56 protein-coding genes, 1 tRNA gene and 1 pseudogene (2 of these 58 cut by a window edge) are annotated in these 57,671 nt (G+C 34.4%); 35 read left to right on the top strand and 23 right to left on the bottom strand.

Annotated features, from left to right (window positions below; all coding sequences use genetic code 11):
• On the top strand, positions 1-1,623 hold the 3' end of the coding sequence (locus ABWU28_RS06475) for an ankyrin repeat domain-containing protein (RefSeq protein ID WP_353275170.1). The gene continues 7,641 nt to the left of window position 1, outside the view; the window shows 1,623 of its 9,264 coding nt (coding positions 7,642-9,264); the start codon falls outside the window, past its left edge; it ends in the stop codon at positions 1,621-1,623.
• Between the two features lie 322 nt (positions 1,624-1,945).
• Here ABWU28_RS06475 and ABWU28_RS06470 read toward each other — a convergent pair whose 3' ends face one another.
• The 4 genes from ABWU28_RS06470 to ABWU28_RS06455 all read right to left on the bottom strand — a co-directional run bounded on the left by ABWU28_RS06470 (position 1,946) and on the right by ABWU28_RS06455 (position 4,929).
• Complete coding sequence (locus ABWU28_RS06470) at positions 1,946-2,752, bottom strand: Rpn family recombination-promoting nuclease/putative transposase (RefSeq protein WP_353275169.1); 807 nt, start codon at positions 2,750-2,752, stop codon at positions 1,946-1,948.
• On the bottom strand, positions 2,749-4,296 hold the full coding sequence (gene ltrA / locus ABWU28_RS06465; RefSeq protein WP_019236826.1) for a group II intron reverse transcriptase/maturase: 1,548 nt from the start codon (positions 4,294-4,296) through the stop codon (positions 2,749-2,751). Before ltrA (ABWU28_RS06465) ends, ABWU28_RS06470 begins: the two co-directional genes overlap by 4 nt.
• A 37-nt stretch (positions 4,297-4,333) precedes the next feature.
• Positions 4,334-4,477, bottom strand: a complete 144-nt coding sequence (locus ABWU28_RS06460) for a hypothetical protein (RefSeq protein WP_353274966.1) — start codon at positions 4,475-4,477, stop codon at positions 4,334-4,336.
• 254 nt (positions 4,478-4,731) lie between these two features.
• Positions 4,732-4,929, bottom strand: a complete 198-nt coding sequence (locus tag ABWU28_RS06455) for a hypothetical protein (RefSeq protein ID WP_230609272.1) — start codon at positions 4,927-4,929, stop codon at positions 4,732-4,734.
• Here ABWU28_RS06455 and ABWU28_RS06450 point away from each other — a divergent pair.
• Positions 4,925-5,167: pseudogene (locus ABWU28_RS06450) on the top strand (hypothetical protein); the annotation flags it as partial. The gene ABWU28_RS06455 and the pseudogene ABWU28_RS06450 overlap by 5 nt on opposite strands.
• On the opposite strand, the gene tsaB reads toward ABWU28_RS06450, so the two are convergent.
• The 3 genes from tsaB to ubiG form a co-directional block, all read right to left on the bottom strand.
• Positions 5,137-5,742, bottom strand: coding sequence for a tRNA (adenosine(37)-N6)-threonylcarbamoyltransferase complex dimerization subunit type 1 TsaB (gene tsaB / locus ABWU28_RS06445; protein ID WP_353275168.1), 606 nt, complete (start codon positions 5,740-5,742; stop codon positions 5,137-5,139). The pseudogene ABWU28_RS06450 and the gene tsaB overlap by 31 nt on opposite strands.
• Entirely contained in the window at positions 5,742-6,872 is a 1,131-nt protein-coding gene (locus ABWU28_RS06440) for a cation:dicarboxylate symporter family transporter (protein ID WP_007302676.1), read from the bottom strand. Before ABWU28_RS06440 ends, tsaB begins: the two co-directional genes overlap by 1 nt.
• A gap of 107 nt (positions 6,873-6,979) precedes the next feature.
• The gene (gene ubiG / locus ABWU28_RS06435; RefSeq protein WP_052264730.1) at positions 6,980-8,146 is read right to left on the bottom strand and encodes a bifunctional 2-polyprenyl-6-hydroxyphenol methylase/3-demethylubiquinol 3-O-methyltransferase UbiG; all 1,167 of its coding nucleotides are present in this window, start codon (positions 8,144-8,146) and stop codon (positions 6,980-6,982) included.
• Positions 8,147-8,291: 145 nt separating this feature from the next.
• Between ubiG and dnaG the strand changes: the two genes are divergently transcribed.
• From dnaG to ABWU28_RS06420, 3 genes are all read left to right on the top strand, one after another.
• The gene (gene dnaG, locus ABWU28_RS06430) at positions 8,292-10,025 is read left to right on the top strand and encodes a DNA primase (protein ID WP_353275167.1); all 1,734 of its coding nucleotides are present in this window, start codon (positions 8,292-8,294) and stop codon (positions 10,023-10,025) included.
• 98 nt (positions 10,026-10,123) lie between these two features.
• Positions 10,124-11,422 (top strand): Na+/H+ antiporter NhaC family protein, encoded by a 1,299-nt coding sequence (locus ABWU28_RS06425; RefSeq protein WP_007302679.1) that lies wholly within the window; start codon positions 10,124-10,126, stop codon positions 11,420-11,422.
• 143 nt (positions 11,423-11,565) lie between these two features.
• Entirely contained in the window at positions 11,566-13,071 is a 1,506-nt protein-coding gene (locus ABWU28_RS06420; RefSeq protein WP_353275166.1) for a DnaJ domain-containing protein, read from the top strand.
• On the opposite strand, the gene ltrA (ABWU28_RS06415) is transcribed toward ABWU28_RS06420, so the two are convergent.
• Positions 13,060-14,940, bottom strand: coding sequence for a group II intron reverse transcriptase/maturase (gene ltrA, locus ABWU28_RS06415; RefSeq protein ID WP_353275141.1), 1,881 nt, complete (start codon positions 14,938-14,940; stop codon positions 13,060-13,062). The genes ABWU28_RS06420 and ltrA (ABWU28_RS06415) overlap by 12 nt on opposite strands.
• Positions 14,941-15,356: 416 nt before the next feature.
• Positions 15,357-15,551 (bottom strand): hypothetical protein, encoded by a 195-nt coding sequence (locus ABWU28_RS06410; RefSeq protein WP_353275165.1) that lies wholly within the window; start codon positions 15,549-15,551, stop codon positions 15,357-15,359.
• A 331-nt stretch (positions 15,552-15,882) separates the two neighbouring features.
• Here ABWU28_RS06410 and ABWU28_RS06405 point away from each other — a divergent pair, with 331 nt between their 5' ends.
• From ABWU28_RS06405 to ABWU28_RS06385, 5 genes are all read left to right on the top strand, one after another.
• A complete protein-coding gene (locus ABWU28_RS06405; RefSeq protein WP_353275164.1) occupies positions 15,883-17,925 on the top strand; it encodes a porin in 2,043 nt (680 codons plus the stop codon).
• A 384-nt stretch (positions 17,926-18,309) separates the two neighbouring features.
• Positions 18,310-19,107 carry a DUF2163 domain-containing protein gene (locus ABWU28_RS06400; protein ID WP_213863801.1) on the top strand — a complete coding sequence of 266 codons (798 nt, stop codon included), beginning with the start codon at positions 18,310-18,312 and terminating at the stop codon, positions 19,105-19,107.
• 31 nt (positions 19,108-19,138) lie between these two features.
• Positions 19,139-19,225, top strand: a tRNA-Ser gene (locus tag ABWU28_RS06395).
• A 353-nt stretch (positions 19,226-19,578) separates the two neighbouring features.
• Positions 19,579-19,788 carry a DUF6290 family protein gene (locus tag ABWU28_RS06390; protein ID WP_007302130.1) on the top strand — a complete coding sequence of 70 codons (210 nt, stop codon included), beginning with the start codon at positions 19,579-19,581 and terminating at the stop codon, positions 19,786-19,788.
• Positions 19,751-20,041, top strand: a complete 291-nt coding sequence (locus tag ABWU28_RS06385) for a type II toxin-antitoxin system RelE family toxin (RefSeq protein WP_353275163.1) — start codon at positions 19,751-19,753, stop codon at positions 20,039-20,041. Before ABWU28_RS06390 ends, ABWU28_RS06385 begins: the two co-directional genes overlap by 38 nt.
• 294 nt (positions 20,042-20,335) lie before the next feature.
• Here ABWU28_RS06385 and ABWU28_RS06380 read toward each other — a convergent pair whose 3' ends face one another.
• Complete coding sequence (locus tag ABWU28_RS06380; RefSeq protein ID WP_019236727.1) at positions 20,336-20,494, bottom strand: type II toxin-antitoxin system RelE family toxin; 159 nt, start codon at positions 20,492-20,494, stop codon at positions 20,336-20,338.
• 138 nt (positions 20,495-20,632) lie between these two features.
• Between ABWU28_RS06380 and ABWU28_RS06375 the strand changes: the two genes are divergently transcribed.
• On the top strand, positions 20,633-21,013 hold the full coding sequence (locus ABWU28_RS06375) for a hypothetical protein (protein WP_353275162.1): 381 nt from the start codon (positions 20,633-20,635) through the stop codon (positions 21,011-21,013).
• Here the strand turns inward: ABWU28_RS06375 and ABWU28_RS06370 are convergent.
• Positions 21,010-21,855, bottom strand: a complete 846-nt coding sequence (locus tag ABWU28_RS06370) for a rhodanese-related sulfurtransferase (RefSeq protein ID WP_353275161.1) — start codon at positions 21,853-21,855, stop codon at positions 21,010-21,012. The genes ABWU28_RS06375 and ABWU28_RS06370 overlap by 4 nt on opposite strands.
• 130 nt (positions 21,856-21,985) lie before the next feature.
• On the opposite strand from ABWU28_RS06370, the gene ABWU28_RS06365 reads away from it, so the two are divergent.
• Positions 21,986-23,584: an ABC transporter permease gene (locus tag ABWU28_RS06365; protein WP_264336374.1), complete on the top strand. Its 1,599-nt coding sequence runs from the start codon at positions 21,986-21,988 to the stop codon at positions 23,582-23,584.
• Between the two features lie 202 nt (positions 23,585-23,786).
• Here the strand turns inward: ABWU28_RS06365 and apaG are convergent, their stop codons facing one another.
• Entirely contained in the window at positions 23,787-24,191 is a 405-nt protein-coding gene (gene apaG, locus ABWU28_RS06360) for a Co2+/Mg2+ efflux protein ApaG (protein WP_012481895.1), read from the bottom strand.
• Positions 24,192-24,297: 106 nt separating this feature from the next.
• Here apaG and ABWU28_RS06355 point away from each other — a divergent pair, with 106 nt between their 5' ends.
• Complete coding sequence (locus ABWU28_RS06355; protein ID WP_029237555.1) at positions 24,298-25,374, top strand: 5-(carboxyamino)imidazole ribonucleotide synthase; 1,077 nt, start codon at positions 24,298-24,300, stop codon at positions 25,372-25,374.
• A gap of 1 nt (position 25,375) precedes the next feature.
• On the opposite strand, the gene ABWU28_RS06350 is transcribed toward ABWU28_RS06355, so the two are convergent.
• Positions 25,376-26,398, bottom strand: a complete 1,023-nt coding sequence (locus ABWU28_RS06350) for an aspartate-semialdehyde dehydrogenase (RefSeq protein ID WP_149168683.1) — start codon at positions 26,396-26,398, stop codon at positions 25,376-25,378.
• Between the two features lie 138 nt (positions 26,399-26,536).
• Between ABWU28_RS06350 and ABWU28_RS06345 the strand changes: the two genes are divergently transcribed.
• On the top strand, positions 26,537-26,962 hold the full coding sequence (locus ABWU28_RS06345; protein WP_015587974.1) for a hypothetical protein: 426 nt from the start codon (positions 26,537-26,539) through the stop codon (positions 26,960-26,962).
• A gap of 28 nt (positions 26,963-26,990) precedes the next feature.
• On the opposite strand, the gene ABWU28_RS06340 is transcribed toward ABWU28_RS06345, so the two are convergent.
• Entirely contained in the window at positions 26,991-28,277 is a 1,287-nt protein-coding gene (locus tag ABWU28_RS06340; protein WP_353275160.1) for an APC family permease, read from the bottom strand.
• A gap of 70 nt (positions 28,278-28,347) precedes the next feature.
• A complete protein-coding gene (locus tag ABWU28_RS06335) occupies positions 28,348-29,622 on the bottom strand; it encodes an APC family permease (protein ID WP_012481896.1) in 1,275 nt (424 codons plus the stop codon).
• A gap of 138 nt (positions 29,623-29,760) precedes the next feature.
• Here ABWU28_RS06335 and ABWU28_RS06330 point away from each other — a divergent pair, with 138 nt between their 5' ends.
• The 3 genes from ABWU28_RS06330 (at position 29,761) to surE (ending at position 32,168) form a co-directional block, all read left to right on the top strand.
• Positions 29,761-30,483 (top strand): hypothetical protein, encoded by a 723-nt coding sequence (locus tag ABWU28_RS06330; protein WP_353275159.1) that lies wholly within the window; start codon positions 29,761-29,763, stop codon positions 30,481-30,483.
• Positions 30,484-30,488: 5 nt separating this feature from the next.
• Positions 30,489-31,199, top strand: coding sequence for a hypothetical protein (locus ABWU28_RS06325; protein ID WP_353275158.1), 711 nt, complete (start codon positions 30,489-30,491; stop codon positions 31,197-31,199).
• A gap of 198 nt (positions 31,200-31,397) precedes the next feature.
• The gene (gene surE / locus ABWU28_RS06320) at positions 31,398-32,168 is read left to right on the top strand and encodes a 5'/3'-nucleotidase SurE (protein WP_213863802.1); all 771 of its coding nucleotides are present in this window, start codon (positions 31,398-31,400) and stop codon (positions 32,166-32,168) included.
• On the opposite strand, the gene hisS is transcribed toward surE, so the two are convergent.
• Both hisS and ABWU28_RS06310 read right to left on the bottom strand, forming a co-directional pair.
• Entirely contained in the window at positions 32,165-33,388 is a 1,224-nt protein-coding gene (hisS, locus tag ABWU28_RS06315) for a histidine--tRNA ligase (RefSeq protein WP_007302144.1), read from the bottom strand. The two genes, surE and hisS, sit on opposite strands and share 4 nt — an antisense overlap.
• A complete protein-coding gene (locus ABWU28_RS06310; protein ID WP_006015115.1) occupies positions 33,385-33,957 on the bottom strand; it encodes a NifU family protein in 573 nt (190 codons plus the stop codon). The genes hisS and ABWU28_RS06310 overlap by 4 nt, the downstream gene beginning before the upstream one ends.
• Before the next feature lie 169 nt (positions 33,958-34,126).
• Between ABWU28_RS06310 and ABWU28_RS06305 the strand changes: the two genes are divergently transcribed.
• From ABWU28_RS06305 to ABWU28_RS06235, 15 genes are all read left to right on the top strand, one after another.
• Positions 34,127-34,378 carry a J domain-containing protein gene (locus ABWU28_RS06305; RefSeq protein ID WP_230440382.1) on the top strand — a complete coding sequence of 84 codons (252 nt, stop codon included), beginning with the start codon at positions 34,127-34,129 and terminating at the stop codon, positions 34,376-34,378.
• Between the two features lie 90 nt (positions 34,379-34,468).
• A complete protein-coding gene (locus ABWU28_RS06300; protein ID WP_353275157.1) occupies positions 34,469-35,551 on the top strand; it encodes an ankyrin repeat domain-containing protein in 1,083 nt (360 codons plus the stop codon).
• Positions 35,552-35,798: 247 nt separating this feature from the next.
• The gene (locus tag ABWU28_RS06295) at positions 35,799-36,854 is read left to right on the top strand and encodes an ankyrin repeat domain-containing protein (RefSeq protein ID WP_052264827.1); all 1,056 of its coding nucleotides are present in this window, start codon (positions 35,799-35,801) and stop codon (positions 36,852-36,854) included.
• 257 nt (positions 36,855-37,111) lie between these two features.
• On the top strand, positions 37,112-38,281 hold the full coding sequence (locus ABWU28_RS06290; RefSeq protein WP_214303204.1) for an ankyrin repeat domain-containing protein: 1,170 nt from the start codon (positions 37,112-37,114) through the stop codon (positions 38,279-38,281).
• 257 nt (positions 38,282-38,538) lie between these two features.
• Positions 38,539-39,720, top strand: a complete 1,182-nt coding sequence (locus ABWU28_RS06285; RefSeq protein WP_353275156.1) for an ankyrin repeat domain-containing protein — start codon at positions 38,539-38,541, stop codon at positions 39,718-39,720.
• 122 nt (positions 39,721-39,842) lie between these two features.
• Entirely contained in the window at positions 39,843-41,069 is a 1,227-nt protein-coding gene (locus tag ABWU28_RS06280; RefSeq protein WP_353275155.1) for a cytochrome b, read from the top strand.
• Entirely contained in the window at positions 41,069-41,830 is a 762-nt protein-coding gene (locus ABWU28_RS06275; RefSeq protein WP_052264708.1) for a cytochrome c1, read from the top strand. The genes ABWU28_RS06280 and ABWU28_RS06275 overlap by 1 nt, the downstream gene beginning before the upstream one ends.
• An 85-nt stretch (positions 41,831-41,915) precedes the next feature.
• Positions 41,916-43,850 (top strand): excinuclease ABC subunit UvrB, encoded by a 1,935-nt coding sequence (gene uvrB, locus ABWU28_RS06270; protein WP_007302152.1) that lies wholly within the window; start codon positions 41,916-41,918, stop codon positions 43,848-43,850.
• Positions 43,851-44,156: 306 nt separating this feature from the next.
• Positions 44,157-45,353 (top strand): MFS transporter, encoded by a 1,197-nt coding sequence (locus ABWU28_RS06265; RefSeq protein ID WP_254229426.1) that lies wholly within the window; start codon positions 44,157-44,159, stop codon positions 45,351-45,353.
• 38 nt (positions 45,354-45,391) lie between these two features.
• Positions 45,392-45,691, top strand: a complete 300-nt coding sequence (locus ABWU28_RS06260) for an integration host factor subunit alpha (protein ID WP_007302154.1) — start codon at positions 45,392-45,394, stop codon at positions 45,689-45,691.
• Positions 45,688-46,014, top strand: a complete 327-nt coding sequence (locus ABWU28_RS06255) for a MerR family transcriptional regulator (protein ID WP_012481900.1) — start codon at positions 45,688-45,690, stop codon at positions 46,012-46,014. The genes ABWU28_RS06260 and ABWU28_RS06255 overlap by 4 nt, the downstream gene beginning before the upstream one ends.
• A 52-nt stretch (positions 46,015-46,066) precedes the next feature.
• Positions 46,067-46,657 (top strand): murein hydrolase activator EnvC family protein, encoded by a 591-nt coding sequence (locus tag ABWU28_RS06250; RefSeq protein WP_064085749.1) that lies wholly within the window; start codon positions 46,067-46,069, stop codon positions 46,655-46,657.
• A 4-nt stretch (positions 46,658-46,661) separates the two neighbouring features.
• Positions 46,662-49,121 (top strand): leucine--tRNA ligase, encoded by a 2,460-nt coding sequence (leuS, locus tag ABWU28_RS06245; protein WP_353275154.1) that lies wholly within the window; start codon positions 46,662-46,664, stop codon positions 49,119-49,121.
• A 120-nt stretch (positions 49,122-49,241) separates the two neighbouring features.
• Positions 49,242-49,877 carry a hypothetical protein gene (locus tag ABWU28_RS06240; protein WP_052264729.1) on the top strand — a complete coding sequence of 212 codons (636 nt, stop codon included), beginning with the start codon at positions 49,242-49,244 and terminating at the stop codon, positions 49,875-49,877.
• A gap of 103 nt (positions 49,878-49,980) precedes the next feature.
• Entirely contained in the window at positions 49,981-50,718 is a 738-nt protein-coding gene (locus tag ABWU28_RS06235; protein ID WP_052264711.1) for a hypothetical protein, read from the top strand.
• Between the two features lie 99 nt (positions 50,719-50,817).
• On the opposite strand, the gene folD is transcribed toward ABWU28_RS06235, so the two are convergent.
• The 6 genes from folD to ndk all read right to left on the bottom strand — a co-directional run bounded on the left by folD (position 50,818) and on the right by ndk (position 55,594).
• Positions 50,818-51,705 (bottom strand): bifunctional methylenetetrahydrofolate dehydrogenase/methenyltetrahydrofolate cyclohydrolase FolD, encoded by an 888-nt coding sequence (gene folD / locus ABWU28_RS06230; protein ID WP_353275153.1) that lies wholly within the window; start codon positions 51,703-51,705, stop codon positions 50,818-50,820.
• Positions 51,689-52,264 carry a UbiX family flavin prenyltransferase gene (locus ABWU28_RS06225; protein ID WP_264336354.1) on the bottom strand — a complete coding sequence of 192 codons (576 nt, stop codon included), beginning with the start codon at positions 52,262-52,264 and terminating at the stop codon, positions 51,689-51,691. Before ABWU28_RS06225 ends, folD begins: the two co-directional genes overlap by 17 nt.
• A complete protein-coding gene (locus ABWU28_RS06220; protein ID WP_006014634.1) occupies positions 52,257-52,514 on the bottom strand; it encodes a DUF2312 domain-containing protein in 258 nt (85 codons plus the stop codon). Before ABWU28_RS06220 ends, ABWU28_RS06225 begins: the two co-directional genes overlap by 8 nt.
• A gap of 9 nt (positions 52,515-52,523) precedes the next feature.
• On the bottom strand, positions 52,524-53,801 hold the full coding sequence (locus tag ABWU28_RS06215; RefSeq protein ID WP_007302163.1) for an HlyC/CorC family transporter: 1,278 nt from the start codon (positions 53,799-53,801) through the stop codon (positions 52,524-52,526).
• 68 nt (positions 53,802-53,869) lie between these two features.
• A complete protein-coding gene (locus ABWU28_RS06210; protein ID WP_264376640.1) occupies positions 53,870-55,048 on the bottom strand; it encodes an aspartate aminotransferase family protein in 1,179 nt (392 codons plus the stop codon).
• A gap of 126 nt (positions 55,049-55,174) precedes the next feature.
• Positions 55,175-55,594, bottom strand: a complete 420-nt coding sequence (gene ndk, locus ABWU28_RS06205; RefSeq protein WP_264376641.1) for a nucleoside-diphosphate kinase — start codon at positions 55,592-55,594, stop codon at positions 55,175-55,177.
• 106 nt (positions 55,595-55,700) lie between these two features.
• On the opposite strand from ndk, the gene ABWU28_RS06200 reads away from it, so the two are divergent.
• From ABWU28_RS06200 to ABWU28_RS06190, 3 genes are all read left to right on the top strand, one after another.
• Positions 55,701-56,459 (top strand): hypothetical protein, encoded by a 759-nt coding sequence (locus ABWU28_RS06200; RefSeq protein ID WP_264376642.1) that lies wholly within the window; start codon positions 55,701-55,703, stop codon positions 56,457-56,459.
• Positions 56,456-57,409, top strand: a complete 954-nt coding sequence (hemH, locus tag ABWU28_RS06195; RefSeq protein ID WP_214303197.1) for a ferrochelatase — start codon at positions 56,456-56,458, stop codon at positions 57,407-57,409. Before ABWU28_RS06200 ends, hemH begins: the two co-directional genes overlap by 4 nt.
• Before the next feature lie 61 nt (positions 57,410-57,470).
• A protein-coding gene (locus tag ABWU28_RS06190) for a hypothetical protein (RefSeq protein ID WP_019236750.1) crosses the window boundary here: on the top strand, positions 57,471-57,671 show its 5' end (the start). It continues 600 nt past the right edge of the window; the window shows 201 of its 801 coding nt (coding positions 1-201); the start codon lies at positions 57,471-57,473; its stop codon lies beyond the right edge, outside the window.

Here is a 57,671-nt window from a genome sequence, read left to right as displayed (position 1 = left end):
TTGCATGGTCATTTAAAAGTAGTAGAATATCTTATCAAAAAAGGAGCCAACATAAATGCTAAAGATAAAGGTGATGCAACACCTCTATATTATGCTACTTTAAATAACCGTTTGGAAGTAGTGAAATACCTTATCAAAAAAGGGGCTGATTTGGAGGCTAAAGACAATAGCGGTAAAACACCTTTAGACTTGGCTGCTCCAAGTTGTTATATGAACATACAAGAGATTTTAAAGCAGGTACAATTGGATAAAGAATTGTTGACTGCTGTAGAAAGTGGTGATTTAAGTGAAGTTGAAAATCTTGTTGTTAATAAGAATGCTGATGTTAATACTAACGTAGATAAGTACGACTGGACACCATTGCATTTTGCTGCTTCTGGTAGCAAGTTTGATATAGTCAAGTTTCTTTTTGATAAAAATGCTAATATCAAAGCTAAAGACATGTATGGCAATACACCTTTACATGTGGCTGCTCAGTATAGTAACAATCCTGGAACAGTTGAATTTCTTTTAGACAAAAATGCTGAAGGTATTAATGATGTAACTAATGATGGGTGGACACCTTTACATGTAGCTGTGAAAAGCAATAAATCAGATACAGTCAAGCTCCTTCTTGATAGAGGTGCTAGCATTGGAATTAAAGACAAACATAGTAGAACTCCTCTGCATGATGCTTCTCGAAATGGTCATTTAGATGTAGTAAGGTATCTTATTGAAAAAGGTGTTGATATTAATGCTGCTGATGAGGAAAATTGGACACCACTTCATTGTGCTGTATCGGAAGATCACTTAGATATAGTAAAGCATCTTATAAACAATGGAGCTAATTTTAATGCTAAAAACAGTAATGGTAAAGCACCGTTAGACATTGCTATTGACCAAGGATATGACAATATTAAGAAGTATTTAGAAAAAGTTAGTGAAGAAAAAGGAAAACGCAGACGCCGTCATCACCATGGAGATCATGATCGTCATCATATGTCAAGAAAACCTCTTGCTATAGATTTAAGTAATCAACCTGAGATAGCAGCAAGTAGTGGCACAAGACCATCTTCATGGATAAATAATTGTATTTCTTGGGCGAAAAAATTAGCAGCCAGCACTTTCTCTATAATTCCTGCATTACCCTCTCAATACAACATTGCAGACAAGAATAATGTAAAAAGTGATAATAAAAACATACCACAAAGTACATCATCTGTTGGTTGGAATAAATTCCTAAATAATGAAAATATTGCTCTTGCGAGTTGTGTTGCCGATGCATTAGATAATACTCCAAGTAGGCGCTATCAAGGTTTAATGAGTAAAGGAGTAGAAGTTGTGCCAAGCAGCAGAGTTGCAGTTGAATTTGCTCTTAAAAAATTTAATTCATTTGTAGAAGATAAAATAAGAAACCTAGAATCAAAAGAACAAGCTAGAATACATGTTGAACTTAAAGATGCATATCCAGAAATAATAGCAAGCTTGGAAAGAGGAGTTGAATTTAGTGGTAATGTTGGGTTAGATAATGTTTTAGAAAAGTGCAAGAAGTGCTTTTGTACAAATGTCTTGCCAAAGGATAAAGTATCAACTTGTCTTTCTGAGATAGGAGTAACCAAGCTTGGAAATACTTTGAGTAAGTAGATGAGAATATGGAAGATATAATATGCCAAATAGTGGAAAGTTTACAATAGAATTTAAAGTGGGGGTGGTAGATCCCAGTATCAAGTTTGATGGTCCTAATACTAAAATGGATGAAGTAGACATTAAATGCTAAGTGGTTAATGTGTTTTCCATATTGAACTTACAGCACATAGCTTCGATATAGAACTTTGGGTAAAGTTATGATAGTAATTTATATAATTCTATGTGCAATCTTTATAGCCATTTTAGACAGCTCACTAGATTCTTAATCAGGGGATATGTCTAACTTAGAGAAGGTTTTCATAAATATTGAAGTGAATAATTATGTTTTTTTCCTGAGTTGTAAAATTTCAGAATGAGAGAGACCAGTAGACTTAGCTATTAAGTCAACAGATACATCTGCTTTAAGTAGATTTTTTGCCACAGCTATTTTAGCCTGTTGTTCACCCTCTGCTATACCTTCGATTTTACCTTTTTCATGGCCGATTTGGATGCCTTCTTGTCTACCTTTTTGAGTAGCATCATCGAGTTTTTGTTCCAGGATAGCAGCTTCTTTCTGTAAATCCATTACCCTTTCTTCATAAGCTACAAGATCCTTCTCATTCCAATGAAACTTATCTAACTCGTCATATGCTAGCTTTATTATTGGTGATTTTTCTGCTATTTTCCTTAAATCTTCATCAGTTGTTTCTTCTGCATATTTAAAGAAAAATAGCCAACGATCTACTACATTTTCTAGCTGCTCTTCTCTACTCTTAGGAAACTTTGGTAACTCAATGAAGATAAATTGAAAATCTTTTAAGTCATGCTCATTAGTTTTTTCATCTCTTATGGTATGGCTAGATATATAATCAAGCTTATCAGGAAATAAATTACAATTGGAAATAGCAATAAAGAAAACCTTCTTTAAATCAATATACTTACCACCTTTATCAGCCTGTCTTGAATAAGCCTTAGCAGCGTAAAGTTGAGCGCGTTTTTCAAATCCTTTATCACGAGCGAGTTGGTCAGGTAAGGAAGCAGTATTACTACTACCCCCTCCCTTAGAAACGCAGCATGCAGGTTTCCCCACACTACGCTTGAGCCCCTTATCTAAGTTCTTCTTTTCTAGAACCGGCTTGTCCTTCATGATTCCTCAGGAAACATCATTCTTAATGGTGACACCAACAGTAGAGAACCTTCTCTTGAAAAGGAGCTTGCTAACATTCTTGTTCGTTTCACTCTCTCATCAAAATACTTTTTCCATTTTAAGTCAAGGGGATTTGCATCCGCTCTGATTTTAACATGTCGTCTGATAGGTATATCAATCAGCTTAAGCAGTCTTAAATACCGTATCTCTTTTGGTTTGTTCTTGCATATGGGTGCAGCAAAAACCCATTGGCGTTGACCCATTACTTTGAAGTAACGATTCTTTATCCAACGTAATCCTTTACGAGGATGTCTTTTCTTTGCCCATTTCCATAAACTATGCCAAATTTCATTGTCGATCTTTCTAAACGCTTTTTTAGCACACACATGGTGATAGTAATTTCCCCATCCTCTCAGTAGAGAGTTGAGTGACTTAATTACTATAGCCTGAGTGTTCGCTATATTTGCTTTTATCAATGTACGTGCTTTATTAAGAAGTCTTTTAATACTTTCTTTCGAAGGTTTAATAATTAACTTCTTATTATATCTACGTACATTACAACCAAGAAAGTCAAACCCTGTTGTAATAGATGTAATCTTTGTCTTCTCTTCTGACAGAATTAAACCTCGCTCATGAAGAAAAGATGATACTAAAGGCTTAACTTCCTTTTCCAGTACTTCATGTGTGAAACCTGAAATAATAAAGTCGTCTGCGTACCTGATTACATTCACTCCACTTCTGATTTTTCCTCTTCTTTTGCTACCTAATTTACCAAAGCGACTTTCTAATAACTGTTCAAGACCATCTAAGGTAAAGTTAGCTAGTATTGGAGAAATTATACTTCCTTGCGGAGTGCCAGCAGTTGTGGGATACAGAGTTTTCGATTCTAGGAAACCAGCTTTTAACCATCTATGAAGAATTTTCTTTTCCATAGGAATATGCTTCATAAGCCATTCATGGTTAATGTTGTCAAAGCACCCTTTGATATCACCTTCTAGTATCCATTGTGGTCGATTGCGTCTTGCCAGTAATAAGTGACAAGCAGCAATAGCATCCGCGCAGGATCTTTTAGGTCTAAAGCCATAGGAGTGACGATCACTGATCGTTTCAGCTATCGGTTCCAGAGCAAACAGATATAATGCTTGCATCGCTCTATCTTTTATCGTGGGTATACCGAGAGGCCTTCTTTTGCCATTAGATTTACTGATATAAATTCGTTTGAGCGGAGAAGGTTTATATCCTCTTTGTTTTAACAGCTTTATTCCTTGAAATTTAGCATTGCAAGTTGACCATAGTTGACGATCTACACCTGCTGTGGTTTTTCCTTGGTTTTCAGTTACTCTCTTAACAGCCAAAGCTTTTCCGCTAAAAGAGCGTGTGAGAAGATGTTGTAAAGCTTTTACCTTACCCCATCTTCCTTCTTGGACAGCCTTAACAATACGTCTTTGTAGCCTCACAATAACTTTCTGGCATTTCTTCCATGGCAATTGCTTCCATGCTTCAAAGCTTTCGGTAGATGCACTTACAGGTTTACTTGTAATCATCTGCTTTCCTACCTTAAGTGGTTAACAAAGTTTCTTGTCACGAGGGACCAAATGGAAGTCTGCTCGTTTTCACGCGAATTAATGTTACAAATTGTATCCATTTCGTTACAAAATGGCATTCGCTTTCTCCATTCTCCTTTACCTGCACTTCCATCAGCATTCCTTGCGGTTTGCTTGCCATGTAGGCGAAAATACAGGCTTACCCTGTTTCTCCAGTCATACAACAGTGGGTTAGGTGGCTTCTCTATACCGGTGGAGTTATTATTTGCGTACATCTAGAAATGAAAAATGTAACTTATCCACATTACCTTTTGGTCAGAGCTTATCAGCATCTTTAGCTCTTTCATCGTATCGGTACTTATAAAGCTTCACTTACGTTCACCATACCACTAGCCTAGCCCTCCAACCACATGATGCTTGCAGTTTATGCCCCTCTCACGATTGAGCATCTTCTTTTTCAAGAGGAGGTTCATTGTCCGCATCGCTTGGCACCAACCGGTTGCCCGATTCGCACTGATGCGTAGACTCAGACGGCAAAACATCTGGTTTAATAAGTTTTAGAATCCTTTCAGTTTCTTTCTGAATGAATTCCTCTCCTTTTAAACAATATGACCGAAGACTTTCAGGTCGCACCAATCCATTGATATTACAAGAGCGTACTATATCAAAAAAGCAAAGAAAAAATAGGAAGGTTACTAATATAAATAGTATTAAATTTAGGGAGGAAGATTTATTTGTACCACAAAATGCTATAGAGGTAGAAAATTCAAATATGAGTATAAAAGAAGTAGCAGAAGAAATAGTAAGTCAGATGTACAAACTTGGCCAAATTAATAGTGTTTACGCAATAGGCAACGATTTCATATACTGAGGCTCATTTAAATATAGAGCCTCAACTCCATTTAATTTTTGTTTATTTTTTAGTCTATAACGGACTAATAGCCCTGCATGGCTAGCATCCAACTTTGGTAAACTGCAATCCATATATGTAATGCAGTGCGTTTTAGGCTGGAGTTCACTTACTACAGCAGGATTTGATAGCGGTAACAAATTGAAATCAAATAACTGCGTATAAAACTTTTGATCATCTTCGATTATAGCTTTAATATTTTTTTTGCTATTTGTACAAAGTAGCGATATTGCATATGCTTGAGCTTCCAGGGCACTAACCCCATATAACGGCTTATTTGTAGCAAGATTTATACCTTGTGCAGTTGATATACCAACTCTGATTCCAGTAAAACTTCCTGGTCCAACTATCACTGCTAAATGGTCTATTTTATCGTAGCTGTAATTATGCTTATCAAACAAAGTATTCAGTATTTGAAAAAATGATTCTGCATGACTATTGTTTGCAGAATTGCGTTCTACAAAACAATTACCATCGTAATCAATTACTGCTATTGAACTACCAGCACCTACAGTATTAATTGCTAGAATGGACATCACTTAAGCTTATCATAGAGCTTTGTAAACATCATAGTGAACGCACCGTTACCCATAACATTTGCTGAAGTTATTATTGGGTCAAACACTATATACAATGCTGTAATTAATGAAAGCATCTCTGGGGAGAATTTAAGATACTTCTCAAGAACGGGCAACATTACCATAATCCCTCCCGCTGGAACTGCAACAATAGCAAATTTAAATAACAGAAAGTAGAGAAGGAAAGTCACATAGTCTGTTGCAGACAATGCACCACCAAAAGTCATTATCATTGATAGTATTATAATAAAAAAGCAATCACCTACTAAATGAAAGCTAGCGGTTATTGGCACAACAGACGATGCTATATCATGCTGCTTTACATTTTTTTTGCTTCCTTCAAGAGTAAGCGGCATAGCTGCATTACTAGACATTGTGCTCATTGCAGTAATAAATGCTGGTATCATATTACCTATACTAGCTATCCAGCTTGTGATCTTGAACGAATTTGCTGCTCCATATAAGAGAAAAACATAAAGGTAGGTTGCAGATGATATAATAATAAAAATTATTGAGTAATCCTTAAATATTATGGGTAAAACCTGATCATGTTCCATTTTTAAAGCAAGACCAAGTACAAACATTGGAATAATTGGCGTCAAAAATGTCTTCAAAATAAAGAGAGTTAAATCTAACATTTTGTTCGAGAGCTCTTTGCTTTTTTTTGGTAATATTGTGGACACTAATATGCTTAACACAAATCCACAAGCAAGGGCATAAAAATTAGAAAGCAATGCAGGTATCCTAAATGACCATAAAGGAACAATTGTTTCTTCATATGTTATATCTTGTATTGAATAAGTGTTTTGTGTGATGAAATGCCCAACAGAATAAGCTATTAAACTTGAAGCTAGATTCGACAAGAAAATCGTTATAATAAGTAACAATATAAACTTTATAGCCGACTGCTTAAGATTGTTAACACTACTAAAGATTAATGCAAAAACAATAAAAGGCATTATAAATAGTAAGATCTCTTTTATACTAAGGCTTATTGAATACAAGAAGGTTTTCACTTCCATTGGAACTAGATGACCAAAGAATACAACCGAAGTGATAACAGCAAGTAAGGTTAGTAATTGTAACATATTCTAATATAGCGATACCCTATGGAAATACATATGATAAATTAGCTGCTAAGTAAAGTAAAACTGCCTAGAATATTTGCATTACCTTCTAGTACTTGAATGAGATTTCAAATTACAACGTTTCCACAAAGTATATAATTAACATCCACACCTTTGGTCAAGTTCCATTCACGCTTTATTACATTATATTCCATACCAGTCATATCTTGTAGTGTTACATTGTTCTCTCTTAGATGATTTGCAATTTCTGATGGCTTGAGAAATTTATTCCAATTATGTGTGCCTTTTGGCAGCCAGTTTAATATGTACTCTGCGCCGACTATTGCAAGACAGAAGGATTTAATAGTTCTATTTATCGTCGATATAAAAATTAGCCCTTCTGGCTTCAACAGCTCTATTGCTTTTTTCATGAAAAACTCTAAATTATCGACATGTTCAACCACTTCCATCAACAAAACCACGTCATACTTCTTGTCATTGCTTAGCTCTTCAATGCTAGTGTGTGTGTATTCTATATTTAACCCTACTTTCTTCGCATGCAACTGTGCCACTTTTATGTTTTCCTCACATACATCTATTCCTGCAACGCTAATACCAATACGCGCCATTGACTCTGACAAAATGCCACCACCACAACCAACATCGAGCAATGATAGTTCTTTTAAATCGCATTTTTTTAATTCTTTTATTTTCTCAACGATGTATGATACTCTCACAGGATTCATCATGTGCAATGGCTTGAATTTGCCATTCTCATTCCACCATTCACCTGCTATTTTAGCGAATTTTGATATTTCATCTTCGTTATAAGTTTTTGTGGTTTTTTTCTTGCTAATATTGCTAAGTTTATCAAGGCGTTCTTTATGTCTACTTTCTTTTGAAAATTCTGTTTCGAGGAATTGTTTGACTATGTCTTTTGCTAATCCACTCGCAGTAAACCCTGCACCAAGACAAAGTATATTCGCGTTGCCATGCTCGCGAGCTAATTTTGCGATCTCAACACTATTACATAAAGCAGCGTAGATTCCTTCAAAACGATTTGCCACAGTACTCATGCCCAAACCTGTACCGCAAATTAATATTCCATAATTTGCTTTTTTGTTTGTTATATCTTCTACAACTTCAGCAGCATAGTCAGGGTAGTCTACACTCTTTTGTTCAGCAGTGCAGCCACGATCTATCACTGTATAATCTAAAGTTTCCAAGTAAGCCTTTATTTCTGATTTTAGTTCATAACCTGCGTGGTCTGAAGCAACTGATATCACATCTGACATATAAGAAATTGCAACTTAAGGGTATTTATATGGGTAATTTATTTTGAGCTTTTTGTCAAGCTCTCCTGATCTTTCTGAATAAATTTCGAGTCAGATATGCATAAATTCTATATAATTTTTATCCTACCACTACTCATTCGGTAAAATGGATCATATAGATATTATAAAGTCAAAATTATTGTTGTCCGACATAGTAGGAAAAAAAGTTAGGTTAATAAAAAGAGGAGATAGTTTTGTTGGACTCTGCCCATTTCATAACGAAAAAACTCCATCTTTTTCGGTCAGCAATGTTAAGGGCTTATATTACTGTTTCGGTTGCTCAGCTCATGGTGATGCGTTTGAATTTATTTCACAAACTGAGGGCTTAAGTTTTAAGGAAGCGTTGGAAAATTTGGCATCTGTTGCAGGTGTTGAGTTACCCAAAAACCTCAGCTTTGCTAAAGAAAATGACAAACTGTTTTCAGCACTGAATTTAGCTGCAAGTTGGTTCGCGCAGAAAAATCGAGGTGTTATGGCTTATTTAAGGCAGCGCAAGATCTCACTCAAAATCATAGATAAATTTAGAATAGGTTATGCACCAAGTTCTGGCTTGAAGGAATATTTGAACTCCTCTGGTATTAAAGACGAGATTTTGATCGATGTTGGGTTAATAAATAAGAATTCTCGTGATTATTTCTATGATCGGCTGATATTTCCTATACACAACATCACGGGCAAAGTTATTGGTTTTGGCGGACGTGCGCTGAACTCTGAGCAACAGCCGAAGTATCTAAACAGCCCAGAGAGTCAGCTCTTTAAGAAAAGAGAAAATTTATATGGATTAAACTTTGCTTTGAGTGAAATACGCAAAAAACAGCATCTATTTGTTGTTGAAGGATATATGGATGTAATAGCACTACATCAAGCGGGAATTAGCAATACAGTTGCTCCGCTTGGTACCGCAATTTCTGCAGAGCAGATAAAAAATCTATGGAAATTTGCTAAAGAAATTTCCATCTGTATGGATGGCGATAGTGCCGGACGTCATGCTGCTATTCGAATTGCAGAACTTGTTCTACCGATACTGGAGCCTGGATACACATTGAAGTTCGTAACTTTGCCAAACAATAAGGACCCATACGATATATGCAATGAGCTAGAATATAAGACAGAAGACGTACTCTCTGCTTTTAACAACTCAACAGAACTGCACTCTGAATATTTATGGCATCACATAATTGGTAGCAATTTGCAAAATTATGAAAAATTTGCTCCGGAAAAATATTCAATTCTTGAGCACAAGTTCATGAAATATGTCAATGCTATCGGTAACAGCAGTATTAGAAGGTATTATAGAGATTATTTTTACAATAAGGTCAGTGAATTAAGAAGAAACTTTAAAAAGCTGATTTTTAATAGCAAAGCAACAAAAGGTGAGTATCTTTACAATAAATCTCCAGAGCTAATTGAAGCAGAGCAAAATCAGGCCATAATTTTGCGTATAGCCGTAGAATTTCCTGAAATCTTGAACCGTCCTATATTTTTTGAGCAATTTTCTCATTTCGAATTTACTAATGAGATGAAAAAATTACAACAGTGCGTAATTAATATGGTAACTAATGAGAGCAACTTTAATAAAGAAATTCTGCTACAGGAGTCTAGTGTTATAAAGTTTATATTTGAAAAAACTAGCGTACTAAATAGTCAATTAAGTGAGAAGAGATCGGCAGAAACTGTCTGGAATAACATAGTATTACGGAAAGAATTAAATGTATTACAAGAAGAAAAAATTAAAGCAAGGCTGGGCGGTAATTTTGACTTAGAGGAAAGGCTAATAGAACAAATAAAGCAAATAGAGGATAGTATACAAGAAATGCAAATGGAATTTATTCAAAAGTAGATGGCTTAAGATGTTCAAAATTATTAGAAAAACACTGTATTAGTATTTGCTTAAAATAGCTTATTCTAGTATATTTCTGGTTTGTTCAACTACGATAAGTGTTTTCATTTCTTCCTCTTATTATCTTTCTAGCCTTATACCTTGGAAGTGGTATTTATTTTTCTTTTATCGGACTTGGTAATCCTCTTCATCAAATTTCACCGTTAGTTTGCTTATTACCAGCATTATTTTTTGCTGTTCTATTCAATAAAAACAAAATTCAACATAGTATTGATACTCTTATAAAAGGTATGGGTAATAAAACTACTCTTACCGTATGTTTGATTTTTCTATTTGCTGGAGCATTTTCTACTGTTACTGAATCGCTTGGTAGTATAAATGTTATTACTAACTTAACTATTCGATTTCTTCCAGCAAGATTATTACTTCCTGGAATGTTTTTACTTTCTACTTTTATTTCAAGTGCAATCGGCACATCAATCGGAGTTATTGCACTTATAACACCAATAGCTGTTAATTTAGCACAAAATGGAGCTTTTGATTGTGCAGTGGGTGTTGGAGCTGTGATAGGTGGGTCTATGTTTGGCAGCAACCTTTCAATGATATCTGACACTACTATTGCTGCTACTTCTTCACAAGGAGCTTCAGTAAAGGATAAAATAAAACTCACTTTCAAGACAGGATCTGTTACAGGTCTTATAATACTTATTTATCTAGTAATAATTTCAAATAGTACAGAAGTTGTTTCTATCTCAAGTCTGAATTATTTATCCATAGTCAAAATTATCCCTTATATATCTTTAATAATTATGGGTTTATTTGAAATAAACACTCTAGTAACATTAGCTATTAATATGGTTATTGCTGGGATATTAGGAATAGCTTTTTTTGATTATTCTCTTATTGAATATTCTCGTGACATATATAGGGGTTTTTATAAGATGAATGAAGTAATGATATTTATTCTCTTCAGTAGTGGATTAAGCCACTTAATGTACGAATACAGTCAGAAAAAGATAGATATATTCACCGATAAGGTGAATATGACAAAAACTCAAGCTGAATTTATGATTGCGGGAATATCATCTCTGTTTACTATTTTAGTTTCCAGCAATGTTGTTGCTATTTTATTAACTAGTAATATTGCGAAAAGACTTGCACAAAGATATAACATTGCACCACACCGTAGTGCGTATTTATTAGAAATATTTACTTCTATCACAAAAAGTATCTTACCTTATGGTTCTCACGTATTACTAGCAAGCAGCATTGCCTCTCTGTCACCTATCATCGTACTAACAAAAGTATATTATTGTTTTGTTTTTGCAGCAGTTGCAATAAGTGAAATAGTGATTAATGGCAGACGTCATGCGGTTGTAGCTCCTCAATTACCATAAACAACTCTTTAAATTTTCACTCAATTTGTTGATAAATTAACAAATATTATAATCTTTGCTAAAATACTTATATAGTACCAATTCTTTTAAAGACATAGTATTACTAATGTTATAAAAAATGTATCAAAATAGTGGAGAAAAAAATGCCTGATTATTATGAAATATTAGGAGTAAAAAGAGATGCTACTCATGGTGAGATAAAAAAAGCATATCGCAAATTAGCATTGAAGCTTCATCCAGATAAATTGCTTGAGGAAGTGAAAGAGCTAGATAGGCTAGAAGGAAAGAAGAAGGACGGAAGGCTACTATCACAGTCGGAAGAAGATCAACGGGCTCAACTTGAAGAGAAATTGACAAAGTTCAAGGAAATATCAGTAGCACGCAAAGTGTTATCTGACCCAACAAAAAAAAGCCAGTACGATAGAGGAAAGTATGAGTATGGGGATTGTAGTGATGAACTGGAGTTGTTGCGGGAAGAGATGAGTAAACTTAAACAAGAAGAGAAAAGAGAAAAATTTTTTAATGAAATATATATTATGTATTGTTCGAAAAGTCAAAAATTAATCGAAGAGAAAATAGAAAGGCTAAAGAAGAGTTTAAAAGAAATAGGCAAGATGGGCAAAGCTAAAGAGACTGAAGAACCAACTGAATCCGAATATGTAAGAACTATTCTGGGATTGTTGTTACATATCCAGTCAAATAAGTATGAAGAGTGTGATGATATAATAAAGAAAGTTACAATTGATGCTGGTGACATTACATTTCTAGTGCAAATTGCTATTATGTACGATCGTGTGGCATTTTTCAAGCTCTTTGAAGGAAGGATAGAAATATCACGAAATGAAATCTTAAGCTATGCTTATGAATACCAATCTGAAGAGTTTTTGGATTATTTTTTTAATAAGTACTTAGATAAATTAGATATCAACTATAAAGATAAAGAAGGAAATACAGCTTTACATCATACATTAAAATGGTTGGATTTGGGTAAATCGAAATACCAAGGTTTTGTCAAGTCACTTCTTAGTAAAGGTGCAAGGCTTGATGTTAAAAATAGCAAAGATGAAACTCCATTTGATCTCTTGGTCAATTATGCTACATACTTCTCTCGTAAGGAAAAAGTAGTAGAAAAATTAAATAATCTTTCGGTGGTGCTTAGTGGTTGTAAAACCGATGAGCTAAAGAAGCTAGAAGGTACTTCTGCGTTGAATGAACTAGTAGATACTATTGTTAGATATAAGCATAAAAAAGCTCTAGATCTTCTAGTTGAAAATAACATAAAGATTTCAAGTACTATTTTAGAAGGTATTGTTAAACACAATTGGAAAAAAGAGATTTTTGATTGCTTTTTACATAGAAAGAAATATAATTTTCAGGATGAAAATGGGAATACACCTCTACATCATGCTTTAAGAAACTTACAGCCCTATACGTCAATGCTTCGCAAAGTTGAATCACTTGTGAGTGCAGGTGCGAGATTTGATGTTAACAATGACCAAGGTGAAACTCCGTTTGATCTCTTGGTTGAATATGTTGAGAAGGGGTTTTATGGTCAAGCGTCAAGGTTAAGTTATGCTTGGAAGTTGTTTAACAAATGTGAAAATAAAGATGTACTAAGAGAGCTAAAATATAAAGAGTTATCTAAGTGAAGAAGGTTGCCCCTCCTCACTCGACTTCAAAACCGTACGTGAAACTTTCGCTTCATACGGCTTCTCTCTAGCTTGGTGCTTTTCATGCATACTTCTGTGTAAATTATCGTGACAATGTCCATGTAGCATAGATAAGTTTGTGATTGTATTATTTTGCTTATTTTGGTCCTTATGATGTATTTCTAAGATATCACCATTCTTAAACCAAAGTTGACAACAATCACACTTACCTTGTTGCATCTTCAGAAGTTTTATTGTTTGTGGTGATTTATCAAGTATTTTACTCATACGCTTTCCCCAATAAGTCCAGTCTCCATCATATGGAGATTTGGCTCCAATCACTTTGACATGTCGTTTAATGTCATGATCTCCGTGTTTAATAAGACGCATTCCGTTACTTGTCATATATCGCCATTTATCGTTACCATACTTCTTGAAGTATTTTCTTTTGATCCAACATCTTCCTTTGTTTTGGTGTTTAAACATTGCCCATTTCCAAAGTTTTCTAAACATTGTATTATCCATTGCACCAAAGGCTTTAGATGATACCACCGAAGCGTAGTATTGACACCATCCTCGAATAATTGGATTAAGGTGACTTATTACTGCTTCTTGTGATTCACCACGCATTTTCTTTAGCTTACTTTTAATGACTAATGAGTGTTGTTCTATAGAGTTACGACTTGGTTTGATGATAGACTTGTATGACATCTTATTGTGTTTTGTTGGATATTGCCGTATTGTAAAACCAAGAAAATTGAAACCTGGTTTTATTCCTTTCAGGAATTTTTGAGTATGAGAAATTCTTGTTTTTGAAGGGTTCAACTCTAATCCAATAGTTTTTAACCATTCTTCAATCAGAGTTTTTGCTTTCAAAACAATTTCCTCACTTTCATGAAGTACTACAAAATCGTCTGCATAAGTGATTACGCTGAGTGATCTTTTCGCATTTTCCCTACATGTTCTGCCAGGTTTCGTTTTCCTGTAGCTAATTAGCTCCTCTGCCATTATTTCTTTCAGATAATTTTCTAACCCATGTAGAGCAATACATGCCAGTAATGGAGAAATTGTCCCTCCTTGGATTGTACCGCTTCTAGATGGTTGAAATATCCTATTTTCCATCACACCTGCTTTCAACCATCCTTTTACTATCTTCCTTAAAGTTGGTGTGGTATTGAGTTTTTCTAACAGTATATGATGATTTATATTATCAAAACACCCAGAAATATCAGCATCTAAAACAAATACTGTTTTCTTGATGAGTGCTTGAAATATAGCTTCAATGGCATCATGACATGATCTACCAGGTCTAAAACCATAAATGTTGGGCTCAAACTTTGCTTCCCATTCTGGTTCTAGCATCATCTTAACAAGTGTTTGTTTTGCTCGATCTGTTATTGTTGGTATCCCTAATGGACGTTTTTCACTTTTTCCAAGCTTTGGAATCCAAATGCGCCTTGATGGCTTTGCTCTCTCCTTTATATCTAAGGATTTTGCCAATTGCAATCTTTCTTTTTGATTAAGGTTAGCTTTTCCATCAATACCTGCAGTTCTTTTTCCTCTATTGTCCTGAGTTACCTTTCTCACAGCGATCATCCTAGCACTTGTCGATTTTTGTAATAATCTCTGAAGCTCATGCATCTTTTTGATATCATTACATTTAGAAGCTCGGTAAATTCGTTTTTGTAGCTTAAATGAAGACTTTTCTAGCTTGCGCCAAGGAACTTCATTCCATTCATACCTAACTTTTTGTTGGCTCATAACATATTCACTACTATTCATAACTTTACCTTCCAAGTTACAGTGTCCACGTCTGCGTATCCTAAGCATTACTTTAGGCATTAGCTTTTTAGACAATCCTTCCAACATAGAAGCTTGCAGTTGGCTACTTGCTTATTACAAAGTATAATAAGAGCTTCTATGTGGTTACTCCGTTCCATGAAACCGTTTCGCGTCAGATTTAGGTTCTTATTTTTTTTTTGCCGGGAGATCGGAAACATCTTGATTAAACGAACCAATTCTAATCATCCTTATTCTCCATACCTTTTGGTCTATGTGTACCAACCTTATTTCACATATTCACAGTAACGACAATTCAAACATAAGTTTCTTTCGTAACCTTACCTGACTCTTCTTGGGAGAATTTATTATAAGGTTTAACATTACTCCCTTTTAGCCCATGCTCGCACCTTAGGTGTTTGCCAGTTTCCTAAAATGTGGGCTATAATTTCAGCCAGATGTTATGGCGGATGGAATTTAACCATCACAATTTCATGACTTCCGGGTCACACTGGCTCATTTGGATCAGCACGATTTATAAATTCATAATCTTCAATGATCTCAAATTCATCGTCATATTCTTTCATCTCGTATTTGCCATCATCTACTGAAATAGAGTCTGGCTGTTCAGTATTACCTGGCTCTGAGCCTGTAGCAGCACCTGTAGTGCTAAACCAATTGCGTAAAAAACTAAAATCCATAAGTACCCCAATCTATCAAAAATAAAACAATAATCTACCAACTATAATACAAATTAATATTATTGTCAACAATTTATATTAATAATTTAATCTTTTTATGCTTTTACTTTGAGTAAATTTTACTTCCATAGAATAAGTATAGAGTTATAATACACTAACAAGCAAACCTCTGTACTAAATTTTGGTTAATATACACGTTGAGCGTATTAAGAAAGTTGCTTTTAAAGTATTGCATTTTACCTTTATTTTCGCTATAAGGTTGCTTTAAGTTGGATTTTCAACACCTTTATACTATTTATGTTATGATTTTAAAATTTTTTGGGGGCACTTCATGAAAAAATCTATTTATACTAGAACTGCTCTAGCTTCTCTATTGACTTTATGTTCTTTCAGTGGCTTTGCTGCTGACTTTTCTGACGAGAGTATGAAGGAAGTAAAAAAGCAAGAGAGTAACGAGTCAATCAAAACTTCTGGAAAGATGGAAGTGATGAAGACGTCAAATAAGAAACTAAAAGAAAAAATGGACAGGATATGTAATGCTGATCCAAGAAAAAAAGCCGAGGAGCTTAAGAAAAAAGAAGAACTAAGATTAGCAGCTGAGCAGAAGAAAAAAGAGGAGTTAAAATTAGCAGCTGAACAAAAGAAGAAAAAAGAAGAGTTAAAATTAGTAGCAAAACAAAAGAAAAAAGATGAAATTAGGCTAGCAAAAGAGAAAAAAGCAAAGCTTATAGAGGATTCAAAGGCGAAAGCTCTAAGCACTAAAAATTCTAATGTAGAAAAGTCAAAAATTAAGGGTTCTAAAACTAAGAATGCTAAAATTGAAGCTAAAGATATAAAAAAGGATGTAAAAGTTGTTAACAGCAATACAGAGGAAAAAGGTAAGGCAAGTCCTGTTGTTTCAGTTGGTGGGGTTGATATTATCAATACCAATCAAGGGGATGGTTTAAGAATAACTTTCGGTGGCGTTGTTGATTCTCAAGGTTATGGTAACCATGGGCTAAGTGGCTATAACCATTATAATGTTATGCCAGGTAAATCTACAGATTATTTTAACAATACTCCAGATAGTATAAAAGGAGCAAATCCAATATTTCCTAAAGGGATAGGGAATATTGGTGATTACAGTGAAAACATGGGCATGATTTCAGATGCAATATTGCACTTAAGAGCTGAAAATAAAAATGAGGATATTGGTCTTCGTTATGGTGCCGATGTACAATTCCATGTTCCAGTTACTGAAGGTAAAGGAGCTTCACAAGGCGTGAATGCTGCAAGAGGTAGAAGTGCACATGTGTTTTTGAATTCAAAATATGGTGATCTGAAACTTGGTTATCAGTTTGGTCCTGAGTCTCTGATGAGACTTGATGCAACAAGAATTGCAACTGTTGATGGAGCTGCAGATAGTGACTGGTTCAGAAAAGTAAACTTAGAAGGAAGTGCTGCAAACTTCCCATTTTACGTAACACCACGTCTTTACACTGAAAGCTTCTCGAGCGAGAGCGAAAAACTCTCCTTCCGTATGGCAGGAAAATACAACAAAGAGGTTATGACCACATTGCCGTTTAGAGCTGCTTACTACTCACCAAATTATATGGGTGCAAGATTTGGTATTAGCTACTCACCTCGCTACGATAGTGGTTTATCCGTTGTAAAAGAAATAGCTCCAGATTTCCTCAAAGATTCAAGTAATAAGGTAACAGGGGTAAAGAATGAGGAAACGTTAAGACATGTTGGACCAGATTACCAGCATATAATAAGCGCTGGTGCATCATATGAATATGACTTTAGTAAACATAATGTAAAAGTTAAAACTTCCGTAGTTGGTGAATATGGGTTTTCAAAGCAACCGAGTAAAGATAAGCACCTTTATAATGAGTTCATAGAATACAATAATCTGGCAGGCATTAATTTGGGTGCAAGCGCTGATTATAAGATTGATGAAGATCAAAGTGTAAAATTCGCTGCTTCTTTTGCATATTTAGGCAAATCTGGTCAACCTAAGAGTATCAAGGAACTCGACCTTGCTTCAAAAGAATATAAAGAGACTACTGATATTGCTAGAAAAAATGGCTTAAAGCAATTTAATGATAACAATACCATGTATTGGACTGCAGGTGCTGGTTATCAATATGATAACATCTACACAAGCGTGACATACTTTGGTAGCAGAATGAGTGATAAAGATATGCTTCATGATGTTGCACTTGGTGTTCAGTATGATCTATCTTCTTGCAATAAGAGCAAATTTGTTCCTTATGCAGCCTTACATTATTTTATGACTGATGAAAAAGGTGCGCTGAAAGATAAAAATAATGCTGATGTACCTTCCAACAAAGGAATTCTTCTCCTCACTGGTGTGAAGTTTTCTTTCTAATTTGTTCTAGTAATACACACCACAACTTGAATGTGGTGTGTATCTTATCTGTTAGCATTTACTCATCGATCAAATAAACATAAGCCAGTGCGTAATAAACTCTACGAGTATTTATTTTATTCACACAATAAGTAATGTCATCCCAGTCACAGCTGTACGAAAATTGTGGCAATTTGCATAGTAAATGGTGTCATCCCAGTGCTTGACACTGGGATCCATTTTTCCATCATCATCAGAAACGTTGTATTTTAACATTACTTTTATACTCGTAAATTTAACTGGATGCCAATAGTCTGGGCGCTGGCATGACACCCTATGGCTACTCAGATAATGGATATAATCCCTTACCTATCGAACGTTTTCAAATTCAATCAATTAAGCAGTATGCAAACCAAACTAAAAAACCATTTAACTGGAGAATTACTTACCATCGCTACTTGCTGGAAATTAACACTTGTAAGTGGAGAAGTAATGGGATTTACTGACTATGATGAAGATTTAAATCTCAATAATGTATTCTATAAATCTTCAAGCGGTTTTATAGCCAGCAGTATAATATTAAATAGCGATTTGAGAACTGATAATTTAGAAATTGAAGGAATATTAAATAGTGCTGATATTAAAGAAAAAGATGTTTTATCAGGAAGGTATGACTTTGCAAATATTGAAATATTTCTTGTGAATTATAAAGATTTGAGTCAGGGAATTATGAATTTGCATGCAGGAACTTTTGGTAAAGTAACATTAAATAGTGGGAGGTTTATCGCTGAAATTAGAGGTCTTGCGACAAAGCTTGAGAGAAGCATAACAGAGCTATATTCTCCTGTATGCAGGGCACAATTTTGCGATGATAGATGTAAAGCTGATGCTAAAAAGTTTAGTAGAATGAGCACAATTACTAAAGTGATAGATGAAAGAAGATTTGAAGACACTAATTTAATCGAAAGTGATGGATATTATAAGCACGGAGTGGTAAAATTCTTTAGTTCAGCAACATTTGAAGTTGTAGTTAAAGAATACAAAAATAAAGTAGTTACATTATTTGCTTCTCCTCCATATCAAATTTCTACCGGAGATAAATATTCGATACTTGCAGGTTGTGATAAAGCGTTTTTAACGTGCAAAAACAAGTTTAACAATACTGTGAATTTCCGTGGCGAACCATATATACCAGTTGTTTAGCAGCATAATTTTTAATATTATGAATAAGTATGGAAAGGTGGCTGAGCGGTCTAAAGCACACGCTTGGAAAGCGTGCACATATGAAAATATGTCGGGGGTTCGAATCCCCCCTTTTCCGCACATTATTTCTAGTGTAACATAGGATTTTCCGTTTTGTTCTTAAACCGTAATAACCATAGCACTTCAGCTCCGCAATTTTTCAGAGTCATCTACGTCAATAAAAGAATAGAGTTATCAAGTTGCAGAGCCTTCTTGATTTTTGATGATGAAGAGTAGTTGTTATCATAGAAATACATCCAGTAGCCAGCATACCTTCCTTATTCCTAATGATGTCTTGCAATACGTCTGTGTCATTTCTCCCTAAAATCTAATACTAGTATATACTCAATCTACCATAATCCGTCAATACAATTCTTTATTGAAAATTTTAGAAAAATGTTGTATAATTATTAGTACATTTTGGTAAAACTTATGGCTGATTCAAGTATTAACATTAGTGAAAAAGTTTTAAAAAACCTTACTCGTTTAGCTAAAGTAAAGAATCAATCAGCTCAAGAGCTAGCAGAGCAGTTTATACAAGAAGCAATTGAAAATGAAGAAGATATGGCAATAGCCAAACTTGCTATTCAACGTGACACTCGAAATGCAAAATTCATCAGGCATGAAGACATCAACTGGTGATAAGTATTTAATCTGCTATGAGGAAAATGTAGTTCACAAAGACATTCCAAATCTTCCAAAGACAATATGGTCAAGGGTAAAAGAGCGTCTTACACTTTCTCCTGAGAAGGCAGGAGATCCCTTGCTCGGTGAGTTCAAAGGACATCGTAGAATAAGATCTGGTGATTATCGTTTGGTTTATAGGATAAGTAAATTAGAACGTACAGTAATAATTACTGCAATAGAGCATAGAGAATACATCTATAAAAGTTAGAACCTTCCTATAAGCATTGTATATTTCATTATACAGCCCTCCTTCCTCTTCACCTTAGGTGGCTTTGCTCAGCTCAAAAATAACTCATTTTTTGACTATACCCCTATAATTTTACTACTCTACAGACTATAAAATCGATGCTAATAACGAATTAGAGATAAACGTTGCAAAGAATCGCAGTGGCTCAACCGGAAAGGTTACAGTAAGTTAATACTGGAAGGATATTAGTATGGAGCCTCAGACTCGTAAATGTCTTTTCTGCGTTTTATTGAAACACTTCATACTTTGCAGCATTTACATGATACGATAATCGCCAGTTCTCAGTCTTCTGTATCCTTTGAGTTTGTAACAAAACGATTCACCAAAATCAATTGGATTAACTGTAAGTCGCTCTTTTACTATCTCTTCAACTCTTAACTTTATTGTTTTTGGAAAAGCTCTTCTTACCAACATTTTTCAGGAATTTAATCTTATCGCGCTTTAGTCCCACCTATAGTGGTAAGATTATCTACTTATTCTTATATGGGAATTTACCAACTATTAAGACATTAAGTGTAATAAAAATATATTCTAATAGTATGGAAAAATAAAATGAATTTTGAAAAATATGTAAAGGATGGCGTTATAAATTTATATGATTTGCGTAGCAACACAAATAACAAAGAAACACATGAGCTTATCAATTTTATAGAAAAAAGAAAAGATATCAAAGAATTTGGTTTTGGAAGTCATTATACTAGTGTTAATAACATGAAACTTAGGTGCAGAGGTGCAGGAATTGGTTTAGCTGCTGGTCTAGTTGCAGCATGTTGTTTATGGCAAGAAACTTTAGCTCTTATTGGCGGTTCTGGTGTAGTGTTGATTGCATTTGCTATAGTTGGTGCGTTACTTGGAGCTGGAGCGGGCTATGTCGTAGGTAAATGTCTTGATAAAATTGAGGTTAGTAAGTGTGCAATAAGCAGATTTTCTTAGAGGTTCGTATTGAATTCTAGCTTTCTTTCAATACTTAAAGATTTACAATCAGAGCAAACTACCTGGCCACGTGGAACTGATTTCAGCTCATCAGTTGAAACTTTACTTGAGCAGAATATGCATTTTATTTTATCACTTGGGGCGAGTGAGTGATCAACAGCAATTCTATCATCAAAAACAAAACACTCGCCTTCCCAATTACCACTTTTGTTGTGAGTTTTTTCAAGGTAGGAAAGAATACCGCCTTTAAGGTGATAAACATCGTTAAATCCAAGGCTTTTCATATATGCTGTAGATTTCTCGCATCTGATTCCACCAGTGCAGTACATAGCCACTTTCAGATCTTTACTCTCAGAGAAAGACTCTGCCCACTGAGGAAAATCTCGAAAACGCTGAGTATGTGGATTGATTGCATTTTTAAACTTGCCTAGTTTTACTTCGTAATCATTTCGTGTGTCTATCACTAAAACATCAGGTTGAGAGATAAAATCATCCCAATAATCTGGATCAATGTACTGACCTCTAACGGAAGTATCGAGATTACTTACACCAAGATTCACAATTTCTCTTTTTAATCTCACTTTCATCTTACTAAATGGTTGATATTCTGCTGCACTCTCTTTCCATGTAAGGTCCCTTAGTCTATAATCAGAACGTAGAAAATCGAATATTTTATCAATCGCGTTTCTTTCACCAAATACGGTTGCATTAATACCCTCTTCTGCAAGGAGTATAGTACCCTTTAATTCGACATTGTCGCATGCAACTTTTATTTCATCTTTCATGTCATAATAATTAGAGAGTTTTACAAAATGATAGAAAGTTGCAATGACAAAACTCATAATTAATTAGTTTATCGATTTAAAACATAATATATAAAATTATGAAGATATTCAATAGGACGGCTGTTAATTACTGGATATCTTTAGTTTTTGCATATAACATTTTAATATCAAATATAGATTCAAGTTAATGTTTCTGAGAGTATTTAAAAATATATTCTTGTTTTTAGTAAGTGTATTATTTGTCTGCCCTATACTATCGTTAATATCGATTCTATTTACAGAATCAGCAAACTCTGGATGGGTAATTAGTAGACTTTTTCCTGAATATATACTCAATACGTTAATTTTGATGGTAGGAGTAGGGTTAATATCCTTTATATTTGGAGTAATTCCAGCTTGGCTTACTACATTTTTTTCGTTTCCCGGAAGTAGAATTTTTGAGATTGCCTTATTCTTTCCGATATCAATTCCTGGATATATAGTATCGTTTGTTTATGTAAACACGTTAGAGTTTTCAGGTCCGATTCAGAGCTTGTTAAGAGATACTTTTCAATTGGGCAAAGGTGACTATTGGTTTCCCGAGATCAAATCCCTAGGTGGTGGAATATTAGTAATGGGATTTAGTCTATATCCATACGTTTATATGTTGGTCCGCTCAAGTCTAAAGAGCGTTAGTAACTCAGTCACTATTGCATCAACACTTGGGTTTTCTTCATTACAGAGTCTGTTTTCTGTCATCATACCCTCTATACGCCCATCAATTATAGCGGGGTTATCCTTGGTACTAATGGAAGTAATTACAGATTTCGGCACACCACAGTTTCTTGCTATCGATACTTTCACGACGGGAATATACCGTACTTGGTTTTTACTGCATGACAAATATTCAACTACTGTTTTGGCAGTTGCAGAACTGATTTTCGTTGCAACACTAATAGTTATCGAGAAAAAACTACAAAAAAGAGAAATATCTTACTCTTCAATCAATACTAATGCAGATTATCACAATAAACGTAGTATAAACGGTTCTATATCATTGATCTTTTCTTATCTTATGTGTTTATTGCCGATATTAATAGGCTTTATTTTACCAATGATTCCACTTATATATTGGAGCATAGAGAAAGGCTTTTTCATATACGAAGCAAGATTTTACAATATAATAGCAAATAGTGTTGGTTTATCATTTATTACCGCATTAATCTCAATTAGCATTGCGATAATTATTGGATATACAGCACGTAAAAATAAGGTAATAAGCAATATAGCACGTCTCATTTCTCTTGGATATGCAATTCCAAATGCAATTATTGCAATTAGCATAATAATGTTTTTAAGCAGAATATCTTCTTTCATTACTCAATATATTGTAGAAATTAGCTTGGTAGGAACTATTGGCGCATTAGTTTACTCATATTTATTTCGTTTTTTTGCTATATCTTTCAAGGCGATAGAGTCGGGACTCAAAAAAACACCAAATGAAATTGAATGGACTGCATATACTATGGGTCATGGGCCTATTTCCACGTGCCTGAATATTCATATTCCCCTTATCAAGAAAAGTATACTATCGGGATTTCTGCTCGTGTTTATGGATACGGTAAAAGAACTCACGGCAACACTAATTATCAGACCATTTAATTTTGAAACTATATCAACTAGAGTATATGAACTTGTCAGCGATGAGCGTTACAGAGAAGCTGCCCCATTTTCGTTAATGATAGTTATTATAGGTTTAACCTCTACAATAATCTTATTCACACTTGATGATAAGAATCAAAAATAAACTATTTTGCATCTGTTCAGCAGAGTAACAAAATAAGATAGACGAAAAAAGACAACTATAGAAGCAAATGGTCAGTGCTTTCGTGTTTATCAACTTAGTTGGATCTCAGTATCAGCTACTCGGATGACATTATGGAAGCTCAAATGACAAAACAAGAAGCACTGGTTTCAGATGCACTTAAACAAATACACTATCTTGATGATCAATGAGGTCTAGTGTTAACGTATGGACTATCTAAGGAAAAGGGTGGTACCATAACATCAAAGGTTTTTATGCTCTCTTCGTTCAGAAATTCATATTTACCCTGCATTATTCCTGATGGTGTATTTAAGTATGTTCCACTTGTATATTTGAATACCTCTCCAGATTTTATTACAGGTTGTTCTCCAATAACACCAACTCCGGCAATTTCATTTATTTTCCCCTTATGATCTATTATTTGCCAATAGCGACTTAATAATTGAATGGTTGATGAGCTTTTGTTTTTTATCTTAACATTATACATCCATACGTAACAATTTTCATAAGGAATGGATTGCTCTTCAATGTAAATTGGCAAAACTGTAACTTCAACAGAATTAGTAATAAGTGTGTATTTCATGGTCATCGTAAAGTGTTCATGATAAAAGTTTAACACACTTCAATTATACACTTTTTTCATAGATTTTCCAAGCATATTATCGTACTCTAACTAGGAAATATTAATCTACATGATGAACAAAACAGATCCACTGGATAAAAAAGTGATAGGAATAATAGGAAGTGGGCAATTAGGTAAAATGACTGCTATCGCTGCAATAAAACTTGGGCACAAAACGCATATTTTTGCCAGTGCTAAAAACGATCCAGCTTGTTCTGTTGCTGATGATTTAACAATAGCAGACTTCTGTGATAAGAGGGCACTTGAATCTTTTGCACAGAGTGTGGATTTAGTCACTATTGAGTCTGAAAATATTCCATGTAGTGCAATTGATATTGTGTCGCAGCATACAGATTTTTATCCAGGTAAAAAGGCGTTACACATTTCGCAAAATAGGCTGAGAGAGAAAGATTTTATTAGAGATTTAAGCATAAAAACTGCTGATTACAAAAGTATACAAAATTATAATCAGCTACTAGAAAGTAGTGAAACTTTTAGCTATCCAGTGAGGCTAAAAACAACAGAAATGGGTTATGATGGAAAAGGACAATATATGATTGAAAATGATTCTGAACTGAAGCAATTTGCTTCCTTCGATTGGAATAAAGAGTACATTCTTGAAGCAAGTGTTGATTTACTGAAAGAGGTTTCAATAGTCGTTGCAAGAGATAAAAACGGTAAAGTAGCTTTTTTTCCTATAGCAGAGAATCACCACGTTGACGGAATACTTAATACTTCAATAGCACCAGCTAAAATAGATAATAAATTAGCCCAAGAGGTACAAAAAACTGCAGAGAAAATAGCAACTGCACTTGATGTAGTAGGAATTCTAGCTATTGAATTTTTCATCACTCAAAATCATGAATTACTAGTTAATGAACTGGCCCCAAGACCCCACAATTCTTGCCACTGGAGCTTGGATGCATGCAACGTTAGTCAATTCGAGCAGCTAGTTAGGATAATATGCGGGCTATCTATGCAGGAAGTAGTATTACGCTTTCCTTGCATGACAAAAAATATAATAGGTAATGATATATATAATTCTCACAAATATTTGAGCAACGAAAAAGCTAGTTTAACCATATATGGGAAAAAAGAGGTTAGGGACAAGCGTAAAATGGGACATGTCAATATAGATTTAAGCTATTGAGCTATAAATGCTCTTTGATCAAGATCTCCAAGATCTGCACTATATTTAGTGCTGCACCTTTGCGTAGATTATCAGCTACTATCCACATATTTAATCCGTGTTTAACGGTATCGTCTTGTCTAATACGCGATATGTATACGGCATTCTCTTGCACAACATCAATCTGAGTCATATATCCACCATCTTCGCGCTTATCTTGCACTAAAACTCCATCGTCTTCACTGAGCATTTCACGAGCTTCTTCTTCAGTTATATGCTGATCAAATTCTACATTTACTGCTATAGCATGACCAACAAGAACAGGTACTCGGACACAAGTTGCAGTTACTTTTATATCCTCTTCTAAAATTTTTTTTGCCTCCTCTTGCATTTTCCACTCCTCTTTTGTAGAACCATCTTCCATGAACTCTCCTATATGAGGAATGCAATTAAATGCTATTTGCTTAGGAAATATTTCAGGTTTTTTAGCTTCATTCATAAAGATTTTTTTTGTCTGATTGTAAAGCTCATCCATTGCTGCTTTACCTACACCAGAAGTTGATTGATAAGTTGAAGCAACGATTCTCTTTATTTTTGCTTTTTGGTGTAATAAATGTAATGCCAGCAACATTTGTATTGTAGTACAATTTGGATTAGATATTATGTTATGGTTTTTATACTCCGTAATTTTATCTTTGTTGATCTCTGGAATAACTAGTGGCACGCCTTCTTTCATCCTAAAATGAGAGGTATTATCTACGACAATACATCCAGCTTCAGTTGCAATCGGTACGTATCTCTCGGAAACATGAGACCCAGCACAGAAAATTGCTATATTAATTCCAGCAAAATCGTAGTTCTCAAGGTCTAAGACAGTTAATTCTTCATCGCCGAAACTTACCTTTTTTCCCTCTGATTTTTTTGATGCAAAAGCAACAACAGAATCTATTGAAATTTTTCCTTCGTCTTGAAACTCGGCAAGCGCGCTTAATACCTCACGCCCTACTCTTCCTGTTGCTCCAATAACTGCAATCTTACATCCCATATAAATAAACCTCTGATTTTAAAGCTATATTATATTTTTACTGATAAAATTTACAATTACTTTAATATTTTTACCTTGCAATTAACCATAATTTAGTTATAATTATAAGACACTAGTAATATTGCATGGTAGAATGAAATGAGTAAAAAACATGATGACACTAAGGTCAAACCTGCAGTATCTGAATTTCAAAAGCCTGAAAAAGTCAATAGATTAGAGATTCAAAATGTTCTTTCGAAAAAAAGCAAGCCAGCGATAAATTTTGATGATAAAAAGTATGGTGTGAAAATTTCTAAGATAGACCAGCATCTTTCAAACAAGAAGCAAGAATCTTTTGGATTAAGAGATTTTTTAAGTTCAATACCAATAATAGGAAGATTTTTAGTGAAAATTTTCACGCCTGAAAAAGAAGAGTATAAAAAACTGCAATCGCAAATAGGTCTTTCTAATAAAGCAAAAAATGAGATCTACATAGATAATAAACGCACAGAAGAAGTAGGTAGCAAACTTGAGAATGGTAATATTGAACAAGTAGATAAAGAGAAAAAAAATCTTGGCCCATAAATATTAACCATTTAAAGTGTATCTCTCACTACTGAATTTGTTGCACAGAAGTTTTGCAGTACCAAAATAAATAAATGGGTATGCCACTTGCAGTGAACAGGCTCGAAATCAGCAGAGTACCTACAGGGGTTTCTAATATCACCCAACAACAAAAGGTTGTTGCTATGCTACCAATTAAAAGCTTATAACAACTCCTCTCCTGTATAATAACCTTTAGAAAGGCAAAACAGCACGCAAGATAAACGAACAAAAATGAAATTACAGAAAAGTCAATAATCGACGTAATCTGCTGGGCAAAATTGTTGTTTGAAGTGAGAATTAGTAAAATTGCAGTTCCAATTGAACTAACTGTTATTCCCCAAACAGGAGAGCCATGCTTGTTCCTTTTAGCAAAGAATTTTGGCATTAGTCTATCTTCTGCAAGACCAAAAGCAACTTGTCCACTAGATAAAACCCAAGCGTTTAGACTGCCAACACAAAAAATGAATGCAACTATAGAAACAATTAAATGCCAATTACCAGAAAACATAATTTTTATCGCATCAACATATGGTGCTCTTGAACTTGCTAAATTGTTGCCATTGATCAATCCCATAATTGCAAAATTGTTGATAAAATATATAACAGCAACACAAACTGTGCCAAGCACCACAGCTTTTGGTATAGTTTTAGCTGGATTATCAACTGACCCTGCAGGTGCTGTTGCCAATTCAAGTCCAATAAAACACCATAAAGTAAGGAGTGTAGAGCGGGCAAGAATTTGCGATGTTGTAAGACTTAATATTTCTTCACTTATGATAAAATTATTTCTATCGAAAAAAAACAACGCTGCTACAGGTATTGCAAGCAATACAGCAACCTTCACAACCGTGAGCAGAAACTCAACGTGCCCTGCAGTAGCTATTCCCCTTAAATTTATTAATGTAATGATTGTAAATAACAACAGCTCTAACAATAAACGCATACTTTTGATATCTTCATGGAAAAATGGTGTAAGATAGCCAACACCCACAACTATTAAAGCTGTTGTACTAACCCATGAGATTACCCAATATGTCCAACCAACAAAGAACGCTGCGGTAGAACCAAAAGTATGTTTCACATAAACGTGAGGACCTCCTGTTTCTGGAAACTTTGCACATAGCGTAGCAAAAACTAGCGCAAGAGACACAGCACCAGCTCCTGATATCATCCAACTTATAAGGCTATAAGCGCCATATGGAGCAAGGCTAATTGGAAGCATAAAAACCCCAGAGCCGATCTGACTACTAATGACTAAAGCAAAAACAGCCCAAAAACCTATTTTATTTGACACAATACCTCTTAATTCTATTAATGTAAGCCAGTAGTATAGCTTAAGAATTTTAGCAAATAAAAAATTTAAGTTAAGTTTTTAGTTTATGATACCAAAGTAGATAAATAAGTGTTCCGCTTAAAGGGAATAGACTTGATATTAACAATGTTTTTATAGAAGTCTCGTATATTACCCAACAGCAAAAAGATACAGCCACACCTCCAATTAAAAATTTGCAGTAGCTTTTGTCTTGTATATTAACTTTGAGAAAAGCAAGGCTACATGCTAAGTAGATAAACAAAAATGACACCACAGAGATATCAATTATTGAAGTTACTTGCTCAGCAAAACTTTTGTTTGACGTTAGGATAAGTAAAACTAACACCCCCAAAGTACTGAGTATTATTCCCCATAATGGAGCATCATGCTTATTTTTTTTGCCAAAAAATTGAGGCATTAACTTGTCTTTTGCAAGGCCTAAGGTGACCTGTCCATCAGCTAAAAACCAAGCATTTAAATTACTTACAGAAACGATAAAGGCAACAACAGAAACAATTAAATGCCAATTACCTGGAAGCATAATTTTTATCGCATCAACATATGGTGCTTTTGAACTAGCTAGTTCATTACCACTTATCAATCCCATAATTGAAAGACTATTGATGAAATATATCACAGCAACACAGACTGTTCCAAGCACTATAGCCCTTGGTATTGTTTTAGAGGGATTATTGACAGATCCTGCAGGTGCCGTTGCTGATTCAAGTCCAATAAAACACCATAGAGTAAGGAGTGTAGAGCGCGCAAGGACTTGAGACATCGTAAAGTTTGATACTTCCTCACTTACAACAAAATTATTTCTATCAAAGAAAAATAATCCTGCTATGGGTATTGCAAGAAGTGCGATAATTTTAACAATGGTCAGAAGAAGCTCAACATGCCCAGCAGTAGTTACCCCTCTTAAGTTTATTAGCATGATAGCTAAAATTAATGTTATTTCTAAAAGCAAACGTATATCTTGTATATCATTATGAAAAAGCGGGGCTAAATAACCGATACTTGCAATTGTCACAGCTGTTGAGCTTACCCACGAGCTTACCCAATATGTCCAGCCAACAAAAAAAGCTGCTGTAGAGCCAAAGGCATGTTTCACATAAATATGAGGACCACCCGTTTCTGGAAATTTTGCGCAGAGTGAAGCAAAAACTAAAGCAAGAGATATAGCACCAAATCCTGATATAACCCAGCTTATGAGGCTATAAGCGCCGTATGGTGCAAGGCTGATTGGGAGCATAAAAATTCCAGAGCCAATTTGGCTACTAATCACCAAGGCAAAAATAGCAAAAAAGCCTATTTTATTTGACACGACAATGTTTAATTTTTATCTGAATAATTAACAATATAGTTGAAGCTCAGAAATTTCAATTGGTCTTTACAAAATTTGCATTTTTTTAATTTAAGCATATAATAAAAAGTATATTAATAGATTATTAAGAAGCGGGGTATGAATCCAAGGTTAAAAGATTTTTTGATTATTTGTGGGGGTATTTTATTGTTTGTTTCCGCTATTGGAGCAATTTTTTTATTTGAATATTTATTTGATATCTTTATTAATGCGCTTTATGCATTCCTTCTTGCCAAAACTTCAAGTGAAGTATTAGCATTTTTTGGAACACTTGCAATTTTTTTAGCTGTTGGCGTTTCATGCTACGGACTGCATAAGCTCTGTTCTATTTTTACAGAAAAAATTACAAGCAGCTATCAGTCTTTCAAAAATGAAAATAGTGATGATAACATTTTTTCTGAAGTATATAATGATCCAACAGTAGGGTTAAAAGATAAGATTTTATTTTTTTCTATATACTCAATATACTACATTCAATTACCATTTTTGTATTGTGCATCAAAGATATCAGAACTTAGTAGAATGTTATCAGAGAGTAGAGCGCTCGGTCTTAGAATATGTTTAGTGCTTATCAATACTATATTATTGATCCCTGTAGCGCTTCTTGAGTTAATAAAGTATCCATTAATAAAGCTCTTCTCGCCTCTGGGTTTAAGTGTAAAGCAAATGAGCTTTTTGTTTAATGTAAGTGATGTAGGTACTGGTAATCAGAATGTTCATACTAGAAGTTTTGAGCAAAGTGTTATTGAGTGTGCCAAAAAATTAAAGGAAGAATATGGGACTCCGTCAAATGAGCTGGATGAAGAGTTTAAAACTATATAGGCGGTTTGACAAATCAGCAGAAAGAACTGATAGCGCCTTATTTGAAGGTAGATAATTATAGAGAAGGAGAATGGGTAAGGTGGGTAGATTCCAAAACCGGACTGACATTAACACAGGCCATAAATCTAGTTTTAATTGCAGCAACAAAGCAAAATGCAGATGTAGAGCTGTTGAAATCCATATTGCTGGTTCGTTTTGAGGAAAGTAATCGCCAATGTGGTCCTGGAATGCTTAATCGTATCATTTATGCATTAAGTGGCCTTGAAGCAGAAAATAATTTTGCAGCTCAACTAGAGCCTCAGATAATAGGAGAATTGGCCGGTAATGCTACTAAAAGATTTCTTGAGAGATCTGTAGATAAGCACTACTTTAAAATAAAAATTTTAAAAGAAAATTTTGATGACTTATATTCGCTAGGTTCTGAAGTGGATTTGAGCAATGCAAATGATGAAGTAAAGGATGGAATTTCTCATATGAGAAGTGCTATAAAAGAATTTGTATTTAAAGAGTTATATGTGAAGTTTTATAATGACTATGGAGAACATATTCGTAGAGGACAGATAAAACAAAAGCTAAGGGAATTAATAACAGGTGAAGTCGTAGATGCAGCAATATATGGTAAGATAGATGAAGTAGCAATACCTGCAGAACCATCCACTTGCCTTGAAAGAGTGAAAGCATTTTTGGGAAATATAGCAAGGTTTTCTGCTGCTTAGCACGCCTCTAGAGTTTACTAAACTTTGATTGTGAGTTAGGTGTGAAGCTAAAAATTGGTATTTACGATTAACTCACAGCAAACTAAACGATGGCAACCTAGTCACCCTCTAATTTTTCCTTATTGATTCGTAGCAGGTTCTTTGCTATGGTTATGAAAAGAAACCTCATCAGTATACTTTGATAGGTGAGTATTATATATGATAATATTGATAACAAATGATGATGGTTTTGAGAGTGAAGGAATAAGATTACTTAAAGAAATTGCACACAATTTTGCATCGGAAGTATGGATAGTGGCACCAGATACTGATAGGAGTGGAGCTGCAAGGTCTCTTGACTATCCAGTAAAGCAATTTATTAAAATAAGTCAACATAGTGAAAGGGAGTTTAGTGTGTCTGGTACTCCCGCAGATTGTGTCATTATCGCGTTAAATAAAATTATGAATAAAAAACCAGACTTAATATTATCTGGAGTAAATATTGGATCAAATGTCGGCGATGATATTTGTTATTCAGGCACAATCGGTGCTGCAATGGAAGGTGCTGCAAGATCTATACCTTCTATTGCGCTGAGCCAAGTTTATCATGATAAAATAGACTGGAACAATACAAAGATTTTTGCACCAAAGGTTATTGCCAAGCTAATGAAAGTTGGTTGGCCTAAAGATATAGTGATGAGTATAAATTTTCCTGCTACAGAAAAAGTGAAAGGGGTCGAATTTGCTGAACAAGGTGAATATAACATTGATGGTGATTTAACTTTTACTGAAAACTTAAATGGTTCTTTGAGCTTAAATTGGTCTCGGGAACACTCAGGCAGTGGTAGTGTAGATAAAATAAAAGGAGGTTTTATTACTATTACACCGATAAAATTAGATTTTACAGATTATGATATATTAAATGCTATGAAAAATTCTTGTGCAGAGGAATTTTCTTCTATAGCTAACACTCCTATTGCTTCTGATTAGATATTTTCTACGGTTTTATCGCGAGCAATCATTTTTTCTTCACCCGTGTCCATATTTTTAATTTTTAAAGTTTTACTGCTTAGCTCTTCATCACCAAAGATTAATACAACTTTTGCATTTGCTTGATTTGCTTTTTTCATTCGGGTTTTTAGAGTTCCACTATATTCGTAAATCACATATAAACCATTTCTGCGTAATTCACTTGCAAGTGTTAGAGCATGTTCTTCAGCTTCTCCACCGATTGGAATTATATAAATAGGCCTCTCTTTTTTTTCAGCATAGTTGATTAATTCCATTATACGCTCAATCCCCCCTGCAAATCCTATTGCTGGAGTGTGTTTTCCACCTACTGAAGATACTAGATTATCGTATCTTCCACCGGCAAAAACTGCTCCTTGTGCACCTAAATCTTCTGTGACAAATTCAAATACTGTGTGACAATAATAGTCTAGACCTCGAACTAATTTGCTATTTACAGTGTAAGGTATGCCAAGAGCTTGCAGTCCATTTAACACCTGGTCAAAGAAATATGAAGATTCTTTTGTATAATAATCACTGATTTTTGGTGCGTCAGAGATTATTTCTTTATCTGTCTTATCCTTAGAGTCTAATATTCTGAGTGGGTTTTTAATCAATCTATTTTGACTATCTTCTGATAGGTCATTTTGAAACTTTTTTAAATACGATATCAAAGCTTCTCTATACTGAGTTATTGTTTCACTATCACCCAGAGAGTTGATTTCCAGCTTTACATTTTTATTGATGCCAAATTCAGTTAGTAAGTGCTGAGCGAGTGATATCAATTCAATATCAGCTTTTGGATCTTCTATGCCAAAAACCTCAAAATTTATCTGATGAAATTGCCTTTGTCTTCCCTTTTGCGGTCTTTCATAGCGAAATGCAGGCCCTATTGAAAATAATTTTATCGGCGCTTGTAGTTTTTTTTCAATGAGTAACCTAACAATAGCTGCAGTGAACTCAGGACGCAGAGTTATGCTCTTTCCCCCTTTATCAATAAAAGTATACATCTCTTTAGTGATAATATCTGAGCTATCACCTAAAGTCTTTGTAAAGACTTCTGTGTATTCAAATATCGGAGTTTGAACAGGTAAAAAGCCGTATAAACTTGAGATTCTGCTTGCTGTTTGCTCTATGTGTTTAAACTTGTACCATTCATCAAACAGGAGATCTTTTGTTCCTCTAACTGTTTGATTAGTCATAGCATAGTCTCTATACCTGAAACTTCTGGTATGTGATAGCTTAGCATATTCTGCACTCCTTGTTTTAAGGTAATTGCAGCACTTGGGCACCCAGAGCAAGCTCCTTGCAGTTCAACGTAAACTATTCCGTCTTTATAGCCACGGAACTTGATATCACCACCATCTTGAGCAACTGCAGGTTTAATATAACTTTCCATCAATTCTTTTATTCTATTTACAATTTCTATATCATTTTCATTAAAGAATTCTTCCTCTAGCATTTTATTATCACTTACTCCTTCTTTATCAAATGCTTTTCCACCAGAAGTAAAGTGATCCATAATTGTAGTTAAAATTTCCACCTTTACTATATCCCAATTCATTCTATCTGATTTTGTTACCGAAATAAAATCATGACCAAAAAATACTCTTACAACATGTTCTATTTGAAAAAGATTTACTGCTAGTTTGGAGTTCTTTATTTCATCTGCATTTGAAAAATCAGCTGTTTCTCCTTCGCTCAGAATTTCAAAACCAGGAAGAAATTTCAGCGTGTTTGGGTTTGGTGTTTCTTCAATCTGGATAAACATGTTATTTACCATGACAATTATAATTGTTACTATTTAATCATAAAATGATAAAAAAATATACATGTCATTCATCTTCTTCCTTTTTTTGATATTCACAATAATCACGTTTGTTTTACCTAGCGTTGTTGTATTTTTTCTCTTTTTGGCAAAGAGAAATAACATAAGTTTTATGATGCACTCTATATTAAGTAAGTTTTTGAACGAATTTAACAGCAGTAAAAGTTACACCAAAAATTACACTGGTGATAATATGTCCAAAGATGAAGCATTAAAAATACTGGGGCTGAATTCCGAGGCAAGCCAAAATGAAATCAATAAGGCATACCAAAATTTAATGAAACTGGTCCATCCAGACAAGGGAGGCTCGGAATATTTTGCACAAAAGTTAAACGCAGCACGTGATAGGTTGATGAAGACCTAATTTTAACTATTGTTTTCTCTGTAAATTTTGCTTGTACATATTAAGTTGCATGATATAAAACCGGAAACATTATTCTTTAGGAGGTATTTGATGAAAAAACTTGAGAGATTGAGAAAGAATTTATTTGCGGCTATAGATGAGCTTAATATTAATAAAGTTAAAAGATATGTTAAAAAGGCAAGATATATAAATAAAGAAAAAGAGATTATTAATGGTAAAAAAGATGGTATGGCACCTATACATCTTGCTGTTTATAGAGGTAGCTTAGAGATAGTGCGGTTTTTGCTTAAAAATAATGCTAATATTAATGCTGTTAGTGATGGATGTCTTGTTCCTTACTCGTACGTTACTGCCATGAATAGAAAAGCAGAAATAAAAGAAATGATATATCATTGTACTAGTAGTACCACTTCCCAAGTAATGCAAGGTTTTACAGCTTTACACTTAGCCTTTTTTTATTGTCGATTAGATATCGCGAATCTTCTGCTCAATAATAACACTATTAATATTAAAAATGCAAATGGCAAAACGGCATTTGAGGTTATCCCTGGTTATGAAAGTCTTTGCAGTGATGGCTGTGACATAGAAAAAATATTCTTAGCTGTGTTAAAATTTCATAAAAATAATTGTACAGAACTATTACTTTCTGCTAGAATAAATACTAAATTAGAGTTAGAAGCTGGTGATACTCCAGATGCAGCAAGTAGTATAGCAAACCCTTTCTCAACCTCCACCAGGGCAAATACTAAGATAGGATTGGAAGCTGGTGATACTCCAAATCCTGCACCAAGCAGTGCAGTAAAACCTTTTTCTTTTATTAATAGTATATTTAGTTGGGTAACCACTGCCACACTCAATGGCTTATTCAGCAGTGCTCCTACTTTACTTCCTGCACAGCAATTTGTTGATCACTTAGCTGGTAGCCCAATTGGTTCTTCACAAGTTGATTTTAATGCAACAGCTCTACTAGTTGATGTAGTGGTCAAAAAGTTCACAGGGAAAAAGTATTCAAGACTACTGGACAATCCACCTCTGACAAAACTTGATATTATAGAAAAAAAACTCGAGACGGCAATTAGTAGTTGTGAAAAACTTTATCAATGTCCTGAAAGTTCATTAAGCAATTTAACGATATCTAAAAGTATGCATCAAAAGTCCCTTCAAATCAGTTAAAATAAGCTCTCTAATTCGAGTGCTTATTTACAAAACTTATCCCTTATTTCCTCTTCTAAAGCAGATTGCTTATTATCAAGTAATAAAAATTATGAATTAGGGGCTTAAAATATTTTGCAAAAAAGTTACGTGATAGATTGCTGAAGACCTAATTTTTAACTATTGAAATTTTTCTCTGTAAATTTTGCTTGTATATATCAAATTGTGTGATACAAAATCGGGAACGTTGTCTTTTAGGAGATATTTGATGCAAGGGATGCAAAAACGGATAAAAACTGAGAACTTTGTAAATGAGTTATTTATTGCCATAAAAGAGCATAGTCTTCTAAAAGCTAACATATGTATCAGAAGTGCAGTGTACATGAACCTAAGAAAGCAGATTTTTATTGGTGAAAAATACGGTATGAAACCTATAAGTTTTGCTGTGAAAGAAAATAGCTTAAAGATATTGAGGTTTTTGGTTAATAACGGCGCCAATGTTAATGCTGCTAGTAGTGAAAGCTTGAGAGTTGCATTGCACGTTGCTGCTGAATATGGCAGAGAAGATGCAGGACAGCTTCTACTTAGTCGTTATGCTAAGATCAATTTGCAAGATATAACGGGTAAGGTGCCTTTGCACTTAGCGTCTTTCCATTGCCAAGTGGCAATGGTGGAACTTCTTATCAAGCATGATGCTAATATTTATATAAGAGATGCGGGTGGTAGAATACCACTAGATGTTGTTGGAGATGATCCAAAATCTATATGTACTAGTAATACAAGGCAAAAAATAATATCTACATTAAAATGTGCTGATAAAGAAGTTAATTGTCAGACATTAGCTTCTAGAGCAAATCCTAAGGTAATAGAAGCTAGGAATTACTTTAGCTATCATGATAATAGTACAAATGCGTTAAGCAGCGCAGTAAAACCTTCTTCTTTTATTAATAGTATGTTTAGTTATGTGAGAACTTCAATTACTGCTGTACTCAGTAGCCTATTTCAAAGTACCCCTGCTTTACCTCCTGCACAGCAATCTATTGCACATTCAACTGGAAGCTCAATTGGTTCTTCACAAGTTGATTGTAATGGAATAATTCTGCTAACTGCTGTAGCAATAAGTAAGTTCACAGGGAAAAGATATTCAATGCCACTGGATGATTCACTTTTAACGATAAGACAGGTTAAAGAAAGAAAACTTAATTCTCTAGAAAGAGATGTCAAGATGGCACTTAGCAAGTGTGACAAGCTTCATCAGTATCCTGAAAGCTCACTGAGCAACTTCACAATATCTAAAGGCGTGCATCATCAAAAGCACCTCTAAATCAGTTAAACTAAGCACTCTAATTCGAGTGCTTATTTACAAAACTTATCCCTTATTTCCTTTTCTAAAGCAGATTGCTTCTTATTAAGAGCAAAAAAATTTGAATAATGAAGCTCAGCATATTTTGTACAAAAGTTAACGTGGTAGGTTGCTGAAGACCTAATTTTTAACTATTGAAATTTTTCTCTGTAAATTTTGCTTGCACATATTAAGTTGCATGATATAAACCCGGGAGATTCTCTTTTAGGAGGTATTTGATGGAAAAACAAAAAATAATTGAGATTTTAGGAAGAAAATTAGTTTCTGCTATAAGCAGAGGTGATTTTCAGAAAGTTAAAGAATGTATTAAAGAGATAGAGTATGAACAAATAAAAAATGAAGTTTTGAATTATGAAAGATACTATATGAAACCTATACATCATGCTACTCTCTTGGGTAATTTAAAGATATTAGAGTTTTTATGTAACAGCGGTGCTGATGTTAATACTACTATTAGTAATCGATATTTGAGTACTCCCTTGCACATTGCTGCTAGACATGATAAACTAGAAATAGCAAAGTTTTTACTTGATCGTGATGCTAACATCAATGCTACAAATTATAAAGGCTTTACACCTCTGTACTTAGCATCTGACCACTGTCATTTAAATATGGTAAAACTCCTACTCTGCAAGGGTGCTGATGCTAGTATTCAAAGTCAGTATGGCAAAACAGCATTAGATGTTGTTGGAAATGCTAGAAAAGATGAATGTAGTAGTAGTGAAATTCAAAAAATAGAATCTGTATTGAGCAGTTCTACTGAAGCTGACTGTGAAGCAAAATTAACTTCTATAAAAGCAGGTATTAAAGACGCTAACGACAGCACAGATTTTGTAAGTAGTGCAGCGAGTCTTCAATTATCCCCTACCAAAGCAATTAAGATAGAATTGGAAGTTAGTAATACCAAAAACTTGGCAAGTAGCACAGTGAACTCTTCCTCCACTCCTACCAGAGCAGATTTTAAAGAAGCTAGCAGCATCACAAGCGGTGCAGTAAAACCTTCTTCTTCTATTAATAGTATATTTAGTTGGGTAACCACTGCCACACTCAATGGCTTATTCAGCAGTGCTCCTACTTTACTTCCTGCACAGCAATCTGTTGACCACTTAGATCGTAGCCCAATTAGTTCTTCACAAGTTGATTGTAATGGAATAATTCTACTAACTGCTGCAGCAATGAGTAAGTTCACAGGAAAAAAATATTCAAGGACACTGGACAATTCACTTCTCACAATAGAAGAAATTAGAGAAAGAAAGCTTAACACTATAGAAAAAAACTTCGAGACAGCACTTAGTAAGTTTAAAAAACTTTATCAATGTCCTGAAAGTTCATTAAGCAATTTAACGATATCTAAAGGTATACATCAAAAGTCCCTTTTAATCAGTTAAAATAAGCACTCAAGCTTGAGTGCTTATTTTCGTATAATCCTCTTTAAGTTAAAGCTCTTATATGTTGAGAATAAGCTGCTAAGCAATTTAAGCAAACTAAGGAGGCTTATGGTGTTTTGTACAAAAACTAAATGTAGCACGTGATCAAATAACAATCTCTTACGTTGTAAATTTTTTTTAATTTTACATATAAATTTCACTAGCATATGCCCAAATTATGTGGTATAAGGGCAAAAATTTTATCCTTTAGGAGGGTTATGGTTACAAAAACAGAAGTTGAAAAATGGAGAGATGGGTTACGTTCTGCAGTAAAGGAACGTGATTTTCAAAAAGCTGAGGAGTATATTAGAGAAGGAAAGACACATACTACTAATGTTATTAACTCTAAAGATAGAAATGGTAACTCACCTTTATCGATTGCTGTTAGTAAACAAGATTTAGAAATGATGAGGTTTTTAATTGAGAATGGTGCAGATGTTAATATTGAGGACTTTTTTCGTGTGCCTCCTATATACTATGCTGTTACAAAGGGCACCAAAAAAATGATAGAGCTTCTAATCGATAAAAAGGCTAGCATTAGTGGTTATTTTTCATATGCTGGTGAAAAACGTACTCTTATAGGCTGGGCTATAGATAAAAATAGTTCGGAAAAAGTAGAGGTCCTACTTAAACATGGTGCTAGTCCAGATGGCAAATTTGATTTTAATGATTCTTCACAAGATTCGTGTCTACATATTGCCATTCAGAAAGATTACCAAAAAATAGTAGAGCTTCTTATTGAATATCATGCTGACGTCAATGTTCAAAACAGACGGGGGCACACACCTATATATTTGGCTATTAGTTTAAAACGTCCAAAAATAATGAAGCTGTTATACGATAGTGGTGCTGATATTGATAATGTTAAGGATATAAGGAACGAGACACCATCAGATTATGTTAAGTTATTTTATCCCGGTAAAACGATAAAAGAGATTGTTGCAGAAGCAGAGAGTGCCAATGTAAACCCAGGTGATACTACTCTTGCACCAAGTAGTGCAGTAAGACCTTCTTCTTTTATTAATAGTGTATTTAGTTGGATGGGAACTTCAACAACTGCTGCACTCAGTAGCTTATTTCAGAGTGCCCCTGCTTTACCTCCCGCACAGCAATCTGTTGCACATTTGACTGGAAGCCCAATTGATTTTTCGCAAGTTGATTTTAATGGAACAGCTCTGCTAGCTGACGTGGTAATCAGAAAGTTTATCGGGAGGAAATATTCAAGACCATTGGATGATTCACTTTTGACATTGGAGCAAATTAGAGAAAGAAAGGTTAGTGCTATAGAAAGGGATATCAAGATGGTAATTAGTGAGTTTGAAAAACTTGATCAATGTCCTCGAAGTTTATTAAGCAATTCAACAATATCTAAAGGTGTATGTCATCAAAAATCCCTTTAAAACAAGCACTCAAATTTGAGTGCTTGTTTTTGTGAAATCTACTCTTTAAACTTAAACTTTTTATTGTTTATTAGCGTTAAATTGTTACAATACAATGAGTTAAGATGACAAAGCTTTAAGTTATGGAAGATGATAGCAAAAAAAAAATAATAGAAGAAAAAGGTATATTAGGTTGGATAGAGTATAGACTGCCTATATTTTCTTTTCTAAAACATACTGCTTCTTATCAAGTACCAAAAAATTTAAATTATGCTTGGAATTTTGGTTCTTTAGCTGGTATAGCGCTGATTTTACAAATAATAACAGGTATATTTCTTGCCATGCACTACACTCCGCATGTTGATCATGCATTTAATAGTGTGGAGCGTATAATGCGTGACGTAAGTTATGGATGGCTAATACGTTATACTCATGCTGTTGGGGCGTCGCTCTTCTTTATGGTGGTCTATGTTCATATCATGCGTGGATTATATTACGGATCTTATAAGAGACCGCGAGAAATGGTATGGTTTATTGGCATATTTATATTTTTTGCAATGATGGCAACTGCCTTTATGGGATATGTTCTTCCATGGGGACAAATGAGTTTTTGGGGTGCAACAGTTATAACTAATTTATTCTCGGCTATACCTTTAATTGGTGATAAAATAGTTATATGGCTATGGGGAAGTTTCTCTGTTGATAATCCAACGCTCAATCGTTTTTTTGCGCTGCATTATCTTATGCCTTTCATTATTATCGCTTTAGCTATGTTGCATGTTGTTGCTCTGCATAGGTTTGGCTCTAATAATCCAAGTGGAATAGAAGTCAGGTCAGATAAGGATACCATTCCTTTTTATCCTTACTATATAGCAAAGGACTGCATAACTTTTGGTTTATTTTTTATAATTTTATTTGCATTTGTTTTTTATGCCCCTAATTATCTTGGGCATCCTGATAATTATATAGAGGCTGATCCTATGGTAACTCCAGTACATATAGTGCCAGAGTGGTATTTCTTACCTTTTTATGCGATGCTGCGTTCAATTCCAAATAAACTTATTGGTGTACTTACCATGTTTGGATCTATTTTAGTGTGGTTTCTTTTGCCTTGGCTTGATAAATCAAAGGTTAAAAGTGGTTCCTACCGTCCATTATTTAAGAAATTTTTTTGGGTTTTTGCAATAAATTTTGCATTTCTTGCCTGGCTTGGGGGACAAGAAGTTAAGGAGCCTTACATTACTTTAAGTAGGCTCTCAACTCTTTATTATTTTTCATATTTTGTGATAATTTTACCTTTACTTAGTAAGTATGAGAAACCAAAAAAATTACCAAAAACAATAAGCGATTCCGTGCCGGAGATGAAGTGATGCTATTGGTTAAAGTTGCTGTGTTTTGTGTATTATTTTTCGCTAATTCTTTGTCTGCAGAGGAGTTTAAACCTTTACCAAATAAGAAAATCGACTGGAGTTTTGATGGAATTACTGGATCTTTCGATAGAGAGTCAATTCAGCGTGGCTATAAAGTATACAAGGAAGTCTGTGCTGCTTGCCATTCAATGAATAGAATAGCGTTTCGTAATTTGCAAGATGTTGGTTTTTCTGAAGAGGATGTAAAACAAATTGCAGCCTCTTACCAAGTTAAAGATGGTCCGAATGATTTGGGTGAAATGTTTGATAGGCCGGGAGTGTCTTCGGATTATTTTATTGCACCTTTTGATACAAAAGAAGCAGCTGCAGCAAGCAACAATGGAGCAATTCCACCGGACTTATCATTAATTGTCAAAGCAAGACATGATGGTGCAAATTATGTCTATTCACTACTAATTGGTTATCAAAACGGTGAACATGATGAGAACGGTTTATATTTTAATCCATATTTTTCAACAGGCAGGTTAGCTATGGCACCACCACTCTCTGAAGGAATGGTAGAATATGATGGTACAAGGCAAGCCACAGTTGAAAATATGGCATATGATGTGGTAAATTTCTTACAATGGGCAGCAGAGCCAGAACTGGAGCGCCGACATAAACTTGGGCTAAAAATAGTGACATATTTTATAATTTTGACGGTGTTTTTTGTATTAACCAACAACAGGATTTGGAGCAGGCTCTATAAAAAGAAAAAATAGAGTTTTTTATGTTCATTCTTTCATACCTTATTTACACTAGCAAATGTATTGTATAGTAATAAATACATTATGAAAATATAAAGGTATGGAATTTCAAATAGTTACACATTTTCAGCCAGCTGGAGATCAACCACAGGCAATAGACAACTTAGTTGCAGGGTTAAATAGTAATAAAAGAGATCAGGTTTTACTTGGAGTAACTGGCTCTGGAAAAACTTTTACTATGGCAAATGTTATTGCAAGAACAAACAGGCCTGCGTTAATTATGGCACATAATAAAACTTTAGCGGCGCAGCTTTACGAGGAGATGAGAGGATTTTTTCCTCACAATGCTGTTGGATACTTCATTTCTTATTATGATTATTATCAGCCTGAGGCTTATTCACCACAAACAGACACTTATATTGAAAAAGACTCTTTAATAAATGAAAGAATTGATATGCTACGCTATTCTGCTATATGCTCTCTTTTGGAGCGTAGGGACACGATTGTAGTTGCGAGTGTTTCTTGTATATATGGTCTTGGTTCGCCTGAGAGCTATCTCAGCATGACCTTGACTTTAAGTGCTGGAGATAAGATTCATGTTAATGACTTTCTGAATAATTTAGTTAATCTCCAATATAAACGTTCTGATGTCAGATTTGAGCGAGGATATTTCAGAGTGCGCGGCGATATTATTGATATATTTCCTGCCTATTATGAAAATAAAGCTTGGCGTTTATCATTGTTTGGTGATGAAATAGAGGAAATTTCTGAGATTGATGCCATGAACAGCAATATTATCAGATGCATAGATACAGTCACCATTTTTCCAAATAGCTATTACACTACATCACGTGAGACTCTTTTGCAAGCAGTTCAATTGATTAAAAAAGAACTACATGAACGCCTGGATTATTACTATTCACAGAACAAAATTGTTGAAGCAAAACGCCTTGAGCAGCGTACTAATTTTGATATTGAAATGATGATGGCAACGGGAGTGTGTAAAGGTATTGAAAATTATTCGCGTTATCTTTACGGAATGAAAGCCGGAGATCCACCGCCTACATTGTTTGAGTATTTACCTAAAGATGTAATTTTATTTGTTGATGAAAGCCATGTAACCGTTCCCCAGATAGGTGCAATGTATAGCGGTAATGAAGCACGTAAAAAGAAATTGATAGATTATGGTTTTAGGCTACCTTCTGCTTTTGATAACCGTCCATTAAAATTGGAAGAGTGGGAGGCAATACGGCCACAGACTATTTACGTTTCGGCTACTCCAGGAAAATATGAATTAGAAAAGACTAATCACGCATTTATAGAGCAAGTTATCCGCCCAACAGGACTGACAGATCCCATCTGCACCATAAAACCAACAGAGAGTCAGGTTGATGATGTGATTCACGAGGCGCAAGTAACAATAAAAAAAGGATTTTGTATTCTAATTACCACATTGACAAAAAAAATGGCTGAAAAGCTAGCTGAGCATATGAGTGAGCTCAGTATGAAAGTAACTTACCTACATTCAGATATTGGTGCACTGGAAAGAATTGAAATTATATGCAAATTAAGATCTAAAGAAATAGATGTTCTTGTTGGCGTTAACTTGTTGCGGGAAGGTCTTGATATTCCCGAGTGTGGATTGGTTGCAATTTTAGATGCTGACAAAGAAGGGTTTTTACGATCAGAGACTTCGCTCATTCAAACGATAGGTCGTGCTGCACGAAATGTTGAAGGCAGAGTAATTTTATATGCAGACAAAATTACTAATTCTATGGATCGTGCACTGAAAGAAACTGAAAGGAGAAGAAAGAAACAGACAGAGCATAATACACTGCATAATATTGTACCAAAAACTATAATAAAGCCTATATCAAATACTTTACAGGAAAAAGTGGTGATTGAGAATTTTAGCAAGGATGATCTAAATAGTTTGAAAAAGCAAATGTTGAAGCATGCTGAAAATTTAGAGTTTGAAGAGGCAGCAAAAATAAAAAGTATTATTGAAAGGTTTAATAATAGATCCACTGCATAATTAGAAAAAAGATGAATAATTAATAGCTAAACTGACTTTGATTTATCAACAATTTGAAAAAACATCATCTAAGTGGCAGAAAAATGAGCCAGTTCATGATAATTTCAAATTTTCACCTTTTATCTTATAGGTAATGATTGTTGAACTTATTTCTTTCTTGAGATTATGTACAGACTCTAACAAATTAAATCTCACAACAAATTTGTTGTTTCATAGCTTTTATATCATACTATAATTGCAACTGTTTTAACAATAATCAGAGCCTAAAAGAGGTTTATTATCAATGGACTATTTATAAAAAATCTTATGGAAAATAAAGCTTGGTTCATTTGGCTAATCAGTAACTTGATTGTTGTATTCAGCAATATGCAGATAATCTACACCTTTATAAGCGTGAATCTTGAAAAAGAACTTGGGCTCACGATTGCGCAAGTTGCACTAGCTAATTCAGCATATACTTGGACTTTTGCTATCTCACAATTTTTTAGTGGGGCAATGTTTAATGTTTTTTCCAGCAAAAAAATTTATTTTTTCTCATTGTCAATCATGCTCTTTGGTTTTTTTGTCCTTATCAAGAGTGACAATTTTGCCCATTTAATTTTATCTCAATTTTTGATCGCAATTGGAGCATCGTTTGGTTTTGTTGGCGCTGCTCATGTAAGTAGCACATATTTTCCCCTTACTCAATTTGGACTGATGTTCTCACTAGTGCAGACAATTTCAAGTCTTTCTGCTTTGATGATTCAAATGTGCTTCTCTAGCTTGCTTGCCGAAGGTGCAGATTGGAAAAATCTTATTGTATGCGTAATATTATTTGGCGTATCGATATTCGTACTTATGTTTTTTTATCCGAAAGGACTTTCAAAAAAAAATTTGGGGGAATACACAATAAAGAGCTCTATAAAAACAGTAATATGTTCTGTACTAACAGTGCTAAAATTAAGAGATATCTGGATAACCTCAATAGTGGGTGCTATTACTTTTGGAACATTTTTAGCGCTTAATATGCTGTGGGCACCAAGGTTACTAAGCAACTTAGAACTCAATACAATGGAGTTAGGTGTGGCAACTGCAATATTGTGGCTTGGTCTTGCAGTTGGTGCTCCAATTGCAGATCTAATCTCAAATCTATTTAAAAATAGAAGGCACGTAATCTCTGCTTTTGCCACATTGCAAAGTATTTCAGCTATTATTTTACTATGCGGTAATTTAACAGTTCATATTATATACTTTTGTATGTTAATGTTTGGTTTTTTTGCAGGAGGACATATGCTTAATTTTACTGTTGGTAGTGAGATTGTTGAGCAGAAGTATATTAGCACATCATCATCCATTATCAATGGATTTATGTTTGTTATGAGTGGAATTTTAGTGTCAATTTTAGCACTTTTTTCAGATCATCAAATGGCGCTTTTCACAATATTTGCAATGTTAACATTTGCTAGTATTTTTAATTATGCTACAAAAGAAACATACTATAAAAATAAAGTAGCTGAATCTTGAGTCGATTGTTATATTATATTAACATACTGTAATAAATTATGACAACAAAAGACACAACAGTAACTAAGGCAACAATAGCTGAATGTATAAACCAGGAAATTGGATTATCGAAAGAAGACTCTATTGCAATAATAGATGACATATTGGATGAGATAAAAACGAGCTTAGCAAAGGATGGAATAGTAAAAATATCTTCATTTGGAACATTTTTGGTTAAAAACAAGAAAGAAAGACCAGGAAATATACCAAAGACATCGGAAAGGGTAGTAATTAAAGCGAGAAAATCAATTTCTTTTAGACCTTCAAAAATGATGAAGAAATTAATAAACAACCGATGAATAAGGAAAAATTATTTTACACAATTGGAGAAGTAGCTGAAGAACTACATTTGGAGCAGCATGTTTTAAGATTCTGGGAAAGTCAATTCCATCAAATTAAACCCATAAAACGGAAGGGAAGAAGACTATATGATCATAAGTGTATAGAGGCAATAAAGAAAATAAAATATATGCTATATGACAAAGGATATACAATAAAAGGAGTACAAAAGGAATTTGGTAACGATGTAAGAATTGATCATTATTCAAGAAATTTGTTGAAAGAACTTACCGATTTAAGAGACTATTTGACTGATAAAATAAATGAAGAAAGTAATAAATAGACGAAAAACACTATAAAGTTTTGTGAAAGTTGATATATCTAGAGATAAGTGTATGTGTCGTATAGCCTTGTTCTTTATATTATCAGCAATAATGATAAGCTGTGGCCTGCAAAAACCTGCACCTGTACTACTTAAAGGCGAAGAATTTTATGGGAAAAGAGACCTAGAGTACACAAGGGAGTATCATTTGATTAAAGAAAATGTTGATTCTTCGCTGCGAAAAGAAAGTAGAAAAGCCTTTGTAGATAAGGTATATAACAATAATGCACAAAGCATGTGTAAATTTGTAATACCGGTTAAAGGTGCAGTTACCTCTTCTGATAAAATATGTCAAGATGGCATAAAAATTACTGCTCAAAGTGGAACAAAGGTTATTGCTTCTGCACCTGGCAAAGTAATATACGTAGGCAAAGGCCTGAGGTGGTACGGAAATTTAATTATAGTGGAACATAAAGATAATTACATGACTATGTACTCCTATTTAAAAAACATACAAGTTGAAATTGGTGATAAAGTAAAACAAGGTCAAGTAATTGGATCTGCAGGTAAATCAAGCACACAAGATAAAGATCCGCAGATGTGTTTCACAATAAGGCATAATGGTCAAGCAGTCGATCCTTTAGTACATATAAACTGTGATTGAATTTATGAAATATGATTTTAAAAACGTTGAAAAATTCTACCAAAATAAGTGGGATTTTTCTGTAAGCAAAGATAGTAAAAAGAAGAAATGTTACGTGTTGGAAATGTTTCCATATCCATCTGGTAAGATTCATATGGGGCACCTGCGTAACTATGCAATAGGAGATGTTATAGCACGTTACAAGAGAGCTCATGGATTTGAGGTTTTGCACCCAATTGGCTGGGATGCGTTTGGATTACCAGCTGAAAATGCAGCAAGGGACAATAATATTAACCCTGCAGCGTGGACAAAAGAGAATATAGACAATATGCGTGCACAGCTAAAATCTATAGGTCTTTCCTACAATTGGAATCACGAGCTTTCCACATGTGAGCCTGATTATTACAAACACGAACAGAAATTTTTTCTGGATTTTTTAAAGCATGGTCTTGCCTATCGAAAAGAGTCGTGGGTTAATTGGGATCCAGTGGACCAAACAGTGCTTGCAAATGAGCAAGTGGTTGATGGAAAAGGATGGCGATCAGGTGCAGTTGTTGAAAAACGTAAGTTATTCCAATGGTTTTTAAAGATTACTGATTTTGCTGAAGATTTGCTTCATTGTCTGCAAAGTTTAAAAAATTGGCCAGAAAAAGTCAAAACTATGCAAGAGCGCTGGATAGGAAAATCTGAAGGGGCAACTATAGATTTTGAAATAGTTGGCCTGAATAAGAAATTAAAGATTTTTACAACTTCTCCTCATACTTTATTTGGAGCTTCTTTTCTTGCAGTAGGAGCAGAGCACCCTATTGTACAAGACCTTAAGGACAAAGAAATAAGAGACTTTATTGGTAATATGAAGGCAAAGGGGGAGAATGATGAAAAAATTGGAATTTACACTGGACTGAACGTCAGGCACCCATTTCTCGACAAGGAATTACCAATTTATATAGCGAATTTTGTGTTGATGGAGTATGGAGAAGGTGCGATTTTTGGTTGCCCTGCACATGATCAGCGTGATTTTGAATTTGCACAGAAGTATGGTTTACCGATTATTCCTGTAGTTTGTGAAGAGACCAAAGAGATCTTAAAAGAACCGTACTTCGGTGATGGAGTGATGTTCAATTCTGAATTCTTAAACGGACTAATGATTAATGAGGCAAAGGAAGTAATCATTAAAAAGCTTGAAGAAAAAGGAATAAGCAAAAAAACAGTAAACTACCGTTTGCATGATTGGGGAATTTCAAGGCAACGTTATTGGGGATGTCCTATACCTGTTATATATTGTAAAGATTGTGGAATTGTTCCAGTTCCAGAAAAAGACCTCCCTGTTGTTCTACCAACGGATGTAGAATTTACAAGTGGTGGTAATCCCCTGGACAAGCACCCAACCTGGAAATTTGTTGATTGTCCAAAGTGCGGAAAGCAAGCAGAACGTGAAACTGATACATTTGACACTTTTTTTGAATCTTCTTGGTATTTTGCTGCATTTTGCAGTGAAAATAAATCGATTAATAAAGATACTTGTAATCGTTTTATGCCTGTTGATTATTACATAGGTGGAATAGAACATGCAATTCTACATTTGCTTTACTCAAGGTTTTTCTGCCGTGCTTTAACTAAATGTGGCTATTTTGACATTAAAGAGCCTTTCTCTACTTTAATCACTCAAGGAATGGTCTGTCATGTAACTTATAAAGATGAGAATGGCAAATGGCTCTTTCCCGAAGAAGCAAAAGAGTTGATTGCGAAGGGTACTAAGATCCAAGTTGGAAAAGTCGAAAAGATGAGCAAGTCGAAAAAGAACACAGTTGACCCAAACTTTATCATAGAAAAATACGGTGCTGATACTGCTCGTTTGTTTGTATTATCTGACACTCCTCCGGAAAAAGATATGGAATGGTCTGATGATGGAGTGGAAGGTTGTTTTCGCTACATAAATAAATTGTGGCGTATGGTAGTGCAACTTAGGACCGTAAACATACACTATGATAATGAAAACATTGTAGGTAAACTCCTAGAGTACAGAAAAAAAATCCATAAACTATTGCAAGGACTTACAGATGACTTGGAAAACTGCAGATTAAACTGTGTGGTAGCAAAGTTTCGTGAAATGACAAATTTAATAGCTGAAATAGACGTAAAAACTGGAAAATCTCTTATTGATGAAGGTATATGCATACTAATCAGAGTAATTGAGCCATTCATGCCACACCTGGCTGAAAATTTATGGCAAGAAATAGGAGGTGAAGGCATGCTATATCTAAAGCCTTGGCCACAAGCTGATGAATCACTACTAATTGATAATATGGTGACTGTAGCAGTGCAGATCAATGGAAAGTTACGTGCGACCATTGAAGTGGCAACTGATTTACCTCAAGAAAAATTGAAGAAAATAGCAACAGATTCTGTATCTAACAAAATCGATCAAAGCAAAATTCGCACTATATATGCTGTACCAAATAAGATAGTAAACATAGTTATATAAAAATTTTGAGTAGCATGTCGCTAATTTCGTAGGTATACTTTTTTTGATATGAGGTTATATCTTTTTTAATATAAAGGATATATACTTGTGCATTATATATTTTTTTGTATGGGTAGTTATATGAAAATAAAAGGATTGTGTGTTTTAGCTGTGTTGCTCACTTCATCTCTAGCAGGTGCAGCTAGTAATAAAGCAGCTAGTAATAGTGCAAAAGAGCAGTACTACGCAGGTTTAAACTTTGGTGGTGGATGGGGTGCTGGCTTAAAAATAAAACCTGGCTTAGTTTTTGGTTATAATTATGATAAAAGCTCTAAGTTTGAACTTGAGATTCTCACTGACGTAAGTGATATGTTTGGTGCAGAAGATAAGAAAATGGGAGCTAGTTTATTAGCTAATTACCGTTATTATCCTGACGTTGACATTGATCCTGTGAAACTATATGTCAGTGGAGGTTTAGGTGGATATCTCCAAGTAATACCTTTTGGCTCTGGTACAGCTGAAAATAAACCACCTAAACCTGAAAGTGCAGAATCTAACCCTAAAACTGAAGTTATAAGTTCAGCTGATACTCAAAGTGAAACACTAGATAAAATACTGGGTGCTATTTCGTACAAACTGAAGGTTGGTGTTGATTATGAAGTTGCTCCACAGATAGTTGGTACAGCTGCTTTAACCGTAGGCGGGCAACTGAGTGGTTTAAAAGCAATGACAGTACCGGATATTATGCTGGAAGTAGGAGTACGTTATAGTTTTTAATGCTGGATGGCATTGTGTACATGTTTAGGTGTAACCATAAGCAATGCTCAAAACTTGCTGCTAGCATGTTTGAACACTTATTCCAGTCTGTTTTAAGGAAGTAATGTGTATGAATTATATGAGAACGATGAAAGTGTTCGCTGTGTTGATTGCTTTAGCAAGTACAGCTAGTAATGGTACAAGTGAGTTAGAAGATCAGTACAAAGATCGGTATGAAGACCAGTACAAAGATCAGTATGAAGATCAACACAAAGATCATTGTGAAGATCAATACGAAGATCGATATGAAGATCAGTACGAAGATCAGTACTATGTAGGTTATGTAGGTTTAAACTTTGGAACTCGATGGGGTGAAAGCTTTCAATTGAAACCTAGCGTTGTTTTTGGTTATCATCATAACCAAAATTCTAAGTTTGAACTTGAGGTTCTTGCTGACATAAGTGATATAACTGATAAAGCAAAAAGAAAAGTAGGAGCTAGTTTATTGGCAAATTACCTTTACTATCCTGATCTTGAAATTGATCCCATTAAATTATATGCTAGTATAGGACTGGGTGGATATATTCGAATATTGCCATCTTTTGGTCTTGGTGAGGATACAAATGCAGTTAACACTCCAAATTCAGCTGCAACTGTAGCCGCAGCCGCAGGTCAAAATGAAACACTAGATAAAATACTGGGTACTATTGCCTATAAAGTAAAGTTAGGTGTTGATTGTGAAATTATTCCGCAGATAATTGGCACAGTTGCTATTGCTGCAAGCGGTCAATTAAGTGGCTTTAAACCACCGATGAAAAAACCAGATGCAATCATAGAAGTAGGTATACGTTATAATTTTTAAGCTATGAACACTTTGAATCCTTATACACAGTTATATGCTCGGTGCTATATATGTGCTATTTGTAAAGGTATTCTGTTTATGCTAACATTAAGCTAAACCTTAAGCAATAAAATCAGAAGGATCAACTTCCCGCTGTAAGCAAGCAGCAACTACAGTGTTTATCATAAGAAATGCTATTGTCATCGGGCCAACTCCACCAGGCACTGGAGTAATAGCTTTGACTTTTTCTTTTACTCCCTCAAAGTCAACATCACCCACAAGCTTACTTTGACTTCCTATGTTAATGCTATTTATGCCAACATCAATCACTATTGCACCTTTTTTTATCCAATCTGATTGAACAAAATTTGGCTTTCCAACTGCTGCAACTACTATATCCGCCTTAGAGCAATAATCAGCTAAATCCCTACTTTGTGAATGCAAGATGGTAACAGTGCAATTTTCTTGCAACAATAGGTGAAACATTGGCTTACCCACAATATTTGATCTGCCAATGATTACCGCATTTTTACCGGACAGATTATTTTCAACTGACTGAATTAAATGCAAAGAACCTTTGGGAGTACAAGGTATCAGACAATTTTTTTCACCTTTAACTAACCTGCCAACATTTTCATCATGAAAGCCATCTACATCTTTTTCAACACTTACTGTATTAATTATTCTGCTTGCACTGATGTGCTTTGGTAAAGGTAACTGCACTAAAATTCCATGCACAGATGAATCTTCATTTAATGTATTAACTTTTTCAATCAATTCGTCTTCTGAGATACTATCAGGCAAAACAATAGTTTCAGAACTTATGCCTATTAATTCTGCTTTTCTTTGTTTATTACGAACGTAGACCTGACTTGCTGGATTGCTACCCACAAGAATTACTTTAAGACAAGGAAAAACATTATACTCTTTCTTTAAAATATCAATTTTTTTTGATAGCTCCTCACAGAGATCATTTGCTATTTTTTTACCGTTAATAATAATTGACATTTCCTTGCCACTCCTTGAAGTCAGGTAATGCAATATCAAATAAATTCAATACTTTACCAACAGCATGATTTACAATATCATCCAAAGATTTTGGTTTAATATAAAAAGCAGGCATCGGCGGAGCAACAATTGCTCCCATCTCCGTTAGTTTTAACATATTTCGGAGATGTCCAAGATGTAGTGGAGATTCTCTCACCATAAGAACTAATTTTCTTCTTTCTTTTAGAGTTACATCTGCAGCCCTTGTTAATAGATTGGAAGTCACCCCCGATGCTATTTCAGACATTGTTTTCATAGAACATGGAGCAATAACCATACCTGAGGTTTTAAACGAGCCGCTTGCTATTTTTTCTCCTATTTTTTCCTCAGAATAGTAAAAATCTGCAAGCGATATAATATCTTCAAGTTTTTCTTTAATCTCATGAGCTATAGTTATTTTTCCAGCACTGCTGATCACTAAATGAGTTTCATGATTGGTATTTTTTAGTGCCTCTAGAATCCGTACACCGTAAATAGAACCAGATGCTCCACTTATTCCAATTACAATCCTACTATTCACCTTCGTAATTCATTCCCAATGCACGTTTGTAGGTATCAAGTAATATTTCCTGTTCCTCCCTGTCATCATCATCCATCTTTCTTAGCCTAATAATCTGTTTCATCACTTTTATATCCCAACCTTCATCTGCAGCTTTTGCATATACATCACGAATGTGATCTTGCACATCCCTCTTTTCTTGTTCAAGTTTTTCGATTCTCTCTATATAGCTCTTCAAATCTTCAGCCGTTATTTTTACTGTATCTTCCATAGAACCCAACTAATTAATTGCTACTACAGTATTATCAGTTTTTACTTGTACTTCAATCATAGTAATAATATTTTTATCTTTTTTTAAAATCTTAAAGTAAAAACCGTACATGGAAAACTCTTCATTTTCTTCAGGAATGCGCTCTATCTCGTTTACAATCATACCTGCTAGAGTTGTAGCTTCTTCATCAGGAAGATCCCAATGTAACTGTCTATTAATATCCCTAATAGTAGATTTTCCTTCTATGTGATACATATTATCGGATATCTTTTTTATAAAATTCTCTGTGATCAAATCATGTTCATCTGAAATTTCTCCAACTATTTCTTCCAGTATATCCTCAAGAGTTACGATTCCCTGTAGTGCTCCATACTCATCAATAACAAATGCAAGGTGTTTCCTGTTTTTACGGAAGTTGTGAAGTTGTACACTGAGTGGCGTACTTTCTGGTATAAACCAAGGCTTTGACATAACTTTGGCAATCTCTATTTTATTATCCTTTTCACGCAAGGCATTTATTAGATTTTTCACGTGAACCACTCCAACAATATTATCTGGTTCTTTTTGCCATAAAGGTACTCTGCTATGGCTACTGGTTAAAATCTCTCTTATTAAATCCTCTTTGTTTCGATCTATATCAAGAGAAAATAAGCTTCTCCTGTGAGTCATAATCTGTGATATTTCTGTCTCAGCCAAATCAAGTATACTACTTAGCATATCTAAATCCTGTTGTAACATAGTTCCTTCACTGCGATGAAGAGTAATCATGTTACGCATTGCATCTGCTGCAGATATTACCTCCCTATTCTTATGAAGCCCACATAACTTCAGAATGAGATTGACAATAAACTGAATGCCTAATGTCAATGGAGAAAGAATCTTGACAAAAAACAGCATAAAATAAGAAGAAAGCAATGTAAATTTTTCAGGATTTTGCATGGCGTAAGTTTTTGGTAAAACTTCACAAAATAGCAAAATACAAAACGTCATCATGAATGTTGAAAGAAAGATGCCTTCACTTTCAAAGAAATGTATAAATATTGCTGTAAATAAAGCGGAACAAGTAATGTTAATAATTGTATTGCACAGTAATATTGTTCCTATTGTTAATTCTTTTGTATTCAACAAGCGTTCTATTATCTTAGCTCTTTTATTGCCATCTAGCTTTAGTTTATTAACTCGGGAGCGGCTAATTGAGGTTAACCCTATTTCTGCTCCTGAAAACAAAAACGATAAGATCAACAAGAAGAAAATTGCTGACAATACTGAAATCAATAACCAATCCATTAAAGTATGATGTTATTGCGATATAGAAACAGAGTTGATTTTATATGTTGTAAGAAGCATTTGCAAGTCTATATATCTTTAATATAAAAAAATAAATCATGAAATATATCACACACTGCATTCACATGCATACTCTCAACAACAAGTGGAGGAGTTATTCTTATTACCTTATTATTTAAAATATTAGTCATTATTAAGCCTTTGTCAAGAGATTGTTTAACAATTTTATCAGCCAAAGGTACTCTAAGCTCTATCCCTATCAATAAACCCTCCCCACGAACTTCTGAAATGATCTTCGGAAATTCTTCAGTCAAAGGCAACAACTTTTCTTTTAAATATTTACTGACCTTCTTAACATGGTCAAAAAAGCCTTCCTTTAGCATTACATCGAGTACTGCATTACCAACAGTCATAGCAAGTGGATTACCTCCATAAGTTGACCCATGAGTTCCTGGAGTGATTGCTTCTGCTATATAATCTTTTACTAAACATGCAGCCAGAGGAAATCCATTACCCATAGCCTTCGCACAAGTGAGCATATCAGGTTCAACTCCTATATTTTGATAGTAAAATAGAGAGCCAATTCGTCCATATCCGCATTGCACTTCATCAAAGCATAAAATTATTCCTTGAGCTTTTGTTATCTCTCTTACTTTTTTAAGATACTCTACGTCCAATGGATGTACTCCGCCTTCACTTTGTATGGGCTCTAAAAATATGGCAGCTGTTTCGCTATTGATTTTCTTTTCTAATGCTTCAATGTTATTTCTTGGAACTTTATCAAAACCAGAAAGGAGTGGAGCAAAACCTTCGCGTGATTTTTCATTTCCCCCAGCTGAAATTGCAGCAATACTGCGGCCATGAAAACCTCCTTCAATTGTAATGATGTGACTGCGCTTTTCTTGTCCATTTAAGTAGAAATAGCGGCGAATAAATTTAATTGCAGCTTCTGTTGCTTCAAGTCCACTTGAGCAGAAAAAAACTTTATCGGCAAAGGTAAGTTCTGTTAAACGCTGAGCAAGCCTTTCCTGCTCAGGGATAGTGAAAATATTAGAGCAGTGCCACAATGAGCTTAATTGCTCTTTCAGTTTGTCTGTAATGTATGGATGACAATGGCCTAGGGAGGTTGTAGAAATTCCCGCAGCAAAGTCTAAATATTTTTTACCATCCTTGTCAAAGAGATATACTCCTTCTCCTCTAACTATAGAAGCTTCAGATCTATTATAAGCATTAACAACATGATCCATTTTAAATATTATCTATGCTATTCATGAAATTGACATAAAGCTTTTTCTTCATAACTAAAAGTTTAGTTAATATTCCGTAGTTCAACATAAAGCCTAGAAGGTCTAATTCTGTATAGAAAAGTAAAGCTATACCAATTCACATTCAGCAAAAAAGAAAGCTATTTCCCTACGAGCATTCTCTAGACTATCAGAACCATGAACTCTATTTTCGCTAATATCATGAGCAAAATCACCCCTAATTGTACCTTTGTCTGCCTGTTTTGGATCTGTAGCACCCATGATTTGTCTGTATTTACTGACTGCATTTTCACCGATTAAAACTTGAACTATCACAGACCCAGAAGTCATAAATCCCACTAACTCCTCAAAAAAAGGCCTATCCTTATGAATTTCATAAAACAGCTCTGCTTGTTTTTTTGTTAGCAGCATCATTATTTGTGCTATAATTTTTAGTCCAGATTTTTCAATGTAAGAATTTACATTACCTGTAATATTATTTTTTACTGCATCAGGTTTTAATATCGAAAGTGTTCTTTCAATTGCCATACTATTTCCTTATATTAAGATCGTATATTTACTTTATTGCGAATTTTTGTTCCATCAAAGAGATTTTTTATTTATAGTCAAGAATAAAACATCAAGGGGGTAGTTTATGGTTTACTGTCGTAAGAAACTAGTGAATAATCTTAAATCATCAATTTTCTGCGGAACAAAAGGTTTTTTAACCTTTAATTTGGCATTTTTAAGTTATTTAGAGTATAGCTTACACAATAATACAAAATTAAAAGAAGGTGCCGCTTTTGCGATGAAAAAGAACGTTGTTCCATTTGGCGAAATGATTGCCATACCGCTGTTTGTTTGTCTTGTATTACCGTCTATGATAGGCAGTATAAGCCTTATCGAATGTGCACTTACATGTGCTGCACTGATGGTTGCAACATGTTTTGTTGTAAGAACCTTTCACTTGCGTGAAAAGTTATTGAAAAAAATGACTAATAATGAAAATTATACCAAGAAACAAATAGAGCAGGAATTTAAGAAAGACATTATAAAATTTCCTATCTTTGATAAAAACAGACAGCATATTGAGTATAATTCTCCTAATCAAAGACAACTAATGAAAAGTCCTCCCTCTCTCTTTGTTAGGGTTTTACTTTTTCCCCTTACGATTTTTCTGAAGGCTCTACAAAGCTGTATAATGATATCTTTGGCTGCTGTTGAACTTTTTGAAACAGTGCCAAGTTTTTGTGTTGATGTGGTTTTTGATAGAAACTTTGTATCTACACAGAGTAACGTGAAGAGATCTGGTCATCTATTGTATGCTAGTGTGAGAAATTTAGTGCCTGTAACTAAACTTGATGAGTGTGTAGCTGATTTTATAGGCAAACCTGAAGAAAGGTGCTGTCAGTGAAGAAGGCAGTAATCTTATTTAACCTTGGTGGACCTGATTCACTAAGTGCAGTACGTCCTTTCTTGTTTAATCTATTTTATGATAGAAGAATAGTCAATCTACTCAATCCTTTCCGCTTTCTTTTAGCAAAGTTTATCTCCAAAAGGCGAGAAAGCACTGCACAAGAAATATACGAGCACATTGGAGGTAAATCGCCAATCTTGGAGAATACGAAAGCACAAGCTGATGCTTTAGAACTAAAATTAAATGAAAATGGAAACCATGTATATAAGATATTCATCTGCATGCGTTATTGGCATCCATTTGCTGATGAAGTTGTTAAAAGCGTAAAGCAATTCGACCCTGACGAAATCATTCTGTTACCACTATATCCGCAATATTCAACCACCACAACTCTATCATCCATCGAGAATTGGCAAAAAAATGCCAAACTGGAATGTAACACAAAAACAATTCACCATTATTATGACAATGAAGACTTTATTGAAGCTCATGTTAATCTGACGTCTAAATATTATAAATTAGCTAGCAAAATCGGTAAGCCAAGAGTCCTATTCTCGGCTCATAGCTTACCTCTTAGTATCATTAAAAAAGGCGACCCTTACGCTTCACAGATAGAAAAAACAGTAAAATTAATAGTAAAAAAATTGAATATTGAAGATCTTGATTGGGGAATATGTTATCAGAGTAAGGTTGGCCCTGTAAAATGGTTGGAGCCTAGCACTGAAAGTGAGCTATCACGCGCAAAAGACGATAATATACCTGTAGTTTTATCACCTATATCTTTTGTTTCTGAGCATTCTGAAACACTGGTTGAACTTGATATAGAGTATAAAGCAATTATCAAAGACGGATATTACTTTCGCGTACCAACTCTCAGTACTGATCTCTTATTTATCAAGTGCTTGGCCGATTTATGTTTAGATCACTCTCAAAGTACTGATTTATAGCACTTTTCTTTTTAGATTTTTATAGTATAATATTAAAAAGTTATTATTTTATTATCTACTTATGCCAAAAGGTAAGCCAAATACATTTATAGAAAATATACATGATGCTCACAATCATGATATTAGAAAGATGTATTGTATTGCAGTAGGTTTAACAGGCATATTGTGTAAAATTTCATTGCAATTCTGTTGCGAGTTTATTGATAACAACAGATCCAATATTTGCACTGTATTAGATATTTCTAAGTTCATAAAACTACCA

Source organism: Wolbachia endosymbiont (group B) of Pilophorus perplexus, assembly GCF_964028155.1.
In the GTDB taxonomy this organism is placed as follows: domain Bacteria; phylum Pseudomonadota; class Alphaproteobacteria; order Rickettsiales; family Anaplasmataceae; genus Wolbachia.
This window is presented reverse-complemented; position numbering and strand designations above follow the sequence as displayed.

What these genes read in the sequence shown, in the direction of transcription:
- ABWU28_RS06305 (WP_230440382.1), top strand. Translation starts at nt 34,127, where the DNA reads ATGATGCACTCTATATTAAGTAAGTTTTTGAACGAATTTAACAGCAGT.
- hisS (WP_007302144.1), bottom strand. Translation starts at nt 33,388, where the DNA reads ATGACTAATCAAACAGTTAGAGGAACAAAAGATCTCCTGTTTGATGAA.
- uvrB (WP_007302152.1), top strand. Translation starts at nt 41,916, where the DNA reads ATGGAATTTCAAATAGTTACACATTTTCAGCCAGCTGGAGATCAACCA.
- ABWU28_RS06350 (WP_149168683.1), bottom strand. Translation starts at nt 26,398, where the DNA reads ATGGGATGTAAGATTGCAGTTATTGGAGCAACAGGAAGAGTAGGGCGT.
- ABWU28_RS06295 (WP_052264827.1), top strand. Translation starts at nt 35,799, where the DNA reads ATGCAAGGGATGCAAAAACGGATAAAAACTGAGAACTTTGTAAATGAG.
- ABWU28_RS06410 (WP_353275165.1), bottom strand. Translation starts at nt 15,551, where the DNA reads ATGGATTTTAGTTTTTTACGCAATTGGTTTAGCACTACAGGTGCTGCT.
- ABWU28_RS06420 (WP_353275166.1), top strand. Translation starts at nt 11,566, where the DNA reads ATGCCTGATTATTATGAAATATTAGGAGTAAAAAGAGATGCTACTCAT.
- ABWU28_RS06365 (WP_264336374.1), top strand. Translation starts at nt 21,986, where the DNA reads ATGTTTCTGAGAGTATTTAAAAATATATTCTTGTTTTTAGTAAGTGTA.
- leuS (WP_353275154.1), top strand. Translation starts at nt 46,662, where the DNA reads ATGAAATATGATTTTAAAAACGTTGAAAAATTCTACCAAAATAAGTGG.
- ABWU28_RS06250 (WP_064085749.1), top strand. Translation starts at nt 46,067, where the DNA reads ATGTGTCGTATAGCCTTGTTCTTTATATTATCAGCAATAATGATAAGC.
- ABWU28_RS06265 (WP_254229426.1), top strand. Translation starts at nt 44,157, where the DNA reads ATGGAAAATAAAGCTTGGTTCATTTGGCTAATCAGTAACTTGATTGTT.
- ABWU28_RS06460 (WP_353274966.1), bottom strand. Translation starts at nt 4,477, where the DNA reads ATGGCAAGCAAACCGCAAGGAATGCTGATGGAAGTGCAGGTAAAGGAG.
- ABWU28_RS06300 (WP_353275157.1), top strand. Translation starts at nt 34,469, where the DNA reads ATGAAAAAACTTGAGAGATTGAGAAAGAATTTATTTGCGGCTATAGAT.
- ABWU28_RS06470 (WP_353275169.1), bottom strand. Translation starts at nt 2,752, where the DNA reads ATGAAGGACAAGCCGGTTCTAGAAAAGAAGAACTTAGATAAGGGGCTC.
- ABWU28_RS06380 (WP_019236727.1), bottom strand. Translation starts at nt 20,494, where the DNA reads ATGTTGGTAAGAAGAGCTTTTCCAAAAACAATAAAGTTAAGAGTTGAA.
- ABWU28_RS06200 (WP_264376642.1), top strand. Translation starts at nt 55,701, where the DNA reads ATGGTTTACTGTCGTAAGAAACTAGTGAATAATCTTAAATCATCAATT.
- ABWU28_RS06405 (WP_353275164.1), top strand. Translation starts at nt 15,883, where the DNA reads ATGAAAAAATCTATTTATACTAGAACTGCTCTAGCTTCTCTATTGACT.
- ABWU28_RS06440 (WP_007302676.1), bottom strand. Translation starts at nt 6,872, where the DNA reads ATGTTACAATTACTAACCTTACTTGCTGTTATCACTTCGGTTGTATTC.
- apaG (WP_012481895.1), bottom strand. Translation starts at nt 24,191, where the DNA reads ATGACCATGAAATACACACTTATTACTAATTCTGTTGAAGTTACAGTT.
- ABWU28_RS06370 (WP_353275161.1), bottom strand. Translation starts at nt 21,855, where the DNA reads ATGAGTTTTGTCATTGCAACTTTCTATCATTTTGTAAAACTCTCTAAT.
- ABWU28_RS06375 (WP_353275162.1), top strand. Translation starts at nt 20,633, where the DNA reads ATGAATTTTGAAAAATATGTAAAGGATGGCGTTATAAATTTATATGAT.
- ndk (WP_264376641.1), bottom strand. Translation starts at nt 55,594, where the DNA reads ATGGCAATTGAAAGAACACTTTCGATATTAAAACCTGATGCAGTAAAA.
- ABWU28_RS06260 (WP_007302154.1), top strand. Translation starts at nt 45,392, where the DNA reads ATGACAACAAAAGACACAACAGTAACTAAGGCAACAATAGCTGAATGT.
- ABWU28_RS06355 (WP_029237555.1), top strand. Translation starts at nt 24,298, where the DNA reads ATGAACAAAACAGATCCACTGGATAAAAAAGTGATAGGAATAATAGGA.
- ABWU28_RS06235 (WP_052264711.1), top strand. Translation starts at nt 49,981, where the DNA reads ATGTGTATGAATTATATGAGAACGATGAAAGTGTTCGCTGTGTTGATT.
- ABWU28_RS06215 (WP_007302163.1), bottom strand. Translation starts at nt 53,801, where the DNA reads ATGGATTGGTTATTGATTTCAGTATTGTCAGCAATTTTCTTCTTGTTG.
- ABWU28_RS06210 (WP_264376640.1), bottom strand. Translation starts at nt 55,048, where the DNA reads ATGGATCATGTTGTTAATGCTTATAATAGATCTGAAGCTTCTATAGTT.
- ABWU28_RS06330 (WP_353275159.1), top strand. Translation starts at nt 29,761, where the DNA reads ATGAATCCAAGGTTAAAAGATTTTTTGATTATTTGTGGGGGTATTTTA.
- folD (WP_353275153.1), bottom strand. Translation starts at nt 51,705, where the DNA reads ATGTCAATTATTATTAACGGTAAAAAAATAGCAAATGATCTCTGTGAG.
- ltrA (WP_019236826.1), bottom strand. Translation starts at nt 4,296, where the DNA reads ATGATTACAAGTAAACCTGTAAGTGCATCTACCGAAAGCTTTGAAGCA.
- ABWU28_RS06290 (WP_214303204.1), top strand. Translation starts at nt 37,112, where the DNA reads ATGGAAAAACAAAAAATAATTGAGATTTTAGGAAGAAAATTAGTTTCT.
- surE (WP_213863802.1), top strand. Translation starts at nt 31,398, where the DNA reads ATGATAATATTGATAACAAATGATGATGGTTTTGAGAGTGAAGGAATA.
- ABWU28_RS06310 (WP_006015115.1), bottom strand. Translation starts at nt 33,957, where the DNA reads ATGTTTATCCAGATTGAAGAAACACCAAACCCAAACACGCTGAAATTT.
- ABWU28_RS06285 (WP_353275156.1), top strand. Translation starts at nt 38,539, where the DNA reads ATGGTTACAAAAACAGAAGTTGAAAAATGGAGAGATGGGTTACGTTCT.
- ltrA (WP_353275141.1), bottom strand. Translation starts at nt 14,940, where the DNA reads ATGTTGGAAGGATTGTCTAAAAAGCTAATGCCTAAAGTAATGCTTAGG.
- dnaG (WP_353275167.1), top strand. Translation starts at nt 8,292, where the DNA reads ATGGATCATATAGATATTATAAAGTCAAAATTATTGTTGTCCGACATA.
- ABWU28_RS06240 (WP_052264729.1), top strand. Translation starts at nt 49,242, where the DNA reads ATGAAAATAAAAGGATTGTGTGTTTTAGCTGTGTTGCTCACTTCATCT.
- ABWU28_RS06385 (WP_353275163.1), top strand. Translation starts at nt 19,751, where the DNA reads ATGCAAAATTCATCAGGCATGAAGACATCAACTGGTGATAAGTATTTA.
- tsaB (WP_353275168.1), bottom strand. Translation starts at nt 5,742, where the DNA reads ATGTCCATTCTAGCAATTAATACTGTAGGTGCTGGTAGTTCAATAGCA.
- ABWU28_RS06390 (WP_007302130.1), top strand. Translation starts at nt 19,579, where the DNA reads ATGGCTGATTCAAGTATTAACATTAGTGAAAAAGTTTTAAAAAACCTT.
- ABWU28_RS06400 (WP_213863801.1), top strand. Translation starts at nt 18,310, where the DNA reads ATGCAAACCAAACTAAAAAACCATTTAACTGGAGAATTACTTACCATC.
- ABWU28_RS06345 (WP_015587974.1), top strand. Translation starts at nt 26,537, where the DNA reads ATGAGTAAAAAACATGATGACACTAAGGTCAAACCTGCAGTATCTGAA.
- ABWU28_RS06280 (WP_353275155.1), top strand. Translation starts at nt 39,843, where the DNA reads ATGGAAGATGATAGCAAAAAAAAAATAATAGAAGAAAAAGGTATATTA.
- ubiG (WP_052264730.1), bottom strand. Translation starts at nt 8,146, where the DNA reads ATGTCAGATGTGATATCAGTTGCTTCAGACCACGCAGGTTATGAACTA.
- ABWU28_RS06255 (WP_012481900.1), top strand. Translation starts at nt 45,688, where the DNA reads ATGAATAAGGAAAAATTATTTTACACAATTGGAGAAGTAGCTGAAGAA.
- ABWU28_RS06275 (WP_052264708.1), top strand. Translation starts at nt 41,069, where the DNA reads ATGCTATTGGTTAAAGTTGCTGTGTTTTGTGTATTATTTTTCGCTAAT.
- ABWU28_RS06220 (WP_006014634.1), bottom strand. Translation starts at nt 52,514, where the DNA reads ATGGAAGATACAGTAAAAATAACGGCTGAAGATTTGAAGAGCTATATA.